At 68.2% G+C, this 42,369-nt stretch carries 36 protein-coding genes, 1 tRNA gene and 1 pseudogene; 18 read left to right on the forward strand and 20 right to left on the reverse strand.

What is annotated here, in order from left to right; genetic code table 11:
* The coding region (locus ACIQ7H_RS14195; protein WP_395792654.1) for a transposase domain-containing protein at positions 1 to 163 on the forward strand (163 nt) is incomplete at its 5' end.
* Positions 164 to 166: 3 nt separating this feature from the next.
* On the opposite strand, the gene ACIQ7H_RS14200 is transcribed toward ACIQ7H_RS14195, so the two are convergent.
* Positions 167 to 1,465: an FAD-dependent oxidoreductase gene (locus ACIQ7H_RS14200; RefSeq protein WP_395792587.1), complete on the reverse strand. Its 1,299-nt coding sequence runs from the start codon at positions 1,463 to 1,465 to the stop codon at positions 167 to 169.
* Between the two features lie 105 nt (positions 1,466 to 1,570).
* Between ACIQ7H_RS14200 and ACIQ7H_RS14205 the strand changes: the two genes are divergently transcribed.
* On the forward strand, positions 1,571 to 2,365 hold the full coding sequence (locus ACIQ7H_RS14205) for a helix-turn-helix domain-containing protein (RefSeq protein WP_395792589.1): 795 nt from the start codon (positions 1,571 to 1,573) through the stop codon (positions 2,363 to 2,365).
* On the opposite strand, the gene ntrC is transcribed toward ACIQ7H_RS14205, so the two are convergent.
* The 3 genes from ntrC to pepQ all read right to left on the reverse strand — a co-directional run bounded on the left by ntrC (position 2,362) and on the right by pepQ (position 6,479).
* Complete coding sequence (gene ntrC / locus ACIQ7H_RS14210; protein WP_395792591.1) at positions 2,362 to 3,771, reverse strand: nitrogen regulation protein NR(I); 1,410 nt, start codon at positions 3,769 to 3,771, stop codon at positions 2,362 to 2,364. The two genes, ACIQ7H_RS14205 and ntrC, sit on opposite strands and share 4 nt — an antisense overlap.
* Positions 3,755 to 4,804: a nitrogen regulation protein NR(II) gene (gene glnL, locus ACIQ7H_RS14215; protein ID WP_395792593.1), complete on the reverse strand. Its 1,050-nt coding sequence runs from the start codon at positions 4,802 to 4,804 to the stop codon at positions 3,755 to 3,757. The genes ntrC and glnL overlap by 17 nt, the downstream gene beginning before the upstream one ends.
* 355 nt (positions 4,805 to 5,159) lie before the next feature.
* Entirely contained in the window at positions 5,160 to 6,479 is a 1,320-nt protein-coding gene (gene pepQ / locus ACIQ7H_RS14220; RefSeq protein WP_395792595.1) for a Xaa-Pro dipeptidase, read from the reverse strand.
* Between the two features lie 74 nt (positions 6,480 to 6,553).
* Here pepQ and ACIQ7H_RS14225 point away from each other — a divergent pair, with 74 nt between their 5' ends.
* Positions 6,554 to 9,163 carry an EAL domain-containing protein gene (locus ACIQ7H_RS14225; RefSeq protein ID WP_395792597.1) on the forward strand — a complete coding sequence of 870 codons (2,610 nt, stop codon included), beginning with the start codon at positions 6,554 to 6,556 and terminating at the stop codon, positions 9,161 to 9,163.
* Positions 9,164 to 9,256: 93 nt separating this feature from the next.
* On the opposite strand, the gene ACIQ7H_RS14230 is transcribed toward ACIQ7H_RS14225, so the two are convergent.
* Genes ACIQ7H_RS14230 through ACIQ7H_RS14240 form a run of 3 tightly spaced genes read right to left on the reverse strand, consistent with a single transcriptional unit; the run spans position 9,257 to position 13,210 of the window.
* On the reverse strand, positions 9,257 to 10,288 hold the full coding sequence (locus tag ACIQ7H_RS14230; protein ID WP_395792599.1) for an FAD:protein FMN transferase: 1,032 nt from the start codon (positions 10,286 to 10,288) through the stop codon (positions 9,257 to 9,259).
* A gap of 22 nt (positions 10,289 to 10,310) precedes the next feature.
* On the reverse strand, positions 10,311 to 10,661 hold the full coding sequence (locus ACIQ7H_RS14235; protein WP_395792601.1) for a PilZ domain-containing protein: 351 nt from the start codon (positions 10,659 to 10,661) through the stop codon (positions 10,311 to 10,313).
* Positions 10,658 to 13,210: a DUF1631 domain-containing protein gene (locus ACIQ7H_RS14240; protein ID WP_395792603.1), complete on the reverse strand. Its 2,553-nt coding sequence runs from the start codon at positions 13,208 to 13,210 to the stop codon at positions 10,658 to 10,660. Before ACIQ7H_RS14240 ends, ACIQ7H_RS14235 begins: the two co-directional genes overlap by 4 nt.
* Before the next feature lie 399 nt (positions 13,211 to 13,609).
* Here ACIQ7H_RS14240 and ACIQ7H_RS14245 point away from each other — a divergent pair, with 399 nt between their 5' ends.
* Positions 13,610 to 15,922 (forward strand): DPP IV N-terminal domain-containing protein, encoded by a 2,313-nt coding sequence (locus ACIQ7H_RS14245; protein ID WP_395792605.1) that lies wholly within the window; start codon positions 13,610 to 13,612, stop codon positions 15,920 to 15,922.
* A 78-nt stretch (positions 15,923 to 16,000) separates the two neighbouring features.
* On the opposite strand, the gene ACIQ7H_RS14250 is transcribed toward ACIQ7H_RS14245, so the two are convergent.
* From ACIQ7H_RS14250 to ACIQ7H_RS14260, 3 genes are all read right to left on the reverse strand, one after another.
* Positions 16,001 to 17,104: a PQQ-dependent sugar dehydrogenase gene (locus ACIQ7H_RS14250; protein ID WP_395792607.1), complete on the reverse strand. Its 1,104-nt coding sequence runs from the start codon at positions 17,102 to 17,104 to the stop codon at positions 16,001 to 16,003.
* A 71-nt stretch (positions 17,105 to 17,175) separates the two neighbouring features.
* Complete coding sequence (locus ACIQ7H_RS14255; RefSeq protein ID WP_395792609.1) at positions 17,176 to 18,561, reverse strand: S8 family peptidase; 1,386 nt, start codon at positions 18,559 to 18,561, stop codon at positions 17,176 to 17,178.
* Positions 18,562 to 18,770: 209 nt separating this feature from the next.
* Entirely contained in the window at positions 18,771 to 19,514 is a 744-nt protein-coding gene (locus tag ACIQ7H_RS14260) for a GntR family transcriptional regulator (RefSeq protein ID WP_395792611.1), read from the reverse strand.
* A gap of 139 nt (positions 19,515 to 19,653) precedes the next feature.
* Here ACIQ7H_RS14260 and ACIQ7H_RS14265 point away from each other — a divergent pair, with 139 nt between their 5' ends.
* Together ACIQ7H_RS14265 and ACIQ7H_RS14270 are read left to right on the forward strand one after the other, a co-directional pair.
* A complete protein-coding gene (locus tag ACIQ7H_RS14265; protein ID WP_395792613.1) occupies positions 19,654 to 20,184 on the forward strand; it encodes a zf-TFIIB domain-containing protein in 531 nt (176 codons plus the stop codon).
* A gap of 298 nt (positions 20,185 to 20,482) precedes the next feature.
* Positions 20,483 to 20,752 carry an HU family DNA-binding protein gene (locus ACIQ7H_RS14270; protein ID WP_395792615.1) on the forward strand — a complete coding sequence of 90 codons (270 nt, stop codon included), beginning with the start codon at positions 20,483 to 20,485 and terminating at the stop codon, positions 20,750 to 20,752.
* A gap of 472 nt (positions 20,753 to 21,224) precedes the next feature.
* Here the strand turns inward: ACIQ7H_RS14270 and ACIQ7H_RS14275 are convergent.
* Positions 21,225 to 21,301 (reverse strand) — tRNA-Met (locus ACIQ7H_RS14275).
* Positions 21,302 to 21,573: 272 nt separating this feature from the next.
* Between ACIQ7H_RS14275 and ACIQ7H_RS14280 the strand changes: the two are divergent.
* The 3 genes and pseudogenes from ACIQ7H_RS14280 to bfr form a co-directional block, all read left to right on the forward strand.
* Positions 21,574 to 22,039 (forward strand): annotated as a pseudogene (locus ACIQ7H_RS14280) (RNA pyrophosphohydrolase); the annotation flags it as partial.
* 233 nt (positions 22,040 to 22,272) lie between these two features.
* Complete coding sequence (locus ACIQ7H_RS14285) at positions 22,273 to 22,458, forward strand: bacterioferritin-associated ferredoxin (RefSeq protein ID WP_395792617.1); 186 nt, start codon at positions 22,273 to 22,275, stop codon at positions 22,456 to 22,458.
* A 267-nt stretch (positions 22,459 to 22,725) separates the two neighbouring features.
* Complete coding sequence (bfr, locus tag ACIQ7H_RS14290) at positions 22,726 to 23,193, forward strand: bacterioferritin (protein ID WP_395792619.1); 468 nt, start codon at positions 22,726 to 22,728, stop codon at positions 23,191 to 23,193.
* A 135-nt stretch (positions 23,194 to 23,328) separates the two neighbouring features.
* On the opposite strand, the gene ACIQ7H_RS14295 is transcribed toward bfr, so the two are convergent.
* The 3 genes from ACIQ7H_RS14295 to ACIQ7H_RS14305 form a co-directional block, all read right to left on the reverse strand.
* Positions 23,329 to 25,788 carry an ATP-binding protein gene (locus tag ACIQ7H_RS14295; protein ID WP_395792621.1) on the reverse strand — a complete coding sequence of 820 codons (2,460 nt, stop codon included), beginning with the start codon at positions 25,786 to 25,788 and terminating at the stop codon, positions 23,329 to 23,331.
* Positions 25,785 to 28,436, reverse strand: a complete 2,652-nt coding sequence (locus ACIQ7H_RS14300) for an EAL domain-containing protein (protein WP_395792623.1) — start codon at positions 28,434 to 28,436, stop codon at positions 25,785 to 25,787. Before ACIQ7H_RS14300 ends, ACIQ7H_RS14295 begins: the two co-directional genes overlap by 4 nt.
* A 107-nt stretch (positions 28,437 to 28,543) precedes the next feature.
* A complete protein-coding gene (locus ACIQ7H_RS14305) occupies positions 28,544 to 29,143 on the reverse strand; it encodes a DUF4126 domain-containing protein (RefSeq protein ID WP_395792625.1) in 600 nt (199 codons plus the stop codon).
* 137 nt (positions 29,144 to 29,280) lie between these two features.
* Here ACIQ7H_RS14305 and ACIQ7H_RS14310 point away from each other — a divergent pair, with 137 nt between their 5' ends.
* From ACIQ7H_RS14310 to ACIQ7H_RS14335, 6 genes are all read left to right on the forward strand, one after another.
* Positions 29,281 to 30,033, forward strand: a complete 753-nt coding sequence (locus tag ACIQ7H_RS14310; RefSeq protein ID WP_395792627.1) for a DUF6776 family protein — start codon at positions 29,281 to 29,283, stop codon at positions 30,031 to 30,033.
* Positions 30,034 to 30,036: 3 nt separating this feature from the next.
* Positions 30,037 to 30,450: a polymer-forming cytoskeletal protein gene (locus ACIQ7H_RS14315; protein WP_395792628.1), complete on the forward strand. Its 414-nt coding sequence runs from the start codon at positions 30,037 to 30,039 to the stop codon at positions 30,448 to 30,450.
* Positions 30,451 to 30,574: 124 nt separating this feature from the next.
* Positions 30,575 to 30,934: an iron-sulfur cluster insertion protein ErpA gene (gene erpA / locus ACIQ7H_RS14320; protein ID WP_395792630.1), complete on the forward strand. Its 360-nt coding sequence runs from the start codon at positions 30,575 to 30,577 to the stop codon at positions 30,932 to 30,934.
* 37 nt (positions 30,935 to 30,971) lie between these two features.
* Positions 30,972 to 31,907, forward strand: coding sequence for an NAD(+) diphosphatase (nudC, locus tag ACIQ7H_RS14325; protein ID WP_395792632.1), 936 nt, complete (start codon positions 30,972 to 30,974; stop codon positions 31,905 to 31,907).
* 164 nt (positions 31,908 to 32,071) lie between these two features.
* Positions 32,072 to 34,285 carry a pilin gene (locus ACIQ7H_RS14330; RefSeq protein WP_395792634.1) on the forward strand — a complete coding sequence of 738 codons (2,214 nt, stop codon included), beginning with the start codon at positions 32,072 to 32,074 and terminating at the stop codon, positions 34,283 to 34,285.
* Between the two features lie 139 nt (positions 34,286 to 34,424).
* A complete protein-coding gene (locus ACIQ7H_RS14335; RefSeq protein ID WP_395792636.1) occupies positions 34,425 to 34,865 on the forward strand; it encodes a DUF2007 domain-containing protein in 441 nt (146 codons plus the stop codon).
* An 86-nt stretch (positions 34,866 to 34,951) separates the two neighbouring features.
* Here ACIQ7H_RS14335 and ACIQ7H_RS14340 read toward each other — a convergent pair whose 3' ends face one another.
* Positions 34,952 to 35,518: a hypothetical protein gene (locus tag ACIQ7H_RS14340; RefSeq protein WP_395792638.1), complete on the reverse strand. Its 567-nt coding sequence runs from the start codon at positions 35,516 to 35,518 to the stop codon at positions 34,952 to 34,954.
* Between the two features lie 242 nt (positions 35,519 to 35,760).
* Here ACIQ7H_RS14340 and ACIQ7H_RS14345 point away from each other — a divergent pair, with 242 nt between their 5' ends.
* Complete coding sequence (locus ACIQ7H_RS14345) at positions 35,761 to 36,693, forward strand: hypothetical protein (protein WP_395792640.1); 933 nt, start codon at positions 35,761 to 35,763, stop codon at positions 36,691 to 36,693.
* Between the two features lie 208 nt (positions 36,694 to 36,901).
* On the opposite strand, the gene rpmG is transcribed toward ACIQ7H_RS14345, so the two are convergent.
* Together rpmG and rpmB are read right to left on the reverse strand one after the other, a co-directional pair.
* Entirely contained in the window at positions 36,902 to 37,066 is a 165-nt protein-coding gene (rpmG, locus tag ACIQ7H_RS14350; RefSeq protein WP_395792642.1) for a 50S ribosomal protein L33, read from the reverse strand.
* A gap of 12 nt (positions 37,067 to 37,078) precedes the next feature.
* Positions 37,079 to 37,315: a 50S ribosomal protein L28 gene (rpmB, locus tag ACIQ7H_RS14355; protein WP_395792644.1), complete on the reverse strand. Its 237-nt coding sequence runs from the start codon at positions 37,313 to 37,315 to the stop codon at positions 37,079 to 37,081.
* A 241-nt stretch (positions 37,316 to 37,556) separates the two neighbouring features.
* Between rpmB and ACIQ7H_RS14360 the strand changes: the two genes are divergently transcribed.
* On the forward strand, positions 37,557 to 38,228 hold the full coding sequence (locus tag ACIQ7H_RS14360; protein WP_395792646.1) for a 4'-phosphopantetheinyl transferase family protein: 672 nt from the start codon (positions 37,557 to 37,559) through the stop codon (positions 38,226 to 38,228).
* Between the two features lie 33 nt (positions 38,229 to 38,261).
* Here the strand turns inward: ACIQ7H_RS14360 and ACIQ7H_RS14365 are convergent, their stop codons facing one another.
* From ACIQ7H_RS14365 to ACIQ7H_RS14375, 3 genes are all read right to left on the reverse strand, one after another.
* On the reverse strand, positions 38,262 to 38,444 hold the full coding sequence (locus ACIQ7H_RS14365) for a CPXCG motif-containing cysteine-rich protein (protein WP_395792648.1): 183 nt from the start codon (positions 38,442 to 38,444) through the stop codon (positions 38,262 to 38,264).
* 225 nt (positions 38,445 to 38,669) lie between these two features.
* Positions 38,670 to 39,902, reverse strand: a complete 1,233-nt coding sequence (gene hemW / locus ACIQ7H_RS14370; RefSeq protein WP_395792650.1) for a radical SAM family heme chaperone HemW — start codon at positions 39,900 to 39,902, stop codon at positions 38,670 to 38,672.
* A 60-nt stretch (positions 39,903 to 39,962) separates the two neighbouring features.
* A complete protein-coding gene (locus ACIQ7H_RS14375; protein ID WP_395792656.1) occupies positions 39,963 to 40,790 on the reverse strand; it encodes an alpha/beta fold hydrolase in 828 nt (275 codons plus the stop codon).
* Positions 40,791 to 40,945: 155 nt separating this feature from the next.
* Between ACIQ7H_RS14375 and ACIQ7H_RS14380 the strand changes: the two genes are divergently transcribed.
* Positions 40,946 to 42,369: two-component regulator propeller domain-containing protein (locus tag ACIQ7H_RS14380; RefSeq protein ID WP_395792652.1), on the forward strand; the 1,424-nt coding region annotated here is incomplete at its 3' end.

The raw sequence follows: 42,369 nt of genomic DNA on the forward strand, positions 1-42,369 counted from the left end.
CCCGCGCGCCGCCGCAATCATGAGCCTGCTCGCCACCGCCAAGGCGAACGGACTCTGCCCGCAGGCCTGGCTCATCGACGTGCTCACCCGACTGCCGACCACGCGCAACCGCGACATCGACAGCTTGCTGCCGATCGAGGGCTGGGCGCCGATCTGCAACTGAGGCTCAGCACGGCGAGTGGGGAAGCGGTAGGTGGCTCGGGCGGACGCATACGCGATAGCCGAGCGCGATGTCGATCAGACGCCGAAGGTGCTGGCGCAAGCGGGCGAGTCCCGCATCGTCATGGCGCACATGCAGGTTGAACACCACGCAGGCGAAATCCTCGCGGGCCCAGGCCAGCGCGGTCTCGGTGTCCCTGCGGATCAGTCGCACCGTGCCGTAGATCAGGTCCATCGCCTCGCTGCGCGCCGCCTCGGCGACCTCGCCGAGGAAGGCCACGAGTGCGGACGGCGGCACATAGAGTTCGGTGATCACCTCGCTGCCGACATGGCCCAGGCGGGCGTCGATCGCATCGTGATAGCCGTCGAGGTAGACCCCGAACTGGTGGTCGTCGCTGGCGTAGTGCTGGCCATCGGTGGCGAGGTAGAACGCGCTGTAGCGCCGAAACGCCTCGCTCTTGTCGACATGGGCCAGCCACAGCAGCTCGCGCCAGTGCGCCGCCGACAGCGCCTGCTGCTGCGTTGCCGCCGGGCGCGCGGGCTCGATCGGGTGGTAGCAGGCGAACACGCCGAGGTCGAGGAAGTCCGCACTGCGCGGATCTATCGCGAACTGGAAGTCCCCGTACAGCGCGCCCTGGCTGATCGCCTGCGCGAACGCCGGCATCAGCTCGGCGCGGCGACACAGGGTCACCCGACGCTGCAGCCACTGGCGCCGGCGCAGTCGCAGCTCGACCTCGGTCACGACGCCGAACAGGCCGTAGCCGCCGATCACCTGCGCGAACAGCTCGGGCCGATGGGTGCGATCCACCCGCGTGCGCTCGCCCGAGGGCAGCACCAGCCGGAAGCCCTCGATGTCGTCGACCAGCGGCGGCACGTCGAGGCCGCGGCCGTGGATGTTGGCGGCCAGCGATCCGCCCAGGCTGAAATCATCAGCGCCGGTCTGCTTCTGGCGGATCGCCCAGCCGCCGCCACGCGCATCACGCTGGGTGATCAGAAACTGCTGCAGCTCCGGCCAGCGGGTGCCGGCGTCGACGCGGATGCGACCGCTGCCGGAATCGAACGCGCGCACGCCGCACAGGGACCGCGTGTCCAGCAGCCAGCCGCCGTGGGCGAACTGTTGCCCGCCCATCGCATGCTGGGCGCCGCAGACCGCCAGTCGCTGGCTTGCGCGGGTCGCCAGGCTGAGCGCGGCGGCCACGCCGCGCTCGTCTTCGGGCTGGAAGACCCGCTGATGCTGGCTGGCGTTCAAGCGGCTGTGCACATCGTTGCGCCACGGGCGGGGGAGGGGGTTCACAGCGGCGTTCATGGGCGTCTCCGGATCAGGCATGCGGCGACGCTGGGTGCGCGAGGTGGCGTCAGGCAAGCCGCTCCGGCAAAGTCGCGTCTGACGCAACTTCGGGTCTCTTCCGGCATGACTTCCGCTGCTTCCGCGACCCCGCCCTGCAACCCGCGCCCGCTGGTCGATGCACTCAAGCGCGCCCTGCGCCGCGAGGGCATCACCTATGCCCAGCTGGCGCCGCGGCTGGGGCTTTCCGAGGCCAGCATCAAGCGATTGTTCTCGCAGGGTCGGTTCTCGCTGCAGCAGGTACTGCAGGTCTGCGAGGTGCTGGGCATCGAGCTGGCCGAGCTGGCCCGCGGCAGCCAGGCCCGCGCCGAGCACGCGCGCGAGCTGTCGATGGCGCAGGAACGCGCATTGGCCGAAGAGCCGCGCTTGTTGCTGCTGTTCCACCTGCTGTGCGCCGGCTGGAGCCTGCCGGCGTTGGCCCGCGAGTTCGGCATCAGCGGCAACGAGCGAACTCTGCTGCTGGCCCGGCTCGACCGGCTGGGCCTGATCGAACTGCAGCCGCGCGACCGCGTGCGCCTGCAGGTGCCGCGCGATTTCAGCTGGCGCAGCAACGGGCCGGTGCGGCGGCGCTACGGCGCGCAGGTGCTGCAGGAGTTCATGCTCGATCGTTTCGCCGGTGAACGCTCACTGCTGCGCTTCGAAGCCCGCGAACTCAGCGAGGCCTCGATCCAGGTGATCCGCCGCAAGCTGGAGCGGCTGGCGTTGGAAGTCGCCGAGCTGGCCGAACTCGACGCCGGCCTGCCGGAATCGCGCAAGCGCAGCATGGGCGTGGCGGTGGCGATGCGGCCCTGGGTGTTCTCGCTGGTCAGCGCGCTGAAGGCGGTTGCGACGCAGGCGCCGGCAAGCCCGTTGGATCGCTAGCCGCCGCGCTTGCGGCTCGACCCGAGCTTGCGCGTCAGCGTATTGCGCCCCAGCCCAAGCCGCTCAGCCGCCTGCTGGCGATGGCCGCCGGTGACGGCCAGGCCGGCATTCAGCATCACCTGTTCGAAGCGCTCCAGCGCCTGTGGGTAAAGATCGCGGGTGTCGGCGCGCAGAGCGGCTTCGGCCCATTGGCGCAGGGCGTCTTCCCAGCTGCCGGCCGAGGGGCTGCGGCTGCTGCCGCGAAGATTGTCGGGCAGGTCGCCGGGGCGGATCACGTCGCCGGGCGCGAGAGCAGCGAGGCGCCAGCTCAGGTTCTCCAGCTCGCGCACATTGCCGGGCCAGTCGTGTGCGAGCAGGCGGTCGAGGGTGGCGCGATCGAAGCGTTTGGCGCCGGCGCCGAGCTTGGCCACGGCGTCGGCGAGAAAGCGCTGGGCCAGCACGGGAATGTCTTCGCGGCGCTGGCGCAGGGCCGGAATGTTCAGCCGGACAACGTCCAGCCGATGCAGCAAATCGGCACGGAAGCGACCCTGTTCGACCAGCGCATCCAGCGGCTGATGGGTGGCGGCGATCACGCGTACGTCGACGCGGATCAGCTCGCGGCCGCCGACGCGGAAGAACTCCCCCTCGGCCAGCACGCGCAGTAGCCGCGTCTGCAGCGCCGCCGGCATGTCGCCTATTTCGTCCAGAAACAGGGTGCCGCCGTTGGCCTGCTCGAAGCGGCCATGGTGACGACGCGCGGCGCCGGTGAAGGCACCGGGCTCGTGGCCGAACAGTTCGGATTCCAGCAGTTCCGACGGGATCGCGGCGGTGTTCAGGGCCACGAAGGGCTGCGCCGCGCGCGGCGAGTGCCGGTGCAGGGCGCGCGCGACCAGCTCCTTGCCGGTGCCGGTCTCGCCGATGATCAGCACGGACAGCGGCGCCTGCGCCAGCTTGCCGATGGCGCGGAAGAGCTCGCGCATGGCCGGGGCTTCGCCGACCAGGTCGGGGCTCTCCGCGCTGCTGGGGGCGGCCGGCTCGGGCGGGTGCTCGTCCTGCTGCAGCGCGCGTCGCGCCATCGCCACCGCGGTGTCGAGATCGAAGGGCTTGGACAGGAAGTCGTGCGCTCCGCCGCGGAAGGCGCCGGCAGTGGAGGCCACGTCGGTGTAGGCGCTCATCACGATTACCGGCAGATCCGGATGGTCGGCCTTCAGCACATTGAGCAACTTGAGGCCGTCCATGTCGGGCATGCGGACGTCAGTGAAAACCGCAGCCGGCGTGGTCCGCGCCAGGGCCGCGAGCGCGGGCGTCGGGCCGTCGAACTCGCGCACCTCGAAGCCGGCATCACGCAGGGCCTCCGCCAGCACGAAGCGGACCGAGCGATCATCGTCGATCACCCACAGGCAGGGGCTGTCAGTCGGCATGGGCATGGTTCTCGTCGAGGTGGTTGTCGCGGACCGGCAGCAGCAGTGAGAACACGGTGTGGCCGGGCCGCGAGCGGAAGCTGAGCGCGCCGCCGTGCTCGCGCGCGACCTGCTGGGCCAGGGCAAGTCCGAGGCCGGAGCCTTCGGGGCGGCCGGATACCAGCGGCAGGAAGATCCGCTCGGCCAGCGACTCCGGCACGCCGCGGCCGTTGTCCTCGATCTCCAGCTTGAGCGCCAGCCGGTAGCGCATCTCGCCGATCAGCACGCCGTGTTCGGCCCGCGAGCGCAACCGCACCACGCTGGCGCCGCTCTGCAGGGCGTTGCGGACCAGGTTCCACAGCGCCTGGGTCAGGCGGTCGGCATCGGCGGCGAGTTCGGGCAAGCTGGGGTCGTAGTCGCGCAGCAGCTGGATCGACCAGCCGGCCTCGGCTTCGGCCAGCAGCCGCACCCGTTCCAGCACCGCGTGCACATTGGTGGCGACCAGATCACGCGGTGCGGTCGGGCTGAGCAGGCGGTCGACCAGATCGGCCAGGCGCGCGGATTCGGTCAGGATCACCTCGACGTAGCGGCGGCTGTCGGGGTCATCAATCCGCCGCGCCAGCAGCTGGGCGGCGCCCTTCAAACCGGCCAGCGGATTGCGCACCTCGTGCGCCAAGCCCTTCAGGGCTGCGTGCAGGGCCGCCGGCAGCACGCTGGGGTCGCTACCCGGAAATGCCTCGCTGGGGTGGAACTCCAGCAGCAGGCCGGGTTCGTCCAGGAGCGGTGTCAAGTAAACCTCGGCGAAGCGATCGCCGCCTTCCACGCGCAGCTGCACGTGGCGACAGCGCAAGGAGCCGTTCTGCTCCAGCACCTGGCTGACCGCCGAGCCCAAGGCCGTGTCGCCGCCATCGAGCAGGCTCAGGTCGTGGCCGAGCAGGCGTCGGCGCGACATCCCGAGCCAGGCGCAGCAGGCGGGGTTGAGGTCGCGGATGCGCTGGGCGGCGTCGATGCACATCAGCGGCGTCGCCAGACGTTCCAGTGCGGCGGTAAGCGGAGCCATGGCGGATCTGCACAGGAAGAGTTGCGCCATCTTGGTGCAAATGGGCGGTGGCGGGAAGCGCCAGCGCCGATCGAATGCCGTGGCCTACGAATTGCCTCCTCAGCGCATGACTCGTCGCCGCGACGCTCGACATCACTGCGCCCTGTGCGCTGTCGTCGGCTGGCTGGCTGCCGGCGCCCGGCTCGGCCTGGCAGCGTCAAAAATCCACGCCGGCCCACTGCCACCCGAGCGCACCGACCGGGTCGACGCGCTCAGGTCGAACGCGCGGTCTCCGCTTGGCCCAACGTGTTCGAGTTTCCGTCTCGCGCGTTGGCAGGCGTGCCTGGCGTCGCGCCTGCCGCAGGGCTCGCATGCTTCAGGCGCTGAGGGCGAATGCATCCCGGCTGAGGTTTTCGGGCGCGCCGTCGGTGCAGACCACGTCATCCTCGATCCGCACGCCGCCATACGGCGCAAATGCCTCTACCCGCGCCCACTCGATCCGGTGGCCGGCGGCGCTGCTGCGCAGGCGCTGCATCAGGCTGTCGATGAAGTACAGGCCGGGCTCGATGGTGACCGCCATTGCCGGCTCCAGCACGCGGGTCAGGCGCAGAAAGGGGTGGCCGTCGGGACGCTCGATGCGGCCGCCGCCGTCGCTGGCGGCGAAGCCGGCGACGTCATGCACCTGCAGGCCGATCAAATGGCCCAGGCCATGCGGAAAGAAGGTCGAGCTCAGCTGCAGCTCCAACGCCTCCTCTTGCCCGCAGCGGATCACCCCGGCTTCGATCAGCACGCCGGTCAGCAGGCGATGGCACTCAAGATGCAGATCGCGGTAGTCGCGGCCCGGCCGTACCTGGTTGACCAGATCGAGCTGGACGCGATCGACCGCCGCGACCAGGGCGGCGAACTCGTCGTCCTGCGCGCTATAGGTGCGGGTGATGTCGGCCGCATAGCCGGCGCAGCTGGCGCCAGCATCGATCAGCAGCGAGCGCTGGCGGTCGGGTGCGGCGGTGTCGCGATGCTGGTAGTGCAGCACCGCGGCATGGCTGTTCAGGCCGACGATGTTGCCGTACGGCAGGTCGATGTCGCTATGGCCGCTGGCAACGAGATAGGCCTGATGGATGCCGTGTTCGGACGCGCCGGCGCGGAACGCCGCTTCGGCCGCCCGATGCCCGCGCACCGCGCGCTGGCTGGCGCTGCGCATCAGGGCCAGCTCGTAAGGCGTCTTGTAGGCGCGGTGGAAATGCAGGTAGTCGAGCACGGATGCGGGGTTGTCTGGGACGTAATCGCCCACCGTGGCATCGGCTTCACCGACAATCGCGCACTTGCTCGCCGGCGGAAGCAGTCGCGCCAGCTCAGCGTGGTCGCGGACGATGGATATACTGAACTGATTGGTCCAGTAACCTTCCGGGTCCGCAGGCGGCATATGCCAGAAATCTTCAGGCTGGAAGTACAACAGATGCGGCTTTTCCCCCGGAGTCACCCGCAGCCAGCAGCCCGGATGCTCGGTCAGCGGCAGCCAGGCTTTGAAATGCGGATTGACCTGAAAAGGAAACGGCATATCGTCGAGAAAGCGATACTTGATTGCGCCAGCGGCGATCAGCAGATGCGCGCGGCCGCTGCGTTCAAGCGCGCGTGCACTGCGCTGGCACAGGGTGCGGACATGGTCGGCGTGCAGCAAGGCGAGCTCAGCGGACATTGGCGTTTCCGTGCATCGGGCGGGAGGCGCACAGGATACCGTCGGCGTGGCGCAGCGACCGCTGGGAGCCTGGCATGAGCGCCGAGTTGACCCGACCCTCGGTGGGCCGCCCGATGATGGCCAGCCTGCTGGCCCTGCTGATGGGCCTGGCGGTGTCCGGCCTGCTGGCGCGCGAACACGCACGCCTGCTCAGCGCCCAGCAGACCGACACGCTGGAATGGCTGGCCGAACGCAGCGTCATCGGCCTGCGTTCCCAGCTGGAGAATTGCGCCCTGCTGGTGAAGTCGCTGCAGGCGCTGTTCAACTCCTCAGAGGAAGTCAGCGCGCAGGAGTTTCTGCGCATGTACGAGGATCTGCAGCCGCGCCGGCTGTTTCCGGCGCTGCGCTCGCTGGCCTACGCCGCCCATGAACCCGGCGACCCGCCACGCTACCCGACCACCTTTTACGCGCCCCTGCTCGGCAACGAGCGCTTGGCCGGGCTGGATATCAGCACCCAGCCGGCCAATCTCGAAGCCTTGGAGCGCGCGCGGGATAGCGATGAAGCGGCCATGTCGAAGGTATTCGACCTTGTCCAGATTGGCCTCGACGGCAAGCCCATGCAGGGTTTCATCGTGCGGCTGCCGGTGTATGCCAATGGGGTGAGGCCGCTGAATGTCGACGAGCGTCGGCGCACCTTCATCGGCTCGTCGGCCGCCTCATTCACGATCCACGAACTGCTGGAGCGGGCTCTGCCCGAGGGGGCGCAGCAGGTCAGCGTGCGCGTGTTCGACGTCAGCGAAGAGCCGATCCGGCAACTGTACGGCCCGCCACCCCACCGCAGCGAAGACGCACCTGCGCAGGTTCGCGAACTGGCTTTTGGCGGCCGCTTGTGGCGGCTGGAGCTGACCCCGCTGCCGGCGTTCCGGCAGTCGCTGCAGACCATCCCCTTCATCAGTTTCGGTTTCGGCGCGGTGGCCAGCCTGCTGCTGGCGGCGCTGTTCTGGAACGTCGCCCGCACGCGTGAAACCGCCTTGAGTCTGGCCGACAGCCTGAGTCAGCGTTTCCGCGACAGCGAGGAGCGCTTCCGCGCTTTGAACGACCTGCTGCCGGCGGCGGTGCTGCTGGCGCGCGCCGACGATTCGGTGATCTACGTCAACTACGCCGGCCGCCAGCTGCTCGGCGTGGCCGACAGTTCGCCTGCGTTGGACCTGCCCCAGCTGTTCGAGAATCCGGAGCTGGCCGAACGTGTGCGCCAGCTCCGCGATTCCGCTCTGGACGCACACAGCACCCGCATCCGCCGACCCGATGGCGCCGGCTTCTGGGCCTCGGTGTCTTTGACCGATATCGAGCTGGAGGGTCAGCCGCACCGCCTGATGGTGATCCAGGACAGCACCGAGGCGTATGCCCTGACCGAGCGCCTGCGGCATCAGGCGGCGCACGATCCGCTGACCGGCCTGCTGAACCGCTCCAGCTTCGAGCAGGCGCTGCGCGAAACCGCCACCGCCTCGACCGTGCGTTCGCGCCAGGCGGCCCTGCTTTACCTCGATCTGGATCAGTTCAAGCTGGTCAACGACACCGCCGGACATGACGCCGGGGACCGCATGGTGAATGAGCTGTCCAGCCTGCTGCTGGCCTGCATCGAGCCCAGCGATGTCATCGCGCGCCTGGGCGGCGACGAGTTCGGCCTGCTGCTGCGCGGCGCCAATCGCCACCATGCGCTGGCGGTGGCCGAGAGCATTCGCCAGACCGTGCGCGCACACCGGTTCGCGTTCGAAGGCAAACAGCATTCGCTGACGGTCAGCATCGGCGTGGTGATGCTCGACCAGAGCAGCAGCCGCGACACCCGCGAGCTGCTGGCCCTGGCCGACACCGCCTGCTACATGGCCAAGGAACAGGGTCGCAATCGAGTGCACCTGACCGCGCCCGATGATCTGCAGGCACGCCGTCGCCGCGACGAGATGGCCTGGATCAACCGGCTCAAGCAGGCCTTGGCCGAGAACCGTTTCGAACTGCACTACCAGCGGATTCAGCCGCTGCAGGCCGAGGCCGACGAAAGCCATATCGAACTGCTGGTGCGACTGCGCGATGAGTTCGGCCGGCTGGTGCCGCCGGCAGAGTTCATTCCGGCCGCCGAACGCTACGCGCTGATGCCGGCGATCGACCGCTGGGTGTTGCAGGCGGCGTTGGCCGGGCTGCAGCGTGAGGGTCACGGCCCGGCGGCGCGGCTGTGGGCGATCAATCTGTCGGCGACCACGCTGGAGGACGACAGCTTCGCCGACTTCGTCTGCGCCGAGCTGGGCAAGAGCGGCGTGGCGGCCTCACGGCTGTGCTTCGAGGTGACTGAAACCGCCGCCCTGACCCACATGGAGCGGGCGATGTCGTTCATCACCCGCATGCGCGCGCTGGGCTGCAAGTTCGCACTGGATGACTTCGGCTCCGGCATGTCCTCGTTCGGCTACCTGAAGCAGCTGCCGGTCGATCTGGTCAAGATCGACGGCAGTTTCATCCGCGATATCGAAACCGACCCGATGAGCCTGTCGATCGTGCGGGCACTCACCGGCATCTGCCACCAGGCGCAGGTGCAGGTTGTCGCCGAGTTCGTCGAGAACGCACGCATCGCCGATCTGCTGCGCGAACTGGGCGTCGACTACGCCCAGGGCTATGCGATCCACCGACCGGAGCAGCTGCCGCTGCCGCCGCGTTGAGCCATCGCGTCCGGCCGGTCAGCTTCAGCGCGCGCGCCCGCCGCTGTTGTCGGCGTCCAGCAGCGGCGGCCGGGAGCGGATTCTTCCACGCGCTCAATACCGCACGCGCCCGCCCGCCGGCTCGCGCTGGATCTCGATCCGCGCCGCCATCGCCGGAGTCAGGTGCAGCACATCGTTGGCATCCAGCAGCAGGGCCAGCCCCAGGTTCATCGATTGGCACAGCGCCTCGAAGCGCTCCGGCCCGCCAATCATCAGCGCGGTGGCGGCGGCGTCTGCCAGTTCGGGGTCGGCGTGGATCACGCTGGCCGCCAGGCTGTGTACGACCGGTGAGGCGGTGCGCGGATCCAGCAGATGCGGCCAGCGGCTGCCGTCGGGGTTCTCGCGGTACTTTGCATAGCCGCCCGAGGTGAACAGGCCTTCGCCATCGTGCAGGGGCAGCTCCAGCAGTACGCCGCCGGCCGGATCACGCACGCCCAGCCGCCACGGCCGGCCGCCGGCATCGCCCAGCGCAAGCACATCGCCGCCCAGATTCAGCAGCGCATGCCGCACGCCCCGCGCGCGCAGGCGTGCGCCGACTTCGCGCAGCGCCGCACCCTCGGCAATCGCGCCGAAATCCAGCTGCACGGCCGGATTCAGACACCGCGCCTGATCGGCGCCGACCAGCTCCACCTGCTGCACGCTGGGCGCCGACTGCAGCCAGGCGGTCAGTGCCGCAGGCGAAGGCGCCGGGGCGTGGATCGGATACTCGCTGGTGTGGAAGCCCCACAGCCGGATCAGCCCACCGATGCCGGGGTCGAACAAGCCCTGCGACTGCCGATTCAGCTGCTGGCTGCGCAGCAGCATTGCGCGCAGGGATGCCGGTAGCGGGTGCGCCTCGCCGCGGGCGCAGGCGGTATTGAAGCGGGTCAGGGCGCTGTCGCGCCAGGCATGCCAGTCGCGATCGAATTCGGCGAACTGCAGGCTGATATCGGCCAACCGCGCCGAATTCGCTGCAGCATTGCGCGCGCGCAGCTGGATCTCGGCGCTGCCGCCAAACACAATCAGTTCGGCGCGCAGCGGCGGCGAAAGCTGCGGCTGTGGTGCCGGTGCACAGGCCGTGCAGAGCAGCAGCACGGCTGCCGTCATACTGCAGCCGCGACGACGCACCTCAGTCGTAGTTCTGGTTGCCGGGGATCTCGACCCAGGCGTGCAGATGGGCGGCATCCTCGGGCCCGATGTCGATCAATCGAAAGCCGGACCAGAACTGCCCCGGCACATGGCTGGGCTCGGACCACAGCTGATGCACGCCGACTTCCAGCGTGCGCGTGCGCAGGCCCTGGCCACCGAGGGTGAAACGCAGCTGGTACAGGGCATCCTCAACCAGCGGCATCGAGGCCATCAGCATCATGCCGGTCTCGGAGATATTGCCGATCCGGCCGACGCTGAGCTCGGTCATGCTGTCGAACACTTCGATGGCCTCGCGGGCCTGCTTGCGCTTGGCGCGGCGTGCCTCGTTCATGCGCTGGCTCCTGCCGGTGCGCGCTGCGAGAAACTCTTCAGCGCGCCCATGATCGACTGCCAGGCGCGGTCGATCACCGTGCCTTCCTCAGCCATGACGATTTTCACCCGGCCGGCATGCAGCTCGCGCGCCAGCCACTCCAGGCTGTGCTCGGCAGCGCGCTGGCCGCGATGGTTGACGAACAGCGCGTTGCCGGTGACGGTGCTGAACCACGACATGCGCCGGCGCACGCTGCTGCCATCGGACTCGGTGAACTCGAACCAGGTGCCGAAGGGCAAGTGGCGGATGCGGTCGAACTGCGCGCGCTGCTCGTCGGTCAGCGGTGGCAGCGGCGGGGTGGCGGGGGTCTCGACCACGACGGCGTCCGGGGTCTGGCCCAGCCGCACCCGCGATTTCAGCTTCATCGCCAGCTCAGTGCGGGTGTTTCCCTCACCCTCAGGCTCAGGGTCGTCGCCGCTGGCCAGCAGGCGACCGGTGATCGCCCCGGCGTCGCCGTCGTGATAGCCGACCTTGATCAGCGAGCGCTCGATGTCCTCGCGCAGGTGGTTGGACACCGCCGGCGGCACATTCTGGCCGCCGCCGATTTCGATCAACTGTTCAGCGATATCAAGCTGCTGCCGGTACAGCGGCGACTCTTCGCCACCGCGCAGCAGCGACAGCGCAAGCACGTCGGTCCAGGCCTGCTGCAGCAGGGTCGCCAGAAAGCGCGGTACCCGCTTGCCGGCCAGGCGCTCGGAGATCGCGTTTTCGGCGCTGATCCGCGCCAGCTCGAGCTTCTCCTTGCCGCGCGCGGCTTCGACATGGCGGCGCTCGGCCACTTCGGCTTTGCGCGCCAGGGTCTGCATCTGCTGCTGCAGGTCGCTGACCAGGCCCTCGAAGACGCTGGAGTCGCCCATGTAGTCGTGGCTGGCCTTGTCGACCAGCACGCTGATCTTTTCCAACAGGCCGCGGTCGGCTTCATCGGCATCGACCAGCCAGCTGGTGCCGGTTTCCGCGACCACATTCAGCATCTGCCGCGCCGGGTGCTGGCGGCGGGTGAAGAAACCCTTGTCCGACATCGCCACCCGCAGCAGCGGTACCTGCAGCTTGGTCAGCAGGCCGGCGACCGGGCTGCTTTGCTTGATGTCGCGCAGGATGTGTTCGTACAGCAGGGTCATCAGTTCAAGGACGTCGGATTCCTCCGCGCCCAGGGTCGGGCTCATGCCCGGCGGGGTGACCTGTCGCAGCTGCGCCAGCAGGTCCTGCTTGAGATGGGTCAGCGAGCGTGCGGTCGGCTTGCCTTCCACCATCACCGGCACTGGCTCGCGCGCCTGCAGCAGAGCCAGCACCGCCTGTACATCGTCGCGGGTGGCGGTATGTGCGTTTGCCGGCGGCTTGCCCTGGTTGCTGCCCAACTTGCCGAGCAGGGCGCGACGCCCGGCCAGCAGGTCGCGCAGCATGTCGAACATCTTGGCGTCGCCGCCACCGCCCGCCTCGGTGCCGAGGTCCATGGGCTCGGAGCTGGCGGTGCCGGGCCAGGCGGTATACGGGCGCGGGCCTTCGTAGCCTCCACCGCTCTGCGGCGGGCCGCTCGCTGGGGTCGCAAATCCGCCGGCGTCGGCATGCATCGGGCCGCCGGCAGGCACACGTGGCGATGCGGGTTCGGCCGCAAAGCCCTGCGCGGCCACTGGCGGGGCCTGGCCCGCCGGTGCGGCTCCAAAGCTGCGCCAAGACGGCTGCGCTTTGCCCTCGGTGCGCGGCTCGGCGGCCGGTTCGGCGGGCTTATCGAGCTTGTCGGTCGATTTCTCGGCGGCTTTTTCAGCCGGCCGCGCTGCTGCCGGTTGCTTGCTGCGATTCGGCGTGTAAGCCAGATGCGGCAGCACCTTTTCGCGCGCCAGATAACTGTTCAGGGCCTCGAACAGCGAGCCGATCAGGCCCATCACCTGGCGTTCGAACTGGCGGTAGATCAGCAGACGGTATTCGTTGCTGAGGTCGAGCGTGGCCACCGCCATGCGCAGGAAGGTGCACAGCGCGCGCGGCCCCACCGGCAGGCGCTCGGCCTCGAAGGCGGGCCGCCCGGCGACCACGCCGAAGCGCTGGCCCAGCAGAAACAGCGGCAGGCTGTGGCGCACTTCGGCGCGGCTGGAGATCTCGCCGAGCAGCATGTTCTGCTCAAGCTCGACATCGGCCACCAGGGCCAGTTCGCCGAACGCCAAGCGGTCGTCATCGCCGCCTAGCGAGGGCGCGGCGGGCGGATCCTTGAGCGTGGCGAGTGCGCTTTCCAGCGCGATCAGAAAACGCGGAATGAGGTCGGCGCGGCCGCGCTTGATCTCGCGCAGGGCCTCGAAGCAGGACGCCTGGATATCGCCGCTGCGGGCCTGATCCGCCAGCTTGAACAATTGCTGTTCGGTTTCGTCGAGGGTGGCGCGCAGGCCGCGCTCCAGCTCGTCCGATGAGAACTTGAGCACGCCCTCCAGCAGTTGGCGGACACGTTTGGGTAACGCCCGCTGCGAGAGGCGGGCGTTCGCACTGGCGTCAAAAGCGGGGCTGCCGCCGTGCGCGTTCAGCATGGGTGCCGTCCTGTGCAGTTGAAGCTCATGATCCCTGGGTCCTCGCTGCGCGCCTCTCGGGTGGCCGTGGCCGACCTGTCGACGCCCCGCCGCAGCAGCGCCGGGCGCGCACGGTGATCATCGAGCAGGCAAGAAATGTGCCGCGCATCACATCCGATTGTGCGTTGAACTCGGTCGTGGCGGGGCGCCCAGCATATTCACCCGGGGCCGGTGAATGTGAAAGATGCTGGGTCGGTCCGCGCGGCAAAAAGTCAACTTCTGACATTTGTCGACAGCGCATCGACTCGCCGGCCCGATGGCGGCTGCACGTTCGCCTGCGTCGCCCCTTGCACCCACCCCGCTCGCTGGGTTTCCATCCGCGCTCCCGGACCGATCGCGTCCGCGTTACCGGAACTCCGCATGCTTCCGCGCCTGGCCTGTCTGCTCATGACCCTCGCTTCCAGTCTCGCCCTTGCCGACCAGCCGCTCAGCCTGGAGGCCCTGACCGGCGACCAGCCGCTGTCCGGCCCCTCATTGATGCAGCCCAAGATCGCGCCCGACGGCCGTCGCGTCACCTTCCTGAAGAGTCGCGACGAAGATCGGTATCGCCTCGACCTCTGGGAGTACCACATCGACAGCGGGCAGACGCGACGCCTGGTGGACTCCAAGGCGCTGCTGCCGGACGAAGTGCTGTCTGACGAAGAGAAGGCCCGACGCGAGCGCCAGCGCATCGTCGGCCTGAGCGGCATTGTCGACTACCACTGGGCGCCAGACGGACGCCGCCTGCTGTTTCCCTTGGGCGGCGAACTCTATCTCTACGATCTTGAAGCCGACGTCAGCGCGGCGGTGCGCAAGCTGACCGATGGCGAAGGCTTCGCCACCGACCCCAAGGTGTCGCCGAAGGGTGGCTACGTCAGCTTTGTGCGCGACCGCGATCTGTGGGTGATCGACCTCGCCGATGGCCGCAGCCACCGGCTCACCTTCGACGGCAACGAGGTGATCGCCAGCGGTGTCGCCGAATTCGTCGCCGACGAGGAAATGGATCGCCACACCGGCTATTGGTGGGCGCCGGACGACAGCGCGATCGCCTATGCGCGCATCGACGAGACCCCAGTGCCGGTGCGCGAGCGGATCGAGATCCACGCCGATCGCAGCAGCGTGATCCAGCAGCGTTACCCCGCCGCTGGCGAGGCCAATGTGCTGATCAGCCTGCATGTGGTCGACCTGAAGGCCGTCACCACCCCGCCGCAGGCGGTCACCGGCCGTATCGAAACCACCAATGGCCCGCGCACGGTCGCGCTGCAGGACCGCATGGGACCGCCGCAGCCGGTCGCGATCGACCTCGGCGCCGAGCGCGACATCTATCTGACCCGGGTCAACTGGGCCACCCCCGAGCTGCTCAGCTTCCAGCGCCAGTCGCGCGATCAGCGCCAGCTGGATCTGGTCCTGCACGATCTGCGCAGTGGCGAGCAGCGCGTGCTGCTGACCGAAACCAGCGACACCTGGGTGCCGCTGCATCACAACCTCAAGTTCCTGAAAGACGGCCAGCGCTTCCTGTGGAGCTCCGAGCGCAGCGGATTCGAGCACCTCTACCTCGGCGACCTCGCCAGCGGCGCTCTCACCCCGCTGACGGCGGGCGACTGGATGGTCGAGGATGTGCTCGGGCTTGATGAGCAGGCCGGCATGGTGTTCTTCAGCGGCACCCTGGAATCGGCGCTTGAGAAGCACGCCTATGCGCTGCCGCTGGCCGGCGGCGAGCCGACCCGGCTGACCGCAGCGGGGGCGTGGCACGAGGTGCGCTTTGCCGACAATGCCAGCGTGTTTGTTGACAGCTGGAACAGTCCGACCACGCCGCCGCGGCTCGACCTGCACCGCGCCGGAGGCGAGCGCATCGCCACCCTGCTCGAGAATCCGCTCGATGCCGAGCATCCGTACGCGCCGTACCTGGCCGCGCACCGCCCGATGGACTTCGGCACCCTGCGCGCCGCCGATGGCGAGACCGAGCTGCACTACAGCCTGATCACCCCGGCCGGATTCGATCCGGCCAAAACCTATCCGGCCGTGGTGCTGGTCTACGGCGGGCCGGCCGCGCAGACGGTCAAGCGCACCTGGCAGGTCGATTTCAACCAGTACCTGGCCCAGCAGGGCTACGTGGTGTTCTCGCTCGACAACCGCGGCACGCCGCGCCGCGGCGCCAAGTTCGGCGGTGCGCTGTACGGCAAGCAGGGCACGGTTGAAGTGGATGACCAGCGCCGCGGTGTCGAATTTCTGCGTGGCCTGCCCTATGTCGACGGCGCCCGCATCGGCGTGTACGGCTGGTCGAACGGTGGCTACATGAGCCTGATGCTGATGGCGCGCGCGACCGAGGACTACGCTTGCGGCGCGGCCGGAGCACCGGTCACCGACTGGGCGCTGTACGACACCCACTACACCGAGCGCTACATGGACCTGCCGCAGCGCAATCCCGAAGGCTATGCGCAGGCTTCGGTGTTCACCCACATCGAGGGCCTGACCCGCCCGCTGCTGCTGCTGCACGGCATGGCCGACGACAATGTGCTGTTCGTCAACAGCACCCGCCTGATGGCCGCGCTGCAGGCGCGCGCGCAGCCGTTCGAACTGATGACCTATCCGGGCGCCAAGCACGGCCTGCAGAAGAAGGATGCGCTGCACCGGTTCCGGGTCACCGAGAACTTCTTCGCGCGCTGCTTGCAGGCGAGCTCCGCGGGGCGCTGAGCGGGAGAGTCGACAGACGTGGGCGCGGGTTCCGGCGTGGTGTGGGTGATCACCTCGTTGCGCCGAAACCTTCAGCCGTTACGGTGATGGCGTCAGCCGCAACAGTCGGCCCGGGCTGCCATCAGTCAACACCAGCACGCTGCCGTCGGCGGCCACCTGCACATCGCGCAGACGCTCGCCGCGGGCGGCCAGCAGGGTTTCCTCATCGAAGCCGCCGTCCGTGCGTGGGCTCAGGCGGCGCAACGACTTGCCGGCCAGCGCGGTCACCAGCAGGTTGTTCTGCCACTGCGCAAACAGCGTGCCGCGATACAGCGTCATTGCCGACGGCGCGATCGACGGTGTCCAGCCGTGCACCGCATCCTGCATGCCCGCGTAGGTGGCGAACGGCGTGACTTGGGCGCCGCTGTAGTCGAGCCCGCGGGTGGCAACCGGCCAACCGTAGTTCGCGCCGGGCAGGATCCGGTTGAGCTCGTCGCCGCCGCGCGGACCGTGCTCGTGCGACCACAGCGTCCCGGTGCCGGCGTCGAACAACACCCCCTGCACATTGCGATGGCCGTAGCTGTAGATCTCCGGCAGCGCGTCGCTGCGGTGGCGGAACGGGTTGTCGGCCGGCACGCTGCCGTCGGGGTTGATGCGCACGATCTTGCCCAGATGACTGCGCAGGTCCTGCGCCGCCTCGCGGTAGGTGAAGCCGTCGCCCAGGGTCAGCAGCAGGCTGCCGTCGGCGAGCTGGGCCAGTCGTCCGCCGAAATGGGCCGAAGTGTCCTTCAACGGCTGTGCGCTGAAGATCGGCTGCAGCTCCTGCAGGGCATCGCCGACCAGACGCGCACGTGCCAGCCGGGTGCCATTGGCGCGTCGGTTGCCGTGGGCGTAGCTGAGGTAGACGATCTGGTTGCTGGCGAACTCGCGATCAACCAGCAGGCCGAGCAGCCCGCCCTGGCCCTCGGCGAACTCTGCTGGCACGCCCGCAATCGGCGTGGTCTGCAGCGCGCCTTGCGCCCACACCCGCAATTGCCCGCCGCGCTCGCTGATCAACCAGCGGCCATCGGGCAGCTCGGCCAGCGACCAGGCTTGATCGAGGCCTTCAGCCAGCACTTCGACCTTGGGGTCAGCGGCCTGCGCCCATCCCGCGGGCGCGGCCAGCAGGCAGGCAAGGGCGAGATGGCGCGGGGCGATGGGCATACGGAGCTCGACGAAGATTCTCGGACGAGCAGGATAGCGCCGCCTGCCACGCGGGCGCGGCGGCGCGATCTTCAGTTGGATTCGAAGCCGTTGGCGAACAGCGGTAGCTCCAGCAAGCGTTGCAGCGCATCGGCGCAGTCAAGGCGCGGATAGTCCTGCGCTGGCGTAGCGCGCGCCAGGCGCACCGGCGAGGCTTCCAGCGCCGCCTCGATCTGATCGGGCGTAGCGGCGGGCAGGGCCTGTTTCAGCAGGGCGATGCAGCCCGCGGTCATCGGCGCCGCCATCGAGGTGCCCGAGAAGGTCGAGGTGCCGGTCGCCGAGCCGCGGCCGGCGGCGGTCACGGGTGCACCCGGAGCGAGCAAGTCTGTGGTCGGGCTCAGGTTGGAAAAACAGGCGACCTGGTCGGCGGCGGTAGTGGCTGCGGTGCAGACGCTGCCGAACTGCTGGCTGCCGACATTGGCGTCATACACCGCGCCGACGGCCAGCGCCGAGGCGATGCAGGCTGGTGCCTGCATGTCCACCGAGGAGCCATTGTTGCCGCTCGACACGGTTGCCAGCGTGCCGCCAGCACGCAGCGGATTCAGCACATTGGCGAAGGCGGTAGTGAACGCGGCCGAGGCATCGCAGTCACCGGCAAAGCGCGCATTGGTGCCGAGGCTGGCATTGATCACACTGGCGTCCGGGTGGTTGATCCGCACCCAGTCATACGCGGCGACGATCTGAGAGCTGGTGGAGAAGCTGTTGTTCTGATCGAGCACGCGCACCGCCACGATGCTGGCGCCAGAGGCCACGCCGCGCGGTACGCCGGTGACGCCGTCAGCACCGACCGCGATGCCGCCGACATTGGTGCCGTGGCCATGTGCATCGCTGGCGGCGCCGGGGCCGAACTGCGTGGCCTCACCGTTGGGGCAGCAGCCGCCGACGGTGAGAGAGCAAAAGCAGGCCTCGTCGACGATCCGGCCGGCGAAGCTCGCGTGGTCGAGACGCAGGCCGCTGTCGAGGATCACCACCTTGGTGCCGGCGCCGGTCAGGCCGGCCAGCTGCACCGGCGTCACCTGGGCCAGCGGAATCGATTCCACCAGCGAGCCGCTGCCGCCCTCATCGAAGCCGATCCGCAGTGCGCCGCCGCGCTGTTTCAGCGCCTCCAGCGTGGCCACATCGATCCGCGCGGCGAAGCCGGCGAAGCTTTCGAAGCGGCGCTCGATCCGGCCGGCCAACTCGGGTACATCGGCCAGCAGTACATCCAGCTGCTCACGCGGGCTGACGGCGGCCGAAGCGCGCGCGGGGGGCGCGTCCAGCACCACGATGACGCGCAATTCGCCGCGGGTCGCCAGCGCCGCCCGCAAGCCGTCGTCCAACTGCAGACCAGCGGCCAGCGCAATCGGCGGCGTCAACACGCCGCCCAGCAGCGCCAGCCGCGCGAAAGCCCGTTTGATGTTTCGAAGCAGCGTGCGCATGGGGATCTCCGCCTGAAATGGACCGCCACCTGCAGTCGCCCGCTACAGGGTACGCGCTGCGGTAGCGCATTCTGTCAACCGGCGCGGCCGCGTGTTGCGCGACTGCGGCGGTTCAGAACCCGCCGCTGCCCGCGCCCCGGCGCGCCCGATCGCGAATGGGCTGCAGGTGCTGTCAGCTCGACCCGCGGCCAACCGTTGCCGTCGCTCCGCTAGCCCGACCGGCGTCGCTGCAGCCGCATCGAATACGCGAAGCGGCCGGTAGGATGCAGGCTGCGTGCGCAACCCACCGGTGTGCCAGCGCGGCTCACATACGTCCGCAGCACGCGCAGCGCCGCGGAGCCGGAGGCGAGGCCCAGCGTCGCCGCATGCAATGCCGGCAGCTCGATCGCATCAAAGCTCTGTTCGACGTCATCGATCTGCTGCAGATCCAGCACTTTCAGCATTGCCGCCACCGCGCTGTGCGGGTCCAGCAGGGCCGCCACCGGCAGTCCGCGCGCTGGGCGCAGGAATATCTCGGTGGTGCAGATCGGCGTGTCCCGCGTATCGCCGTAGAGCAGGCCGAACAGGCGGATCACGCGTGCATCGCCGCGCAGCTTGAGCAGGCGGGAGATTTCGACCGGCGCCACCACGCGCTCGCAGACAGACACATCGAGGCGGCCGTGCCGGCTGTACTGCATGAGGTCTTCGATCGAGACGACCTCCTGCTGATAGCGCATCGGCGGCGCGGGGGCGGTGACTCGCGTGCCCGCACCGGGCCGGCGCTGGATCAACCCCTGACCGTTGAGCAGGGCCAAGGCCGCGCGGGCCGTGTGTCGGCTGACGGCGTAATGCGCGCAGAGCTCGAACTCGGTGGGGAACTGGCTGCCGATACCGAACTCGCCGGATTGAATCCGGGCCACCAGGCTGTCGGCGATGAGCTGGTACAGGGGGGCGGTACGGCGGGGGGCACGCATGCCGTCAATTTTCCGACACGGCACAGCCGAATGCACGCGATTCCCGCCACAAATCTTCCACCCTGGTCGAAGCGCGCGTCGCGGGCGGCGCGTTGTGCACTAAGCTCAAGGCCCGCCAAGACCGGAACGGATTGTCCTGATGCTGTGTCCCGTTTGCACGGATGTCGGCCTGGTTCCGACCCGCCTCGAGAATGGACTCACCGGCCACGGCTGCGGCCGCTGCGGCGGGGTGCTGGTGTCAGCGCTGGACGCCCGCCAGTGGGCGGAGTCGCAGCCCGCAGGGAGTTGGGCCGGGTCCATCGAGGAGTTGGCCGAGACCTCCAGTGCGCTGAACTGCCCGAAGTGCGCCCACTTCATGAGCAAGTTCCGGATCGAGGCCGGGGTGACCAATCGCCTCGACTTTTGCGCCCATTGCGGCGAGTTCTGGCTGGATGCAGGCGAGTGGAGCCTGCTCGGTGCGCTGGAGCTGCGCGCGCACTTGCCGTCGATCTTCACCCAGCCTTGGCAGCTGGGAATTCGTCAACGCGAATCGACCGCCGCTCGCGAAGCCGAGCTGATCAAGGCCCTGGGCACTGCTGATCATGCCCGCGTCAAGGCGTTCGCCGACTGGCTTGCCACCCACCCGCAGGCTGCGCGGATTCGCCGCCAGCTCGGCGTGCAGGCACCGTAGCAGTGGCCGCTGTGGGTGTTGCTCGCCTGCTGTAGGGCAGCGCTACCAGCCCGAGATCCGGCTGGACCGCGCGCCGGGTTCGAAACGTATGCCCCCGTCCCGGCGCCTTCGACACAAGCCATCCGCCGGTTGCAGCCGCCGAGGCAACCGATTGAGGCCGAAAACCGCTCAAAGCCCCAGTTCTGGGACCAAAAGGCATTGACGGACAAAGCCCGCGGAGTCAGCCTTCGCGTCTCGGAAGCCGCTGTGGCTCCCAAACCCGGTCCCGCCCCTGCGGTCCACTACAAGGAAGCATCCAATGAACAAATCTGAGCTTGTCTCCGCCATCGCCGAACACGCCGACCTGACCAAGGTCCAGGCCGCCGCTGTGGTCGACGCCTTCACCAGCACCGTGACCGAGGCGCTGAAAAACGGCGATACCGTCTCCCTGATCGGCTTCGGCAGCTTCTCGGTGCGCGAGCGCGCCGCCCGCGAAGCGCGCAACCCGCGCACCGGCGAAATGATCAAGCTGAAGGCCAGCAAGGCGCCTGTGTTCAAGGCCGGCAAGGCATTCAAAGAAGCGCTGTAAAGCTGTCCTGGCGCCCGCCACCACGGCGGGCGCCAGCGGTTCCGGCCTGCAGGCGTTGGTTGTCGCGGGTTGCTGGCGTTGAGGTGAATTCTTCCCCTCGTGCCGTCTGTTCTACTTGGCTGTCAGACCGCCTCGCTTCGAGCTCGCGGTGACGCAGCCGGTCGCTTCACCACAAGGCGCCGTGCGAGCGTCGCGCTCGGATGTTGATCACCCCGGACTGTCCGATCTGTTGCCGACGGCCGCGATCTGAATTCCCCCGCAGGCGTTGAACACTCATCCATGGGCGAGCCAGTCGTGCCGTCAGCCCGGTTGTGGCGAGGTCGGTACTACCCGTTGTCGCGCGGTTCCGCACGACGCCCAGACGCAGGAAACGCGTCCCGGAAGCTCGCATCCAGCTGCGTCGAGTGCCTTGGACGACTCAATCGAAGGCACAAAACCCCGCAGATTCGCGGGGTTATCGCTCGCATCGGGATGGTGGCTATGGGTGGACTCGAACCACCGACCCCAGCATTATGAGTGCTGTGCTCTAACCGGCTGAGCTACATAGCCAGCCCGATGCCGCGTGAGGCGATGCCTGGTCGCGGGGCGCGCATTCTGCGCGCGGACCGGCACAGGGTCAAGTTGGGCGGGAGATCCCGCCGCCGGACCGCTTGCCTGCAGCTCGCCGTCGGTTCGCATCGAGAGTGGATTTCCGCGCGTCGTCCGCCTGCACCGTCCGCAGATTTCGGGCTTCGCTGCAGGCTGCGCGGCCCGCCTTTTGTTGTGGCCGTTCCTGCGCGTGTGGCACAGTCCTCGTCATCTTGAGTTTGGAGTCCCGTCCCGTGATTGATCCGGACGGTTACCGCCCGAACGTCGGCATCATCCTGATGCATCCGCAAGGCCAGGTGTTCTGGGCTCGGCGGGTGACGCGGGATGGCTGGCAGTTCCCGCAGGGCGGCATGAATAGTGACGAGACACCGCTCGAGGCGATGTTCCGCGAGCTGGATGAAGAGGTTGGCTTGAAGCCCCATCACGTCGAGGTGCTGGGAGTGACGCCCGGTTGGCTGCGCTACCGGCTGCCGCGGCGCTGTGTGCGTCCCGGCAAGCGGCCGATGTGCATCGGCCAGAAGCAGGTCTGGTATCTGCTGCAGCTGAAGGGCCAGGAGCACGATGTGCGTCTGGACGCCACCGATACGCCGGAGTTCGACAGCTGGCGCTGGGTCGACTTCTGGTATCCGCTGGAACACGTGGTCAGCTTCAAGCGACGGGTGTATGCGCAGGCTTTGAAGCATCTGGCGCCCGCCGCCGAGCGTGCCACCGGCGCCTGCATCCTTCCCTTTGCTCCACCGACGCTGGATGCCGATGTGGCAGTGCCGCGCCGCGAGCGCCGCGCCGCGGCGCGCGACTCGGCGGGCGGCAGTTCGCGCTGAACCGGTCTGGACCCAGCTTGGGGCCGGTTCAGGTCGTGGATGCGAGTCCTGTTGACACTCATTCTCATTTGCGATTGAATGCAGGCGTCGTCACTCCCGAGTGCCTGCGCCATGTACGTCTGTCTCTGCCACGGTGTCACTGATCGAGCCATCCGCGAAGCCGCCGAGAACGGCGCCTCGGGCTTGGCGGATCTGTCGGCCATGACTGGCTGCGCCGGCAGCTGCGGCAGCTGCGCCGAGCTTGCGGTGCAGATCCTGGATGAGACCCGAGCGTTCGCGATTCCGATCGCTGCCTGAAGGCCGCGCTTGTGCGGCAGCGCGCCGCCGCCTCGCAATTCCCGGTTCGTCGCGATGCTGCAGCGTTGGCGTGTTCCATTCCGCCCCGCTCGCAAAGCGCATCCGCCAACCCGCTGCGTCTACCCCAGCGCTTTCGTCCCGCTGAGGATTTCCCCGCGAGCGCGGCCGGATCTTGCGGCGAGGCTGCGAATGCGTTCGATTGAGTTTTCGCCTTAGAGCAATCGAGTTGGCTACAGTGAACGCCCATTCGCATCACGGAGACGCCCGATGAAAGGCGACGCCAAGGTTATCGAACTGCTGAATCGCGTGCTCTACAACGAGCTGATCGCGATCAACCAGTACTTCCTCCACGCCAAGATGTTCCACAACTGGGGCTTCAAGGCGCTGGGTGATTACGAGCATCACGAGTCGATCGACGAGATGAAGCACGCCGACAAGTTGATCGAGCGCATCCTGTTCCTGGATGGCCTGCCCAATCTGCAGCAGTTGGGCAAACTGCTGATCGGCGAAACCCCGCGCGAGGCGCTGGAGTGCGATCTGAAGCTCGAGTACGACGCGCTGCCGGCGCTGAAGGCAGGCGTGGCCTACTGCGAACAGGTCGGCGACTACGTATCGCGCCAGCTGTTTGCCGACATTCTCAGTTCCGAAGAGGAACATATCGACTGGATCGAAACCCAGCTGGCGCTGATCGAGCGCCTGGGCGTCGAGAACTATCTGCAGACCAAGATCAGCTGATCTCAGCCCTGATGGGCTGGCGCCAGGGAAGCACATTGCGCCCGTCGCGATCAAGGTCGCGACGGGCGCAGTCGTTTGGGCCCGACGCACCCATCCAGCTGCGCACTCGACCAACGGTTGGGAACTTGCGGCGGCTCAGCCGAGCAGGGCGCGCATAGCGCCCTCGACGCGGATGAACTCCGCTACCAGCCGTGCGGCGACCACGCTCGGATTGTTCAGAGTGCCGGCCCGGCCGCCGTGCTCGATCTGGCGTGCGAGCTCGGACAGTTCGAGCGCGCCCAGATTGGCGCTGGTCGACTTGAGCGAGTGGGCGGCGGCGACCATTGGCGGAATGTCCCCCGCGGCAGCGGCGGCCTGCAGGCGCTCCAGGGTGCGCGGGGTGTCTTCCAGAAACACCCGGATCAGCGACAGAAACTCATCGCCCATGACCTCGCGCAGGTCTTCCACCACGGTTTGATCCAGGGCTGGGCCGGTGGCGACCGCTACGGGTGCCGGCGCGGGTGGGGCTGCGCGCGGCCCAGCGGCCCCGGCGTGCGGCATCGCCTGGCGCGCCGCGGGTGCAGCGCTGGGTGCGGCAGCTGCCGCCACCGCGCTGCTCCGATACGGTGACTGCTGCATCCAGTGGGTCAGGGTCGCGGTCAGCTTCTGCCGGTCAAGCGGCTTGGTGAGGTAGTCATCCATGCCGGCATCGAGACACTTCTCGCGGTCGCCGATCATCGCGTTGGCGGTCATGGCGATGATCGGAATGCGCGCCAGGCCGCTTTGTGCCTCGATGCGACGGCGCTCGCGGCTGGCGGTGTAGCCGTCCATCACCGGCATCTGGCAGTCCATCAGCACCAGCGCGTAGGGGTTGAGCTTAAGCCGATCCAGCGCCTCCTGGCCGTTCTCGGCGGCGTCGACGTCGAGCCCGGCCAAGCTGAGGATGCGCAGCGCCACCTGACGGTTCACCGGATTGTCTTCCACCAGCAGTGCGCGCCCGGACAGTGGCCCGGCCGGCGCCCCGGTCAGCGTGGTGGATGCGGCTGCCGCAGGTGCATGCATCGCCGGTGCCGGAGCGGGTGGCGTGGCCCACGCAGGCGCCATCGGCGCCGGCTCCGGAACCGGGCGTCGGCTCGGCGCGGCCTCGATGTGGACATCAGCAGCGGTGTGCACCGGCAGCCCACCGACCACCTCGCCTTCCATGATCTTGCCGAGCTGGCGGCGCATTTCCGGTTCCGGCAGGTTGCGCGCCAGCGGCAACGAGCGCCCGCCTTCGGCGAGCTCGCCCGGTGCGGGTTCGTCGCCCTTGAGGTAGACGATCTGCAGCTTGGCCAGGCTGTCTTCGCGCAGGATGCTGCGATGCAGTCCGACCGCGGTGGTGCGCACGCTGACCAGGTCGACCAGCAGCAGATGGAAGGCCCAGTTGCCGGCTCGGTGGCCGGCGGCGCGCAGCTTGAACAGGGCATCCTGGGCGCCGCTGGCATGGACCAGGGTGATGCCCCAGTTGGCGGATGCCAAGCCCATCTTGCGCTGCAGGGCGGCGTCAGCGGTGACCAGCAGCACGCGCGAGCCGCCCAGCTCACGACGCTCGACATCGATGTCGCCCATCGCTTTCAGCAGCGGCACCTGGAACCAGAACGTCGAGCCGCGGCCGGGCGAGCTTTCGACCCCGATCTGGCCGCCCATCAGGTCAACGATGCGCTTGCAGATCACCAGCCCAAGACCGGTGCCGCCGAAGGTTCGGGTGGTCGAGGCATCGGCCTGCGAGAACGCCTTGAACAGGCGCGCCGCGGCCTCGGGCGCGATGCCGACGCCGGTGTCGGTGATCTCGAAACGGATCTCGTGATGGGTCCGCGATTCGCCACGCCGCGTCACCATCACCGACACCCCGCCGCGGTCGGTGAACTTGATCGCGTTGCTGAGCAGGTTGGTCAGGATCTGCCGCAGCCGTACCGGGTCACCGCGCACCGCCAGCCGCACCGCCGGGTCGATCTGCACCGACAGCCGCAGATGCTTGGCCTCGGCGGGCGAGTCCATCAGCCGCATCACGCTGTCGAGCAGCTCGCGCAGGTTGATGCCGACCGCTTCGAGCTCGAGCTTGTTGGCCTCAAGCTTGGAGTAGTCGAGGATGTCGTCGACGATCCGCAGCAGCTGCTGGGCTGACTGCAGCGCAGTGTTGAGGTAGTCACGCTGGTCATCGCCGAGCCGGGTCGACAGCAGGATGTCGAGCAGCGGGATGATGCCGTTCAGCGGGGTACGTATCTCGTGACTCATGGTGGCGAGGAACTCGCCTTTGGCCATCATCGCCGACTCGGCGGAATGCTTGGCGTCGGACAGTTCGCGCTCCAGCTTGCGCGCCTGCGCGAGGTCCTCGCGCAGCTGCTGCAGCTCGGCTGGATCCAGCGCCTGCAGCACCGGCTCGCGTCGCGAGGGCGGCGGCGCTGCGCTGCCTGATCCGAGCGCGGCGGCGACAGCGATCAGACCGCCGATACCGGCCAGACCAGCCACCAGCAGGGCTGGCAGAGCCAGGCCGAGGGCAACCAGCACAGCTGCCCCCATGGCGAGCGCGCCGCCGATGATCCCGAGCGCGCGCGCCAGACCCGGCGAGAGGGTCAAAGCACCGCCGCCTGAAAGTCGAACTCAAGCTCGCGCGCAGCCTGCTGTACCAAGTTGCCCTGGATGTAGTCGATACCACTCATCCAAAGAGTGGCCGCCGCCTGGGCATCCTCGACGCGCTGGCCGATCACCTGCAGGCCGAAGCGATGGCCGAGGTCGACCAGCTTGCGCAGCTCGTCGCGCAGCGCCGGGGTCTGCGCCGCCGCCAGATACTTCGGCGCGATCTTGACGAAGGACAGCGGCAGCCGGTTGAGCAGGGTCTCGGCTGAATGTTCACCGTCAAAACGGCTCAGGCAGAACTGCACACCGAGCGGCATCAGCTGGCTGCAGAAATCTTCCACCGCTTCGGCGCGCGGCTCGACGTCTTCGAGTGGCAGCTCGATCACCAGCGACTCGCCGGCGATCTGGCGTGCCGCCAGCTGGGCGCGAATCCAGTCGGCTTGGCCCGGTGCCAGCAGGCTGCTGGTCGACGGGCTGACAAACAGACGCACCGGCCGATGCGCGCTGCGACGCTGGTCGACCATGCGGATCGCCTGCATCAGCACCCAGCGGTCGACCTCCAGAATCAGATCGGCACTTTCCGCCAGCGGAATGATGACGGCGGCCAGATGCAGCCGACCATGGTCGTCGCGCAGGCGCAGCAGGGTCTGGTACTGGGCGTCCTCGCCGCCCTGCAGGGCGACGATCGGCTGGAACAGAAGCTCGAAACCATCGGCGTCGATGGCGTTGCGGATCAGCGCCAGCAGAGCGCTGGTATGCGCCTCGGCCGGACGCTGCGGTGGCGCGAAGCGATGCACGCCACGATCGCCTGAGCGGGCCTCGCGGGCGGCACGTTCGGCCGCATTGAGCATGGCGCCGGCATCTGCGAAGTTGTGCTTGAACGAAACCACGCCCGCCACCGCGCGCAGCCGCAAGGGTTTGCCCTCGGCCTTGAACGGGTGGGTGATCAGGCTGTTGCGCAGATCGACCGCGAAGCGCTCCAGGGTGGCCTCGTCGCGATCCGCGGAGAACACCACATAGCAGCCGTCGGTGTAGCGGCAAGCGAACTCGCCGTCGCCCAGTGCGGCCGACAATTGGGTGCTGGCCTCGGACAACAACTGCTCCAGCGCGGTCAGGCCGTAGCGTTCGCGCAGCTGCGGTACGCCTTCGATTTCGATAAACAGCACGCCGCCCGGGTGTTCGCGGACGTTGTCGCTGGCCAGGGTTTCGGCCAGGCGGTCGAGCATGTAGGTGCGGCGGTGCAGGCCGGTGACCGGGTCGCGCGGGTCGCGCAGCTGGGCGCGCTCCTGCACCGCGCGGGCGCGACGGACGCGGTTGTTGACCGCGGCGATCAGGTGCTTGGGGCGGATCGGTTTGGACAGGAAATCATCGCCGCCGGCCGAGAGTGCTTCGAAGTGCTTGTCCTGGTCGCTTTCGCCGGACAGAAACACGATCGGGGTGTGCAGAAACTCCTCGCGCTCGCGGATCAGCGCGGTCAGTTCGGTGCCGTCGCAGTGCGGCATGTAGAGGTCCATCAGCACCAGGTCGGGGCGGAAGGTTTCCATCGCCTGCAGCACATCGAAGGCCTCGTAGACCGATTGCACCTCCATCCCGGCATTGCGCAGGATCGACTCGGCAAACAGCGCCTGTGAACGGTCGTCCTCGACCACCAGCACGCGGTAGGTGGCTTCACCGGCCGAGACCAGCAGCTCGGACAGTTTGGCCAACACCGGTTCGGCGCCGTCCGGGCGCACCAGCAGCGCATCCGCGCCGGCGCGGCGGGCAACCAGACGGGCCGGAATACTGTCTTCGTTCGAGATCACCAGCATTGGCAGACGGGTGCCGGTGCGCTCGCGGGTGGCGCGCAGCACCGCGCCAACGCCCTCGATGTCGTTCATGAAGGCGGCATCGACGATGACCAGATCCGGCGCCAGCGCGTTGAGGATCTCTTTCAGCTCGTCGGCTGACTCCAGCAATTCAAGCTCGTAGCCCTGCGCTTCCAGCCGCTGGTCGAGTTCACAGGCCAGTTCGCAGCCGTCGGTGAGATGGTAGATGCGACGCCCATTGGCTGCGCTGCGCGGCATGCTGGCAGGCTTCGACGCTGCCGCGATTGCAGTCGGGCGCGCCTTGGGGGCCGGGCTGGTCGGTAGCGTCGCAGTAACGGCGACCGGCGCCGCAGCGGCCACCAGAGTCGCCGCCGGTGCCTGGACATCGCCGGTCCAGCGCCGCCAGTAGTTTGGCGGCGCGATTTCGCTGCGCAGATGCGCGGCACCGACGTCCTGGGCTGAGGTCGCGAAGGGATGCGGGCTGGTCGGCTCGGTGCTTTCTTCCGGATAGGTATCGGCCAGGCTGCTCTCGCTCAGGCTGTCGAGCAGGGTCAGCAGATGGCCGCTGCCGACTTCATCCGGCAGTGCGCCGGATTCGGCCAATTCGCCGAGCAGGGTTTCCAGCACCAGCAAGGTCTCGCTGGCCTCCAGTGCGCCGTAGCGGCCGCTGGCGCCGGCCAGGCGCTGCACATCTTCGTACAGCAGTGTCAGGCCGTTGATGTCCCACCCGCTTTCGCAGAAGCGGCGCGCGCGCCGGCAGACCGCATCGATCCGCTTCGGCAGATGACGCAGAAACGCGAGTCTCAGTTCGGTCCGCTGCTGGCTTTCGTCCTGCGCGTACATGTCTATGAGGGCAACTCGGCAGTGGGTGGGCGGGGGCAAACAGTGCGCGGTGCCACAAAAGTGTCCGAACTATACCCAGTGCGGGCGCCCGCGCGCAGTTCGGTCGTCTATGCAGGTTCCGTGCTACTGGCGCGCCGGCCACCCAGGCGCCGCGCCAGCAGGCGCAACAGCCAGATCACCAGCGCAAATCCGAGCACGCTGGCGGCCACCAGTGCGCACAGGGTAAGCAGCGGGTTCTGCACCACGAACCACAGTGCAGTCAGCGCCAGGGCGTCCTCACCGAGTGAGGCGGTCCAGTTGCTGGCGGGCTCGGGCGAGGCGTTGATCAAGACCCGGCTGCCGGACTTCAGGCCGTGGCTGAGCAAGGCAGCGCCGCCACCGGCGAGCAGACCGAGCGTGCTCATGCTGTCGCCCGGCGCGGCCAGGGTGGCGCCGGCCAGCAGGGCGCCCACCGGCACTCTCAAAAGCGTATGCAGCAGATCCCAGACCGAGTCGACGCCGGGGATCTTGTCGGCGCTGAACTCGACCAGGGTCAATACGCCGGCGACGCTCAGCACCCACGGAGAGCTGCACACCGCCAATGCGGGCGGCAGCTCCACGGCGCCCGTCATTCCGGCCAGGCCGACCGCCAGCACGGTCAGATACACGCGCAGCCCGCACAACCAGGCAAGGGCCAGCGCGAGCGCGAACAGATGTGTCGAGTCCATAGACGTGGGTCCAAGGCGGATCAACCCGCACGTTAGCCCAGCGCTGCGCCGCTGTCGCGAGGCTTGGCGCAGGTGAGCCTTGACGCCTCGGGCCGCCGCCGGCCTAATCGAAGGCTTTGCTTACGCCAGTGTTTGCCATGTCCAACCCCAGCCCTTTCGTCATCGTGCCGCGTAGCCATGCCGGCCGCCGCTTCAGTCCTTGGCTGTGGCTGCTTTGGTTGCTGTCGCTGGCGGCGGTTGGAATGGCGGTGTACCGGCTCGCGCCGACACCGGCCGGGTCGGCCAACGAGGGGCCATCGACCGGCGAGCTGACTGAGCAGGTCGGCAGCCTGGAAGATCGGTTGGCGCGACTGCGGCAGCGCAACGTGATCCTGAAGCGGTCGGATGAAGTCAGCCGTACCGCCAACCAAGAATTGCAGCGTGACCTGGCCGATCGCGACGAGCGCATCGCGGCACTCGAGGCCGATGTCGCCTTCTACGAACGCCTGGTCGGAGGCAGCGCGCAGCGCCAGGGCCTGTCGATCCACAGTCTTTCGATGCAGGCCGCTGACAGCGGAGCGCACCACTTCCGGCTCACACTGACCCAGAACGTCAAGACAACCCAGCTCTCCCGTGGCAGCCTGCGCCTGAGCATCGAAGGCGTGCGGGACGGCCAGCTGGCCAAGCTCGAATGGTCTGATCTACTGCAGGTCGAGCAGGCCGGGCAGGCCGCGCCGATTGAATTCGCCTTCAAGTACTTTCAGCAGATCGAAGGCACTGTAATGCTGCCGACGGGCTTCACCCCGCACAGTGTCAAAGTCAGCGTGGACGGTGAGTCCGGCCGCAGCGAGCGCAGCATTCCGTGGGCCGACACCCAGCCCGCCACAGCAACCGTACCACCAGGAGCCTGAAGCATGTTTGGCAGCGACAAGAACAAGTCCGCCCGCACCGGCGGCGGCGTTGAAACCCTGATCGGCCCACGTGTGGTCATTCGCGGCGACGTGCATTTCAGCGGCGGGCTCTACATCGAAGGGCGGATCGAGGGCTCGGTGCTCGCCGACGAGGCCGACCCGACCGCATTGGTCACGCTTTCGGAGCGCGGCAGCATCGAAGGCGAAGTGCGCGCGCCGCATGTCATCGTCAATGGCCAGCTGCACGGCGACATCTATTCGAGCCAGCGAATCGAGCTCGCCGCCGCCGCACGCGTCGAGGGCAATGTGCATTACAACTCGGTGGAAATGGTGGCCGGATCGATGCTGACCGGGCGGCTGATCCATCAGCAGAGTGAGCCCAAGCGCCTGTCGGGGCCGGACAAGGGCGAGGCATGACAGGGCTGCGCGCCGCACGCCGTTCAGGCCGAGCCGACATCTGACCGGGTGCACTGGTTTAGGCTTGCGCCGGTGCGCTGGCGTCGCCATCTCTCGACCAGCGCCGAAGCCCTACAGGACCGCCATGAACACTGCCCCCAGCTATCAGTCGATCGAATCGCCGATCTTCTTCACCGAAGCCGCTGCCACCAAAGTGCGTCGGCTGATCGATGAGGAGGGCAATGACGCCCTCAAGCTGCGCGTCTACATCAGCGGTGGCGGGTGCTCCGGCTTCCAGTACGGCTTCGAGTTCGACGAGGCGCAGAGCGAAGACGATCTGGTGGTCGAGCGTGGCGGCGTCACCCTGCTGGTGGATCCGTTGAGCCTGCAGTACCTGATGGGTGCCGAGGTCGACTACAGCGAGAGCCTGAGCGGCGCCCAGTTCGTGATCCGCAATCCGAACGCGAAGACGACCTGCGGCTGTGGCTCCTCGTTCTCGGCCTGAAGTCTCGATTCCACTCCCAACCTGAGCCCAGCCCGCCGTGTCTGCGCCCGTGCCGCCCTACCGCCCCGGCACTTCGCCGGCAGCCACGCCCAGCCCGCCGAATCTGTTTGCTCAGCTGGCCCTCGACCGCGCTGGAGAGCGCCGCGAAGACACTGCCTGGCTCGATGCGGCCTGGCCGCGTGCGCGGGTGCTGTGCGTCGACTTCGAAGGTCAGGCCCTGCTGCACGGCGAGCGCCTGCTCAGCTTCGAGCCGCAGCGCTTCGGCCACACCCGGCCAACGGATGCCAGCTTTCTCGGGTTGGACGGCGACACGCCCTGGTTCGCGCTGGCGGCGCAGGTCGGGCGTGAGGTCGATCTGCCCGATGGCGCGCGCTGGATGGGCCTGCGCGAGGCCGCCGCCGCGCTCAGCGCGTTTCAGTCCGGCCTGTTCGCCTACGCCAAAGCGCTGCTGCTGTGGCAGACCCGCGCGCGCTACTGCGGTGCCTGCGGCAGCCCGACCGCACTGAGCCGCGCCGGCCACAGCGCCCGCTGCAGCAATCCCGATTGCCGGCTGGAGACCTTCCCGCGGCTGGATGCCGCGATCATCGTGCTGGTCGAAAACGCCGGCCGCGCCCTGCTCGGCCGCCAGGCCGGCTGGCCGCCCGGCCGCTATTCGACTCTGGCCGGATTCGTCGAGCCCGGCGAATCGCTGGAAGACGCGCTGATCCGCGAAGTCCGTGAAGAATCCGGCGTGCGCGTCGCCAGCTGCCGCTACCACAGCTCCCAGCCCTGGCCGTTCCCGGCCTCGCTGATGCTCGGCTTCTTCGCTGAAGCCTCCGACCCCACGATCGAGCTCGGTGATGAGCTCGAAGACGCGCGCTGGTTCTCGCGCGCCGAGCTGCGCGCCGCGATCGCTGCCGGTGAAGTCAAACTGCCGCCGCGGATCTCGATCTCGCGCCGGCTGGTGCAGGAATGGCTGGACGCCGGCGCGTAGCCGAGGTGAAGGTCTGAAGGGCGATTGCGCCGACGCGCACGGCTGACGCGCCGAGGCGCGCATGCGGAAAGACGACGCTCGCCGGTCGAGCTGACCGCCTGGAGCCCGTCGATTCATGGTGTGAAACAATCGCGGGCTCTTACCACGCCTGAAGGGTTCCGCGTATGCGTATTCGATTGTTGGCCTGTGCCCTGGTGGCCACGCTTTCCGCCTGCTCCAGCGACCCGGCCGCGGTGCCCACGCCCTCGGTGCCGATGGCGAGCGCGGCAGAAATTGCTGAAGCCAGCGCGCATCCGCCCTGGCTGCGCGAGCGTCTGCCGGCCGACACGATCGCCTATGCGCGCGTGCCCAGCCTGTGGGGTGTGCTGGCTGCGCCGAGCGGGCGCGCTGGCGACGCCATGCATTCGAATCAGGCCGCCGTCGATGCGGTGTTGGCGCTGCGCAAGGCCTTCATCAGCGACGCGCTGATGCTCAAGCTGGGCGACGGCCCGCTGCAGCTGATCGAGGCCTCGGCCTCGCCGATCGAACTGGCGGTGGTGGCGCCGGGCAAGGCGGCGAGTCCGGCCGCCAGTGCACTGTTCAGCGTGCGACTTAAAGCGGCCGATGCAGCGGCTGCGGCACAGCTGGTCAACGCGGCTACGGGTGGTCACTTGGGCGCACTGAGTTTCGATGACGCGGGCAATGCCAGCCTCGATGCAGGCGGCACGCCGCTGTATCTGCACTATCGCGCCGACCAGCAGCGCCTGTTCGTGCTCGCCGGCATGTTCGCCAACGAAGAACAGCTGAAGCTGTTGATCAGCAAGGTTGGCGCGGCCAAGGACACCCACGTGATGCGCGGCCTGGAGCGCCGCATCGACGACGGCGGCCAAGGTGGCGTGCTGTGGTTCGACATGGTCGCGGCTCGCCCGCTGCTGCTGTCCGCCCTGCCCCCTGAGCACGCCTGGCTGTCGCCCACCCTTGAGGGCGCCAAGGCGCTGGCCCTGGGTTGGGGTCACTCGGACGGGCACGGCAGCCTGGCCCTGCGCATCGAATTCGAACAGGCGACGCCTTGGGCCGGCCTGTTGCCCTCCGGCCCACACCGGTTCGACGCCACCGCAGCTGGCGATCCCGATTGGGTGCTGACCGGTGTGTTGCCTGGCGTAGCCGAGAGCCGCGCTCTGTTCGATGTGGTTCAGGCACAGCAGGCGTCCGCAGCAGACGCCGACGCGTTCGCCGAAATCGAGGCCGAGCTGCAGAAGCGCAGCGGCCTCAGCTTTGCGCAATGGCGGGCGCCCTGGGCTGGGCCCTTCGTGCTGGCCGGCGACGCAAGCGGTTCCTGGCAGGCATTGAAGCTGGCCGACCGCGCCGCGCTTGATGTGGTGGTGAATAATCTGGTCGAGCGCCTGGGTGCCAAGCACGCCGTCCACAGTCACGCCGGCGTCGAACTGCACCATCTGCAATTGCCCTCCAGCACCGATCTCATGAAAACCCTCGGCGGCGCTGACGCGCAAACACCTGCGCTACCCACTTCTGACTGGCTGAGTTTGTACGGTCGAGTCCGTACCCACCTGTACTACTACGAGGACGGCGGCTGGCTGTACGTGTCCACGCTGCCGCAGCCTCTGATCGAGCGGCTCGACCGCAATGCCGATACCGATGTTGGCCAATGGCTGGAACGCACCCAAGGCAATGACCGTGCGCAGGCGCTGCTGTCAGCGTCGAGCCAGTTGCGGCATGTTTCGCGCAGCGTGTACGCGGTCAACCTGGAGCTCCTGCAGAGCTTCAGTGATCTCACCGGTGGCTCGATCGATCTGTTCAAGCTGCCGACCGCGCAGCAGCTGGCGCTGCCCGAGCAGAGCCCGATCGGGGTCGAACTGGTGCTCGATTCCAACCAGCTTGCTCTGCAGCTGAACTATGGGCACACGCCGCTGGAGGGCCTCGGCGCGGCCGGCGGTATGGCGACGGTCGCAGCGGCGGGCGTGCTCGCCGCGGTCGCGCTGCCGGCCTACGAGGACTACACGCAGCGCACCCGCGTCAGCGCGGCGATCAGCGCGGCGCGCCCGCTGCAAGCCGCGATTGCCGAACACTACCTCAGCGCGGGCGCCCTGCCGGACGATGCCGGTGCGCTGGGCCTGCCGCTGCCACTGCGGACCGACGATGACTTGGTCAGCATCGACTTCGACGGCGGTGCGATCCTGATCCGCTTCGACGATGAAGGGTCGATTGCTCTGGCCGGTGAGCATCTGTATCTGCTGCCAGAGCTGGATACCCGCGGCCAGTTGATCTGGAGCTGTGGTCATGCCGCCCACACCAGCGATGCCGAGGCGCTGACCGAACTGGCCGCGCAGGTGGAGCTCGCCAGCATCGAGTCCCGGCGGCTGCCGGCGCAGTGCCGCTAAGCGGGCCTGAGCTGGCCGGAGATCGAGTCGTCAGCGAGGACGTCCGCGGCCGCAGGCGCGTAGGCGCCTGCGGCGTGCGCAGACCGGCCGGCAAGCTACCCGCGCGATCGCTCACCCGATCGCACGTCGAGGAACCACGATGCTCATCACTGTCGCCACGTTCTCGTTTCCGCACGAAGCGCATTTCGCCAAGATGCGGCTGGATGCCGAGGGCATTCCTGCCTTCATTGCCGACGAACACACCATCAACATGCAGTGGTTGTATTCCAATGCCATGGGTGGCGTGCGTCTGCAGGTGCCTTCTGCATGTGCCGAAGACGCAGTGCGCGTGCTCAACGAGCCGGACGATTTCGACACCGACGCGTTCGATGCCGCCGCTGCGTCGGAGCTCCAGGCTGATGCCGACGTAGACATCGAGCCTGAGCCCGAGCGCTGCAGCCACTGCGGTGGCGAACTGGGCATGCCTCAGCAGACCGGGCGGCGGCCGGCCTTTCTGACCTGGCTGCTGATCGGCCTGCCGCTGTGGCCGCTGCGCACGCGGCGCAGTTGCCGCAGCTGTGGTTGGTCAGTCGGCGCTTAGCGCGCCGGCAGAAGCTGCGCAGCAGAGCGGGCGCGTGGCGCTCGCCCGCCCAGTCGGGCCTCGATGCGCGCTGCGCGACTTCAAGTTCAGGCCCGGCCCTCGGCGCCGATCAGCACCGCGCCCGGAAACGCCGCCGCCTGCGTGTCGAACCCGGCCTGCAGGCTCAGCGAGTGCAGGTCCAGCGGCTTCAGACCATGCCAGTCACCTGAGAGTGCACGCAGCTCCGACAGCACCCGCACCAGCCGGGCAAACTGGCGCGCGACCGCGCCGTAGAGATCGCCCATCGCGCTGCGGGCCTCGTTCGCCAGTTGAACAAAGGCACCCTGGCCGAGCTCAAGGTAATAGCGCAGCGATACACGTCGGCGCTGCGCCAGGTCAGGGTAGAAGCCGGCGATCAGCAGGCAGCGTTCGCCGACATCCTGCAGGGCCAGGCTGCGCAGCCGACCGGACTGCTGGAAGGCCTGCAGGTAGCCAAGCGCCATCGCCGGTTCGGCCAGGCCGGCATTGCCGAGATGGCGCATCAGGGTGAACACCAGAAAGCTCTCGCTCGGCTCATCCAGTGGCGCCTGCGCACGCTGCTCGCCCTCGCGGACCAGGTCGTGCCAGAGCGCGGTGGCGGGCGTGCTGTGCAGGATGACGGCGGGCGTGGACATGGTCGACCTCGATGGTGAGTGAGCGCCTACAGTGATATGCATCGGCCGTGCCGAAGTCACGCCAGCACTCACTGCCGGCGGCTGCCAACAGCCAAGGCCACTGAGCCCGCGCGCGCACCGCCACGCGCTGCTGCAGGTAGGGCCGCGTCGGCGCAGACTTGCGGGGGCTCGGCTTTTCCACCAACCTCAGCGCGGTGAGCCTTCGGGCCCGCCGCCCTCTCCACACGCTTTCCGGAGCACCCATGTCCGCTGCACTCGTCGCTGTTGTTCTGTCGCTGGTGCTCGACCATTTGGCGCCCGCCGCACAGCGTCTGCGCCATCACGATCGCGCTTCTGCCCTGCTTGCCGCCGCCTTGGCGGAGGGCCAGCGCCAGCCGCTGTTGGGCAGCCCCTGGGGCTGGCTGGTGCTGATCGCCGCGCCGCTGCTGGCCCTGGTCGCGGTGCAGTGGCTGCTGGCGGATCTGCTGTTCGGCCTGCTGCTGTTCCTGCTGCAGCTGGCGGTGCTGTTCCTGTGCTGGGGCCCGCGCGATCTGGATCTGGATGTGGAAGCCTTGGCCGGCGCGGCCGACCCGCAGACCCGCGCTGAGGCACTGCATCGGCTGTCCGGTGGCGATCTCGATGTGGCGAGCTCGGGCACGCCGCTGGTGCATACGGTGTTCCGACAAGGGCTGACCCGCTGGTTCGGCGTGCTGTTCTGGTTTCTGCTGCTGGGCGCGCCGGGTGCGCTGCTGTATCGGCTGAGCCAGCTGGCGGCCGGCGTGCGTCAAGCCGCCGCTGACTCGCAGCGCGAGCCGCTGCAGCGCTTCGCCGTGCTGCTGGATTGGCCGGCCGCGCAGCTGATGTGCCTGGCGCTGGCGCTGGCCGCACACTTCGATGCGGTGCTCGCGGCCTGGCGCGACTGGCATGCCGGGCGCGCCGCCGGCTGGTTCGTGTTGGACCTCGGCTTTCTGGATGCCGTCGCCCGCGCCAGCGTGCGTGAGGAAGTGGTCGAGGGCGCGCTGGAGGAAGGCCTTGAGCCACCGGCCGATGTCGAAGCCGTGGCCCCGGCCGGCGGCGCCGATATACCCGCCGCCTCCTTGAAAGAGCTGCGCGACGCGATGAGCCTGGTCTGGCGGATCCTGCTGGTGTGGCTGTCGGTGCTGGCCCTGTTCGTGCTCGCAGGCTACGTCGGCTGAGTCCCAGCCAGGCGCGGATTTGCTGACGCAGAGCGTGTTGGCCCAGCGCAGATGCTCTGCCCACTTGGCGCCCCGCTCGGGCGTTGGCGCGTTGATCCTCGATGCGGTGCGAGTTCGAGTAGCAACCCGCTCGGCAACCCCTTTGCTCCGCCCCAAAACAAAGCCCGCCATTTAGGCGGGCTTTGTGCAAATCAGCGGAAGGCGCCGATTACTTGATCTTGCCTTCTTTATACATCACGTGCTTGCGAACCACGGGATCGTACTTCTTGATTTCCATCTTCGTCGGCATGGTCTTCTTGTTCTTGTCGGTCGTGTAGAAATGACCGGTGCCGGCAGAAGAGATCAGACGGATCTTGTCGCGCTTGGATGCCATGATCGGAGCTCCTTAGATCTTTTCGCCGCGGGCGCGGAGTTCGGCGATCACGGCTTCGATGCCGTTCTTGTCGATGGTGCGCAGGGCATGGGCGGATACACGCAGCTTGATCCAGCGCTTCTCGCTGGGGACCCAGAACCGGCGTTCATGCAGGTTCGGCAGCCAGCGGCGGCGGGTTCGGTTGTTGGCGTGCGAAACATTGTTGCCGCTCTGAACGGCTTTTCCGGACACTTGGCAAACTCGTGCCATGGCGCACCTCGATGGTGATTGGTGATGCCCCCCTTGGCCAGGAAGGCAGCGGCCCCGCGCTGATGAGTGCCCGGTAAGGGCTCGGCGCGCGCAGTCGGGATGCAGCAATGCGATGTCCAGGTGCAGCTGCGGGGTGACTGCGCAAACCCCGAAACACCTGTCGACGAATCGACCGGACACAGCGAGCCGCGCATTGTGCCCGCGAAGTCAAGGGCTTGCAAGCCGGCCGCCCGATATGCCTGTGCATGGCATCCTCGTCGGCATGAGCTTGAACACCGAACTGGCCGCAGGTGAAGCCCACCTGCTGTGGTGCCCTGCGCCGGCCGTCAACCCCGGCGAGCGCCACGTGCAACTGGACCGTATGCTGCGGCGCGCGCTGGCACCGTATGTCGGCCAAGCCGCGGCCGATCTGCAGTTCGGGCGTGAGCCGCGCGGCCGACCGTTCCTGCTCGGTGTCGGTGCCGAGCTGAGCTTCAGCCTGAGCGATACGGTCGGCGGCAGCGTGGTGGCGGTGGCGCGCGGGCTGCGGGTCGGCGTCGACCTGGAACGACTCGACCGCGAGCCACCGGTACTGCGGCTGGCCCGGCGCTACTTCGATCCGCTGGAGGCGGCCGCTCTGGCGGCGCTGCCGGATGAATTGCAGGCGCGCGCCTTTCTGCACGCGTGGACGGCGAAGGAAGCCGCCTGCAAGGCCACCGGCAGCGGCCTGCAGGATCGGCTGCATCGCTGGTGTTTCGAGATCGATCCCAGCAGCGCGGATCCACAGCTGCGCTGCGCACCGCCCGAGGCCGGCGATCCCGCCGCATGGAGCCTGCGACGACTCAGTCCGGCGCCGGGTTACACCGCGGTGGTGGCAGCGGCTGGCACCATCCACGCGCTGCACATGGCCGAACTTCCGCGCGATCCGGGTTGAGAAAGGCGCGGCCTGGATCGTATCCGCGCCGAACTATTCCCGATCCACGCCAAGATCCTCCAGCTCGCCATCGCCGTCCACGCGCAGCGACAGGGTGATTGGCCGGCAGCACACCGGGCAATCCTCGACGTATTCGGATTCGCCGTAGGAAAGGTCGACAAAGGCATCGAAGCCTTCGCCGCACCAGGGGCAGTGGAGGTGGCGTTCGGTGAGCATGGATTGGGATTCGGGATTCGGGATTCGGGATTCGGGATTCGGGATTCGGGATTCGGTGTGGAGCCCGGATGGGCGGTCGCGATTTGGAGGCTTCGGCTGCGCCCGGTGCCGCCCACATCATCGAAGATTTGAGTCTGCGCTCGTGCGGCTGCCCGCCAAGTGAAATCCCGAATCCCCATCCACCCCAGCACCAGAAGCCTCGCCCTCCCACCCATCAAACCCCACCTACGACGCCAGAAATACCCCAATCAAGTCGTTCTGAAACTGCTGGCCCAGGGCGCTGGCGCGGAAGCGTTCGCCCTCGACCTGCAGCCAGCCGCGACGGACGGTTTCTGCGAAGGGGGCGTCGAGGGTGCTGCGGTGAAGGCCGGTGCGGGCCTCGAAGTGGGTGTAGTCGCTGCCTTCGAGCAAGCGCAGCGCGTTCAGCATGAACTCGAAGGGCAGGTCGGCGGGCTCGATGCGCTGCTCGCCGCCGATCCGTGCGCTGCTGCTGGCGCCGTCGAGATAGGTCTGCGGATGCTTGTGCTTCCAGCGCCGGATCACGCCGTCTTCAGCGGGCAGGGTGATCTTGCCGTGGGCGCCGGCACCGATGCCGAGGTAGTCGCCGAAGCGCCAGTAGTTGAGGTTGTGCTGGCTCTGCCGACCCGGCCGCGCGTAGGCCGAGATCTCGTACTGCGCATAGCCGGCCTCGGCGAGCCGCTGCTGGCAGGCCGCCTGCATGTCCCAGGCGCTGTCCTCGTCGGGCAGGCCGGCCGGCGGTTTGGCCGCGAACACCGTGTTGGGTTCCAGCGTCAGGTGGTAGTGGCTGAGGTGTTCGGGGGCGAGCGCGATTGCCTGTTCGAGGTCGGACAAGGCGCCGGCCATGTCCTGGCCGGGCAGGGCGTACATCAGGTCGAGGTTGATGTTGTCGAAGCCGGCCGCGCGCGCCAGCTCAAAAGCGCGCAGCGCCTGGCCGCTGTCGTGGATGCGGCCGAGCACCTGCAGACGCGCGTCGTCGAAGCTCTGCACGCCGAAGCTGATGCGGTTGACGCCGGCCGCGCGGTAGCTCTCGAAGCGGTCGAACTCGGCGGTGCCGGGGTTGGTTTCGAGGGTGATCTCAAGCCCCGGCATCAGCCGCAGGCGCGCGGCCACGCCATCGAGAATCGCGCCGATCGCCGCACCCGGGAACAGGCTGGGCGTGCCGCCGCCGAAGAAGATGCTCGACACCGGCCGGCCCCAGACCTGCGGCAGCTCCTGCTCCAGATCGGCGAGCAGGGCGCGCACATAGGCCTCCACCGGCAGCGCTTCGGGCGCGCGGTGCGAGTTGAAATCGCAGTAGGGGCATTTGCGCACGCACCACGGAATGTGGATGTACAGCGCAAGCGGCGGCAGGCTGAGCACGGCGGAGCCCTGATGGTGAAGCGCGGCAGCATGCCACGCGCCCGTGTGGTGCGGCGTCAGCAGCGGTCTGGGACGCATTCTCGGACTGAACTACCCGCGCCACTCAGGCGATCGGCGCGGGGCGGTGCAGCGGATCTGTCAGGTCGCCACCGGATGCGCCTGCAGAAAGGCCGCGACCTCGGCCAGTACCTCGGCGCGCGCGTCTTCCAGCACGTAGTGGCCGGCCTCGGCGTATTCGACCGCACGTGCCTGCGGCCAGGCGCGGCGGAATTCGCGCAGACAGGTGTGATCGAACACGAAATCCTGCATGCCCCACAGCAGCAGGGCCGGCGTGTGCGCGAACTCGCCCAGGCGCTGGCCGAGCTCGGACACCGTGGCCCAAGCCGGATCAGTTGCGCTGAGCGGGATGTCCTGCACGAAACGCAGGGTGGCGATGCGGTGGGCCCAGCTGTCGTAGGGCGCGGTGAACGCGCGCCGCTCGGCGGCCGGCATCGGCTTCTTCACCGCCAGCCGGGTCGCGCCGGCCGAGAACGCGTTGAAGCCGCGGATCAACAGCGCTCCCAGGCCTGAGTCGCGCCCCAGCTTGAGCAGACCCGGCAGGCGCTTGTCGGCCGGCATGGTGAAGCCGGCGGTGTTCAGCAGCACGATGCGGGCGATCCGCTGCGGATGCTTGAGCGCCCAGGCCAGACCGATCAGACCACCCCAGTCGTGCGCGATCAGGGTGACCGGCTGGCTGGGTTCGAGCTTCGCCATCAGCGAGTCCAGATCCGCCACGCGGCTGTCGAGGGTGTAGCGGTAGCGGCTGTCGTCGGGCTTGTCGGACAGGCCCATGCCGATGTGGTCGGGGACGATGCAGCGGTGGTTGCCGCGAAGTGCCAGCACCAGATGGCGGTAGTAGTACGACCAGGTCGGATTGCCATGCACCATCAGCACCGGGTGGCCCTGGCCCTCGTCGAGGTAGCTCATTTCGATGCCGTCGCCGCGGTCGAAGCGCTTGGGCGCGAAGGGATAGTCGGGAAGGGTCACGGCAGGCCCGCCAGGCAAAAGGGCGGCTATGGTAACCGTCACTGCGCCCGCGCCGACGCCGGCTGCGGGAACGCCGTTTGCATCTCGCGACTGTCATGACCGACCGCCGCCGCCGTGCGTGTGCTTCAGGGTGGCTGCTGCGCGCGCGCAGCGGCGCGCTCGTAGCGCTGCTGACACTGCTGCTGGTCGCCGCGCCCGCGTCGGCGCTGGAGCCTGAAACCGCCTTCGCCGACTATCTGTTGGAGCGCTGGACTGCCGAAGACGGGCTGCCGCAGATCACCGTGCTGACCCTCAGCCAGGACACCCGTGGCTACCTGTGGGCCGGCACCCAGAACGGCATCGCCCGTTTCGACGGCCAGCACTTCGTCACCTTCAACCGCGCCAATACCGGGCTCGACCTGAGCATGCCGACCAGCAGTCTGGCCGATGCTGAGGGCGCGGTCTGGTTCGGCACGCCGCGCGGCCTGCTGCGCCAGCAGGCAGGAACCTTCAGCGAAGTCGCGGTCGCGCCGCAGCCGACCTCGGTGCGTGCGCTGACCCTGTGGCGGGGTGAGCTGTTGGCCGCCACCGTCGATGGCCTGCGCGCGCGCGGCGATGCCGCCCAAGCGCGATATCTGTCCGGGCATTCGGTGCATGCGCTCAGCGTCGATGACAGCGGCGCGCTGTGGGCGGGCGGAGAGGCCCAGCTGTGGCGCCTGGACGGCCCCGAGCCACGTAGCTACGCGCTACCAGATCCGGACCTGCGGGTGCTCGGTCTGGCGGTATGGCAGGGTCGGATTGCGGTGGGCACCCGTCGTGGCGTGTGGTTGCTGGACCCGGCGAGCGGTGAGTTCCAGCCAAGCTTCGAGGCGCTGGCTGCGGTGCCGGTACCGACCCTGCTGGCCGATCGCGACGGCAACCTGTGGGCGGCCAGCGTCGAGCGCCTGCAGCGGCTGCGGCCGGACGGCAGCGAGGAATCGATCGGCGATGCCGACTTCACGCCGCGGCCCTGGCTGCACGTGATGTTCGAGGACCGCGACGGTGATCTTTGGCTGGGCAGCCAGCGCGAGAGCCTGCTGCGAATCAGCGATTCCGCCCTGCGCGTGCTCAGCCGTCGTCAGGGCCTGCACGACACCCTCCTGTGGAGCGTGCTGGACGATGCCGCGGGCGGACTCTGGGTGGGCACCAATGACGGCCTCGCCCATTTCAGCGCCGATGCGGGCTTCCGCCGCGTCGAGGCCGGCGCGGCCTTGCCCGATCCGGCGGTGTACAGCCTGCATCGCGATCCCGCCGGCACGTTGTGGTTGGGGACCCGGGCGGGGCTGGCGACCCTGCAGCAGGGCCGGATCGTGGTCGACCCCGCGTTCGCGGCGCTGGCCGATGCCCAGATCACCAGCTTTGTGGACGCTGCGGGTGTCAGATCCCGGACGATCGCGTACCTGCTTGACGAAGAGTTCCGGGTGGGTGGATTGCCAGCGTTTGAGCGCCAGAACCGGAGTCTCGTGGTTGAGCGCCTTCTGTGGCAAGTGGTGGTTGTAGA

Source organism: Aquimonas sp., assembly GCF_044377145.1.
Taxonomy (GTDB): Bacteria; Pseudomonadota; Gammaproteobacteria; order Xanthomonadales; family Xanthomonadaceae; genus Aquimonas.

Coding starts and splice junctions, on each gene's coding strand:
- ACIQ7H_RS14240 (WP_395792603.1), bottom strand. CDS start 13,210: ATGCTGAACGCGCACGGCGGCAGCCCCGCTTTTGACGCCAGTGCGAAC.
- erpA (WP_395792630.1), top strand. CDS start 30,575: ATGAACACTGCCCCCAGCTATCAGTCGATCGAATCGCCGATCTTCTTC.
- ACIQ7H_RS14255 (WP_395792609.1), bottom strand. CDS start 18,561: ATGCGCACGCTGCTTCGAAACATCAAACGGGCTTTCGCGCGGCTGGCG.
- glnL (WP_395792593.1), bottom strand. CDS start 4,804: ATGGCTCCGCTTACCGCCGCACTGGAACGTCTGGCGACGCCGCTGATG.
- ACIQ7H_RS14205 (WP_395792589.1), top strand. CDS start 1,571: ATGACTTCCGCTGCTTCCGCGACCCCGCCCTGCAACCCGCGCCCGCTG.
- ACIQ7H_RS14300 (WP_395792623.1), bottom strand. CDS start 28,436: ATGTACGCGCAGGACGAAAGCCAGCAGCGGACCGAACTGAGACTCGCG.
- rpmB (WP_395792644.1), bottom strand. CDS start 37,315: ATGGCACGAGTTTGCCAAGTGTCCGGAAAAGCCGTTCAGAGCGGCAAC.
- ACIQ7H_RS14230 (WP_395792599.1), bottom strand. CDS start 10,288: ATGACGGCAGCCGTGCTGCTGCTCTGCACGGCCTGTGCACCGGCACCA.
- ACIQ7H_RS14200 (WP_395792587.1), bottom strand. CDS start 1,465: ATGAACGCCGCTGTGAACCCCCTCCCCCGCCCGTGGCGCAACGATGTG.
- ACIQ7H_RS14345 (WP_395792640.1), top strand. CDS start 35,761: ATGTCCGCTGCACTCGTCGCTGTTGTTCTGTCGCTGGTGCTCGACCAT.
- ACIQ7H_RS14260 (WP_395792611.1), bottom strand. CDS start 19,514: ATGCGTGCCCCCCGCCGTACCGCCCCCCTGTACCAGCTCATCGCCGAC.
- pepQ (WP_395792595.1), bottom strand. CDS start 6,479: ATGTCCGCTGAGCTCGCCTTGCTGCACGCCGACCATGTCCGCACCCTG.
- bfr (WP_395792619.1), top strand. CDS start 22,726: ATGAAAGGCGACGCCAAGGTTATCGAACTGCTGAATCGCGTGCTCTAC.
- ACIQ7H_RS14375 (WP_395792656.1), bottom strand. CDS start 40,790: ATGAGCTACCTCGACGAGGGCCAGGGCCACCCGGTGCTGATGGTGCAT.
- ACIQ7H_RS14250 (WP_395792607.1), bottom strand. CDS start 17,104: ATGCCCATCGCCCCGCGCCATCTCGCCCTTGCCTGCCTGCTGGCCGCG.
- ACIQ7H_RS14365 (WP_395792648.1), bottom strand. CDS start 38,444: ATGCTCACCGAACGCCACCTCCACTGCCCCTGGTGCGGCGAAGGCTTC.
- hemW (WP_395792650.1), bottom strand. CDS start 39,902: ATGCGTCCCAGACCGCTGCTGACGCCGCACCACACGGGCGCGTGGCAT.
- ACIQ7H_RS14235 (WP_395792601.1), bottom strand. CDS start 10,661: ATGAACGAGGCACGCCGCGCCAAGCGCAAGCAGGCCCGCGAGGCCATC.
- ACIQ7H_RS14245 (WP_395792605.1), top strand. CDS start 13,610: ATGCTTCCGCGCCTGGCCTGTCTGCTCATGACCCTCGCTTCCAGTCTC.
- ACIQ7H_RS14340 (WP_395792638.1), bottom strand. CDS start 35,518: ATGTCCACGCCCGCCGTCATCCTGCACAGCACGCCCGCCACCGCGCTC.
- ACIQ7H_RS14315 (WP_395792628.1), top strand. CDS start 30,037: ATGTTTGGCAGCGACAAGAACAAGTCCGCCCGCACCGGCGGCGGCGTT.
- ACIQ7H_RS14225 (WP_395792597.1), top strand. CDS start 6,554: ATGAGCGCCGAGTTGACCCGACCCTCGGTGGGCCGCCCGATGATGGCC.
- ntrC (WP_395792591.1), bottom strand. CDS start 3,771: ATGCCCATGCCGACTGACAGCCCCTGCCTGTGGGTGATCGACGATGAT.
- ACIQ7H_RS14330 (WP_395792634.1), top strand. CDS start 32,072: ATGCGTATTCGATTGTTGGCCTGTGCCCTGGTGGCCACGCTTTCCGCC.
- ACIQ7H_RS14285 (WP_395792617.1), top strand. CDS start 22,273: ATGTACGTCTGTCTCTGCCACGGTGTCACTGATCGAGCCATCCGCGAA.
- ACIQ7H_RS14335 (WP_395792636.1), top strand. CDS start 34,425: ATGCTCATCACTGTCGCCACGTTCTCGTTTCCGCACGAAGCGCATTTC.
- ACIQ7H_RS14310 (WP_395792627.1), top strand. CDS start 29,281: ATGTCCAACCCCAGCCCTTTCGTCATCGTGCCGCGTAGCCATGCCGGC.
- ACIQ7H_RS14265 (WP_395792613.1), top strand. CDS start 19,654: ATGCTGTGTCCCGTTTGCACGGATGTCGGCCTGGTTCCGACCCGCCTC.
- rpmG (WP_395792642.1), bottom strand. CDS start 37,066: ATGGCATCCAAGCGCGACAAGATCCGTCTGATCTCTTCTGCCGGCACC.
- ACIQ7H_RS14270 (WP_395792615.1), top strand. CDS start 20,483: ATGAACAAATCTGAGCTTGTCTCCGCCATCGCCGAACACGCCGACCTG.
- ACIQ7H_RS14305 (WP_395792625.1), bottom strand. CDS start 29,143: ATGGACTCGACACATCTGTTCGCGCTCGCGCTGGCCCTTGCCTGGTTG.